The sequence below is a fragment of the Anaerocolumna chitinilytica genome, assembly GCF_014218355.1.
Classification (GTDB): Bacteria; Bacillota; Clostridia; order Lachnospirales; family Lachnospiraceae; genus Anaerocolumna; species Anaerocolumna chitinilytica.
Genome location: NZ_AP023368.1, coordinates 4368872 through 4426542, shown reverse-complemented (window position 1 = coordinate 4426542; position 57671 = coordinate 4368872). Strand labels below are relative to the sequence as shown.

Sequence of the window (57671 nt, the reverse complement as noted above, 5' to 3'; positions counted from 1 at the left end):
CAGTATGAAGCTGCCAGTATCGATGGAGCAAGCAAATGGCAGCAGGTATGGTATGTTACAATTCCACATCTGAAAACAATGATTATTATTTTATTTATTATGAATGTCGGAAAGATATTTAATGCCGATTTTGGACTTTTCTACAGTGTGCCTCAAAATTCAGGCCCGTTGTTTCCTACAACGCAGGTAATTGATACTTATATTTATCGTACATTAATGGCTACCCATAATGAAGGAATGAGTACTGCAGCAAGCTTATTGCAGAACTTTGTTGGATTTGTCTGTATTATGGCGACGAATACCATTGTGCGAAAAGTAGATAAAGAAAGTAGTTTGTTCTAGTCAACTTTTAGTATAAGTATGGTTACTTCTTATTCTATTAATTTAACCAGTAGATTTGCTGTATGGATGATTGACAGGAATAAATTTAGACGAGGAAAGTTAGGGTGAATTATGAGCAAAGAAAATTATGCAGTTGTGTATAAAAAGAAAAAAAGGCAGCTGAACTCAATTAGTGTACCAGCAGAAGTTATTATAAATGTAATATTGGGACTTTTCTGTCTCGCATGCATTATCCCCTTTATATTTGTTGTTATTATCTCCTTTAGTTCCCAGGAAAGCATCAGGCAGATAGGCTTCTCTTTCTGGCCTGTAAAATGGTCATTGCAAGCTTACAAATATGTCATAGATTTAGGTGCCATGCTTTGGCTTTCGTATTTTAACAGTTTTTTTGTAACCATTGTAGGAACAATCTTAAGTGTACTTATATGTGTACTGTATTCATACGCACTATTCCGTAAGGATTTTAAGTTTAGAGGATTCTTTACCTTTTTTAGCTTCTTTACGATGCTTTTTGGCGGCGGACTTGCACCTACCTATATGGTATGCAAGAATTTGCTGGGACTCAGTGATAATTATGCAGCATTAATTGTCCCAATGCTTGTCAATCCTTTTAATATTATTATTATGAGGACATTTTTCCAGTCATCCGTACCGACTGAATTAATTGAGTCGGCAGCAATTGATGGCAGTGGAGAGTATAATACGTTGTTTAAGATTATTGTTCCGATTTCAAAACCTGGTATAGCAACCGTTGCTTTATTAAATGCATTAGCCTATTGGAATGAATGGTTTATTCCCATGCTTTATATTAAGGACCCGAAATACATACCTTTGCAGTATCTCTTGATGAAGATGCAGAATCAAGCTGATTTCTTGGTTAGAAATGCAGGAGTACTAGGAGCAGAAGCGTCCAAGATTATGGCAACAATTCCACAGGATACACTGCGTATGGCTTTAGTTGTTTTAATTGTTATTCCGATTGCCTGTGCATATCCTTTTTTCCAAAGATTTATTATCTCAGGTCTTACAATTGGTTCCGTAAAAGGATAAGTTCGGCAGTTAATGCTGCCGCTTATATAAAAAAAAGGAGGATTTATATTTATGAAGAAGGTAGTATCTATCATCCTTACACTGGTTCTGGTGTTTTCATTAGCTGCCTGTGGTAATAAGGAAAACAAGAATACTTCCAGTAATGCAGGAAGTACTAATCAGAGTACGAACTCAGGTACTAATAACGGAGGCACCGATGCCGCCGCTACCAATGCAGCAACAGATACCGCTGCAACACCTGACATTTCTGAGCCGGTTACTATAAAATGGTATCTTACTGGTAGTGATGTAAAGAATGACAAAGATGTACTTGAGAAAGCAAATGCTTACTTAAAAGAAAAGCTGAATGTAACATTGGAACCTATCTGGGGAACATGGGGTGACTATGATAACAATGCCGTACTTGCTATTAACGGCGGTGACGATGTTGATATTTACTTTACAAGCTCCTGGAGTGCAGATGAGTATAATGCATTCGCTAAAAAAGGCGCATGGGTTCGTCTTGACAATCCGGACAACAATTTGATTGAAAAATATGCTCCCGACCTTTGGAAAGCACTTCCTACTGTATTAACAGATGGTGCTAAGATCAATGGTTCTGACGGTTTAGGTGTATATGCAGTTCCCGGTTACAAAGATATCGCTACACAGAACTGCTGGGATATCAACGTTCCCTTACTTCAGAAATATGGCTATACAGTTGATGATATCAAGAATACGGACTATTATGGATTTGGCGATATCTTAAAGAAAGTAAAAGAAGGCGAAGGCGCTGATTTCTATCCTCTGTTAGTAGAAGGTGCTGTACTTGAAAGAATGGTAGACAATTCTATTATTGTTACTGGTGATGCAGGAACAAATAACCTTCTTTCCTACTACATCAATCCTACAGATCCTTCTCAGCCCGGAAGCTATGGCAACAAGATCTTAAGCAAATTTGAAACACCTGAATATAAGAAATTCGTAGAAAAGACTCGTGAATATTTTAGTGCCGGTTATATTGATCCTGCAATGGGCAATGCAAATCAGGCAAATGATACCCGTACAGCAAAACAGCTTTCCGGTCAGTATTTAATCGGAACACAGAGCTACTCCCTTGGTTATGAAGTACAGGCAAGCAGCGAACGTAAATTTAAAGTAGAAATGGTTCCCTGCACACCTGCATATGTTGATACAACATCTTCACAGGGTGCTATGATGGCTATTTCCACTTCCTCCAAGAATCCTGAACGTGCTATGATGTTCCTTAATCTGTTGAATACAGATCCTACCCTGTTCACCTTATTAGATTATGGTATTGAAGGTACACACTATACCTTAAAAGACGGCAAAGTTGCATTTACAGATACACGTGCAGAATATAAGCCTTGGACAAATGGTATGGGAAATATTACACAGCTTCCTCCTTTAGACGGACAGGATGCTAATTTCTGGGATAACTTTAAATCATATTATGGTTCTGCTAAGAGTATTCCTGCACTAGGCTGGGCATTTGATCCTGCTAATGTTGAGACCGAATTAGGTTCCCTTGCTAACGTTGCTGCAGAATATGCACTTTCCTTAAATACTGGAACAGTTGATCCTGCAACAGAATTACCGAAGTTCATCCAGAAGTTAAAAGACAATGGAATTGACAAGGTAGTAGACGAAGCTAATAAACAGTTAACAGACTATTTAGCAGCAAAAGGTAAATAATTACTCCTATAATATTAAAGCAGTATTACAGCATTCCTGTAATGCTGCTTTTTACTTTATTTAACAAAATATGTATAAATATGTTGATAAATAATGGAAAATATGGTATGATTATGTAAATTTAGTGTGAATATTGGTTGAGAGCGGAGGGGGTAATGAATAAGCAAAATAATATCCTTATAAAAAGAATCCTATTAATGCTGAAACCATATCTAAAAAAAATTATATTATTATTCTTATGCATTACATGTACAGCCGGTATTAATCTTATATTGCCATTATGCATCAAGCAATTAATGGATCAGGGACTTCTTGTTAACAATATGGATATGGTCGTAAAATATGCTCTCATCCTACTAATCTTAGTAATATTAAATCAGGGAATCAAATTAATTGAAACGAAATATTCCTCTTATATTAATACAATGTTTTCATATTCACTATCTGAAAGAGCATTTAATCATATATTGAAATTGAAGCAAAGTTATTTCAAAAATACGAATTTTGCGGAAACAATTAGTAACACAGAGGTAGATATTCAAAATATTTCTTTAATATGTAATAGAGGAGTTCTCCTATTAATCTCGAATTTGTTATGTATGGCAGGCGGAGCTATAGGTCTAGCCTTAATTAGCCCGAAATTAACATTGCTAGTACTATGTATAATTCCGGTCCGCTACTATAGTGTTAAGTATTTTACCAAAAGAAGAGAAACATTATTTGAAGAATACATACGGTATAATAGTGAGTTTCATAAATGGTTTGGAGATACATTAGGTGGAGTAAAAGAAATTAAACTGTGGGGAATTGAGCGGGTAATACTAGGGCGGTATATTAAAAAGCAAAGAAATATAATTCAATCAAATATTCAGCTTTCATTTATTGATAAGTATAACGAGTGTTCTGAAAGTATTTTATTTCAAGTATTATCCAGTGGCTTATATATTCTTGGTGCCTATTTGGTCTTTCATAAAGAATTATCAGTCGGCAGTTTATTTGCGGTTTTATCGTACACCGGTTATATAACAGGACCAATATCATTGATTTTTAATATTCGTTACAGTTTTTCCAGTATATTACCTTCAGCAAAAAGATTCTTTGAATTTATGGATCTGGAGACAGAGCCAAGTGGTAAATTAACCGGGATCAATTTGGATTCTATCAAAGGTAAAATTACTTTTGAAAATGTTTCGTTCTCTTATAGGGAAGAGGAAGAATTGCTAGAAGGAGTTAATTTTGAGATACAGCCAGGGGAGAAAATCGCTCTAATAGGAGAGAATGGAGCAGGTAAAAGCACCTTAATCAATCTGTTACTACGTTTCTGTCAGCCTGTTGGAGGGAGAATTCTACTGGATGGAATAAATATAGAAGGTTTTAAATTACGGGATTATAGAAAGTTATTTTCAGTAGTAAGCCAGGATATCTATCTATTCGACTCTACAATCGAAGAGAATATTGGGCTATTTCCGTTTATTAAAGATAAAAGAGTTAAAGAAGCGGCCATAAAGAGCGGGGCAAAGAACTTTATTGATGAGATGCCAGATAATTATAAAAGCAAGATTGGAAATAACGGGTCTTTGTTATCTGGTGGACAGCGGCAAAAGCTTGCAATGGCAAGAGCATTTGCACGAAGTTCAAAAATATTAATATTGGACGAGGCTACATCGAATTATGATGCTCAATCGGAGATGTATGTAAATGATTTAATAACGAAGATTGGAAACGACATTACAGTTATTATTATTAGTCATAAGGAAAGTATCTTAAAAAAGGTAGACCGTGTATTTAAGTTAGAGGATTGTAAAATTATGCAATATGATTTAAATGTGGAAAATGTATCATCTACATAAAGTGAACTGGTTTTGTAATTTCATTATCTTTGCGCGCGAATAGATAACGAAATTTCAAATAAAGCAAAAACTGTTATTTGATGTGAGTTGGTATTTACACTATAAGAGAGGATGGTGAAATATGAAAAAGTTAGGAAAGAAACTTAATGGTTCACAGGCAACAATCGAAGCGTTTGCTAATTGTAGAGTTTGTCAGTACTGTGGCTGCAGTATTTGCTGGGGTACATCAAATTGGATTCAAGCAGTTAGCGCAGAGAATGGTACTGTAACTGCAAATAACTCTAATCAAAATCCGTAAGTTAATATGATATTAGAGGACTACATTATATAGTAGTCCTCTAATAAAATATTTGCAGTAAAGAAATGAATTATATTGTAAATCTTTAGCCTACGTTGCATTAACAAAGACAAGGGGATATATTGATCACTTTTGGGTTTACATAAGGATAAATCATTTTAATAAGTCCAAGGAATTGCTTTGCTAAAATACCCCATATTAATTTATTAAGGGCTGTATAGAGGAGTTAATAGTATGGATAATAAGCCATTTATTCATTTGTTTAAAACTTATGGAAATTTTTATATTTATGATGTCAATAAAAATTCAATTATTAAAGTAGAAAAGGATACTTGGAAATACTTGAATAATGACACCGACCTTATTTGTAATAATCTAAATGTAATAGAAAAGATTCAGCATTTAAAAGAAAAGGGGTTTCTGTCCTCTAACAGGGTGCAGGAGATATTGCATCCTGCTGATGAAATCTTGGAAGATTATATATCAAATAGAGTACTAATGGTGTGCCTGCAAGTAACACAACAATGTAATTTACGATGTGAGTACTGTTCCTATTCAGGAGGATATGATAACAGACAGCATACAAATAAAAGAATGACTCTGGAGTTAGCTAAGAAGGGTATTGACTTTCTGATTGCCAGGTCGTCAGATCTAAAAAAGGTTGCAGTTGGATTTTATGGTGGTGAGCCGTTACTTGAATTTGAGCTAATTCAAAATATTGTGGAGTATGTTAATAGAAATGCAGTTGGGAAAGAAGTGATATTTACAATCACAACCAATGCAACGTTAATAACGAAAGAAATTATTGAATATTTTAACCGGAATAACATTCATATGGTAATTAGTTTGGATGGACCAAAAGAAATCCACGATAAAAATAGAAAGTTTGTATTTAATAAATGTGGTACATTTGACAAAGTAGTTGAAAATATTCAGTTGATCAAAAAAGAATGCCCTGAATATATGAAAAATGTGACTTTTAATGCCGTATTGGATCCCCAGAATGATTTAAAATGTGTACACGAATTCTTTGATGATTTCGATACAATAAAAGAATCGGCAGTTATGTATTCCCAGATATCAAACTATTACTCTAAAACGCAAATTGGATATGATGAAGCATACTATATTGAAATGAATTATGAGCTGTTTAAATTATTTTTATCGAAATTGGATAAGTTGGATGAAAAATACATATCTAAGCTTGTAAATTCAAGAATCGGACAATTACAAGACATTTATGATCATTTTTGCAAATCGGAGAAGTTACCTGAAAAAATGCATCATGGCGGACCATGTATTCCCGGAACTCAACGGTTGTTCCTTAATGCTTTCGGAGAGTTCTATCCCTGTGAAAAGGTAAGTGAAACATCAAGTGTCACAAGGATAGGAAATATTGAAGACGGGTTAGATCTAAATAGAGTGCGGCAGATATTAAATGTTGGTAAGTTAACGGAAGACAAATGTAAAGACTGTTGGGCGATAAGATTTTGCAATCAGTGTATAGCATCCGCAGATAGTGGAAAAGGGATGGAAAAGGACATAAAAGCTGAAAGATGTTATGGTTCAGTAAAAAGGGCAGAAGATAACCTAAAGGACATATGTACCTTGATAGAATTTGGATATAAATTTACAAGCTAAAATAATTTAATAGATTATTAGATTGTGAGGGAATCTATGTTAAAGAAGAAGGCAATTCTTTATCCGGTGGACATAGAGATATGTCCGGTTATACGACATAAGGCTTTATTGAAGGAATATGAAATTGTTGGACTTGTATCACCAAAGGGATGGGGGTATGGCGATAAAGACCTCTCATATATTGACGGAGGATGCGATACCGGAATGGTATTAGAAGATGATTTTTCTAAAGTATTAGACCAGTGTGATACTGTTATCTTTTGTGATAGTCAATACTATAACGGTATGGAAACAGATATAATTAATAAAATGAAAGAAGCTATTAAAAATAATAAAAATATTGTCAGTCTAATTCAACTTGAGAATAAATACCTTGATGAAATAATTGAATTAAGCAGTCAAAAAAGATGTCAATTTTCATTTATTAATAGTGAAATAAAAGAAATTGATAGGAATAGTAATTATAATTTCAGAAATAAATTAAAAGTTAGTGGTATGGAATATAAAAGTAAATCTAATGCATATGAAAGTATCGGGAAAATAAAGACTCCGGTTATCTTTGTAATGGGTGTAACGGAACGAAGTTCTAAATTTGAGATACAGTTAACAATAAAAGAACAGCTTGAGAAGCTGGGATATAGTATAACTCTTATTGGATCAAGAAATTATTGTGAGATGATAGGAGGACATTCATTTCCGAGCTTTCTGTACGATAACACGATTTCAGAAGTTGATAAGATATTGATGTATCATGATTATGTAAAAGCAATTGAGGAAGCTGAAGCTCCGGATATCATTATTATTGGTATTCCTGGCGGTATCACAAAAGTGAATGATAAATTTACTAATAAATTCGGAATATACGCATATGAAATATCTCAGGCAATAGACCCTGACTATGTAATTATGAGTGTTTTTTATGAAGATTTCAAAGTTGAATATCTGGATAATTTAAGTGTTTTATCAAAGTATAGATTCGGTTTTGAGGTCGATTCTTTTAATCTGGCCAATATCCAAATGGACTGGGAATCTGTATTGAGATTAAGCGGAGATACTTATATTAAGTTAGAGAGTGATTTTATTAATCAAAAAATCAAGAAATATGAAAATGATAATAAAATGATTTTTAATATATTTAATAAAGAGCATGGGATTTCGATGGCGGATGATATTATAAATAGGTTAAGTAATTATTCAGATATAGAAATTTTGTAGATTATAATCCGTTTATCAAGATGGTGATATTAGGTTCCTTCGTTGGGTTTCAAGGATTTCGAACTAGGCATTGCTATGTTACATGTATAGCACTTGAAGTGGGGTATGTAAATATCTGAACTTCGGATTAGGAAGTAAAGAAAGGAAAGGAATGAAAATGGACAGGATATCGTCAAATTATGATAAGGCGTATGAGAAAGTAAATAGAATTTTCCTGAATAGGTTTCATATTAATATTGATCAAAAAGACGCTACATTTTTAGATATACAGTTGTTGGGATACGATTGGGGATTTAATGCAAGAGACTTACTTTATCTCTACTTTGATCTTGAAAAAGAATGTAATATTAAGATTCCACAAGAGTTTATTATACAAGGTAAATTTAAAACCATTAACAACATTATAGAACTTTTATGTGAAGTGTACGAAAGGGAAGCAGTTTAATTCCAATGAGTATACATATAGCGATTATAGATGATGGAATTAACGAAGATTACTATAATATCGGACAATTGGATTATAATATTGAAATAACGCAAGACCTTATAATCCAAACTAGATACGGCTATGATACCTATGAAAATTCACATGGAACAACCTGCGCTGCTATTATCAGAAAATATGCGAAAGAAGTTAGCTTATCAAGTATAAAAATACTAACGAAAGGTACACAAAAAGGCTTGAAAGCTCAATTGATCAGGGCATTAGAATGGTGTGTGGAACAGAAGATTCACCTGGTGAATTTGAGTGCAGGATCGGTGTATTATAAAGACTTTAAAGAGATTGAAGAAACTATACAAAGAGTTACTTCAAAAGGTCTGATTATTGTAGCGGCATGCCATAATCAAAATATTTTTACAGCACCTGCTTCCTTCAAAGAAGTTATCGGAGTTAAATGTGATTTGAGGGATATAGTGAAAGCTGGCGAATATATTTATAATTCCTATATACCAGATGGCATAGATTGTATTACAGGAAGTATGCACCGGATTAAGAACTATAACGGATGTGAGGAAGTAACATCTTTATGTAACAGTTATGCTGCTCCCTATATAACTTTTGCTGTTAGTGAGATTATAAAGAAAAGGCCGGAATTAAGTCTTGCTGAAATAAAGCAGGAACTAAAACATAGTTCTAATAAATTACTGATAGGAACAGATTATTATAAGTATCAACAGATAAAATATGAACAGAAAGTAATTAATTGTCCCACTATAAATATTCTCAATATTTCCGGTAATAACATGAAAGATATTAGCAACAGTCTGCGTGCATTATTTCGTAGAGATGGATATAATGCTATTTCTGTATGCTCTAAAAATACAGAGGAGGATATTTGTAATGGGATAATACCAATTAATAATTTTAATGAAGATAGGGCAGATATTATAACAGACAGACATATTCTAAATCAAGTTTATAGCATATATGAACCTGATGTAATGATTATTAATCTCCAGGAACAATACACTATAGAATACTTATCATCAAGTATGAAAGAATTTATGGAATATGATATAAGGATATTGATGATTGATGAAGTAAACGATACTATTCGGAAATATATTAATCCTTCTGTAAACACGATTAATATTATTCTACAATCATCACCTAGGGAAGAAGATTTCTTAATGAAGGATTACAAAGCTTTCTGCTTCAAGGATAAAAGCGTTGTTAATAAAATATATGATTATATTTTAAGATTGCTTGATGCAAGACAGATCTGAAATAGATAAAAACAGGACATAAGAAATACAATACCATTTAGATAAGAGGCACGTCATTTTGTAACTATATAAGATTCAGCCGATTATAAGTATTTCCTCCCGTTTAGAAGCATATGAACCTTTCGTTGTTTTACTTCTCATTTATCCTCTGGTATTATAATGATAACACTAAATATCAAATAATCCTTAAAGGAACAGTACTTATACGGAGGAAGGAAAGCAATGAATGGTTTTGAAAACAGATTAATACAGGCAAGAAAAGATAATCATTTTACCCAGGAAGAACTTGCCTTAAGGCTTGGTGTTACACCTCAGGCTATATCGAAGTGGGAGAGAGGGATGGGGTATCCGGATATTGAGCTGGCAGTATCTCTTAGCCACCTTCTAAATTGTTCTCTGGACTATATGTTTCAGGGTGAGGAACGTATGGATTTTTCAGAAAAGAGTGAAGGGAAACCTTCTGGGGAAGTATTGGAGAATATCCTGGCTGAACCTTTGCTGCTAGAAATCGGTACCGGACTGGTAGCAGCTGCATATGAGGAAAGTACCGGAAGATTTGCAGCATTATCGGATATCAGAAAAAGGCTGGCAGGTTCTCTGGGCTTACTGCTGCCAAAGATACGAATCAGAGACAGGGAAGAGATGGATAAGTTCTCCTACCGTATTCTAGCCTATGATGAAATACTATATGAGAGTACCTTTACAAGGGAAGAAGAGGTATCCTTTACACAAATCTACACGGATTTGGAGAAGGTTTCCATCAGCCAATATGGAAAGATAATTAATAAACAACTGACGAAGAGTCTTACAGATAATCTGGCAGAGAAGCACCCCGAAATCATAAAGGGAGTCGTACCGGAGAAAATATCCCTGATACAGTTTCAGAAATTATTAATTCAAATCTACGAGAAAAAAGGGAACTTACATAATCTGATTAAGATCGTGGAATTATTGGATGAAAAGATAGATGGCACAAAGGAGATAAACAAACTTGCTGATGATATTATAAGAGAATTACCGGTGTAAGTAAGGGTTTTACAAGCAGTCTTAAGACAAGGAAGGATTATAATAGAAAAAAATAAAGCTGTCAGAATTGTCTGACAGCTTTTTCCTTACCTTTAGGTAAACTACATTATGAATGATACCATAATTGAAAAGAAAAGTCTAGTATTTTTTTAAAATTTCCTTTAATATGATACAGGTAACCTGTTAACCGGACTTAAACCATTAGTTCGCAGTAGACCCGTGCAAACTAGACCTATAGGAGGGTATCATGGAGAATGTAAAAATGGGCGAAAGCCCTTTGGCGGAAAGACATGAAGAGCTAAGAAGTGAGTGGGAAAGGGAAGATGAGCATTTAAAGGAATGTGTACAGATCATACAGTATAATGTGGAAACACAGAGTGCGGAACTTACAAAGGTTCGTGCCGAAACCAAGGAAATGTATGACAATTACCGGTCCAATAACCCGGAGCTTCACAATGATCTTGTTATGGGAATTAGCAGACAGACGGATTTGGAGCGTTCTCTGAGTAAAAATATTGCGGCACTTAAGAAACCTTTCTTTGGGCGAATCGACTACCGAGAGCTGGGGATGGAGGTAAAAGAAGGACTGGAGGAAGAGGAGGAGAAAAAACAATTCTCCTTATACATTGGGAAAAACGGAGTCAGTAAGAGCAGTACGGAAATCATTGTAGTAGACTGGAGGGCTCCTGTTTCCAGTGTTTATTACGACAGTGATGTGGGTGAAAGCTCCTATCTGTCTCCTTATGGTGACAAGATTCACATTGGACTGGACTTAAAGAGAACCTTTGAGATCGCAGAAAGTAAACTGGTAGACTATTATGATACGGATGTTATAGCAAATGATGAATTTCTTACAAAATACCTTGGTAAAAACAAAGAGGTGGTATTAGGTGAAATCATTGCGACTATCCAAAAAGAGCAGAATGATATTATCAGGGATACACCCTGGCACAGCGTAATTGTGCAGGGAGTTGCGGGAAGCGGTAAGACGACAGTTGCGATGCACCGTATATCCTATATCCTTTATAATTATAAGGAGCGGTGCCGTTCGGATGAGTTTTATATTATCGGCAGTAATAAGATGCTCTTAAATTATATTACGGGGGTTCTGCCTAATCTGGATGTTTATAATATCAACCAGATGACCCTGGAGGAATTCTTAATCTCCCTGTTGGATAAGGACTTTGACCTGAAAAAGAAGAAATATAAACTTATCAGTCCATTTGCAAAAAGCTGTTCAAAGATTAAAGAGAAGTCAGATACCAGAACTTTATTAAAGCGCTATAAAGGTTCTTTGGACTTTATCAAAGCCTTGGAATATTACCTGGAATGGTATGAATCAACTATTATTCGGCCGGAAGACATCATTTATCACGATAAAAACATCTATCCGGAAAATGAAATACGTGAGTTTCTGACGATATTTAAAGAAAAACCCTTGTCAGAAAAGCAAGAGCTCTTAAATAAACGCCTTGTTAGTAAGGTTAAGCTGATAAATGAAAGAGAGCAGCAGGAAAAGGAAATAATCAGTATCGAGACGAAGAAGTACAAAGAGTACTTTGGAAAGAAAAATACGAAATACAACCTGGAAGAGATGTATCTGGAATTTTTAAAAAGTCTGTTGGAAGCAGATAAATTTAAAAGTTTTGGATATTCCATACCGGGTAACGATGTGGTGAAGCTGTTAATCAGTGATTTTACTGCAAAGGAAATCGACATTTATGATCTTGCCATGCTGACCTTCCTAAAGAGAAGACTGAAGGAAACCAGAGATTTTGAATTTGTCAGCCATATTATTGTGGATGAAGCACAGGATTTCGGAGTATCCGTCTTCTATTGTATGAAACAATTATTTGCAGAATGTACCTATACCATTATGGGAGACATTACTCAGAATATTCATTATGACACCGGAATGAACGACTGGGAATCCTTAAGACAGAAGGTATTTTCTGAAGAGAAGGATAAATTCTACGTGCTGGCAAAAAGTTATCGAAACACTGTGGAGATATCAAATTACGCAAGCAGGGTATTACGGCATGCTACTTTTAAAACTTATGAAATTGAACCGATTATCAGACATGGCAATGAGGTTTCTATCTACCAGGCATTAGAAGAGACGGAGATGATTCTTAAAACAGCCGAGATCATAAATCATAGTAAGGAAGCTGGCTATACCACCCAGGCGGTTATTTGCAGGACGGAAGAAGAAACTAAGTTTGTACACAGTAAGCTGAAAGAATTTATAACCCTGGAACCTTTAAAAGAAGATATGGAGGAGATGAATTTTACCAATGGAATCATGGTACTGCCCATTCATATGACAAAAGGTCTGGAATTTGACAGCGTACTTTTATGGAACCCGGACATTAACAATTACGAGAAGAATGATGCAGATGCCAAACTTTTATACGTAGCAATTACCAGAGCCCTTCATGAACTTCATATTGTTTATATGGGAGAACTGGCAGAGCTCCTACGCTAAAAGCGGATTTGCTCTGCACAGTACACCTTTTCTATTATTGACAGCGCTGCTCAGCACTCATGAGAGTATTATAAAAGGTGGTGAGAGAATACCAGGTGGCAGAATCTACCACCCCTGTTTCCGGCAAATGGGCTATTCTCTGAAAGTCCGTTACAGCGGCTTCTGTCATAGGACCGTAGATATTGTCTTCCTCTAATAAGGGAATTGCGGGATAAACACGGGCTAAGAGATTGAGCATTTTTTGCAGCCCGCGTATATTTCCATCCTGGCTTCCTTTTTTTAGAGGCTCCCCCTGCCAAGGAAAATCCACACTGTCGATGTCATTGCTGTAACTGATATAAAGAGTATCTCCGTAATAAAAATGGAGGATATACATGGTATCGTAGCCGGTATCAGCCAGTGCTTTGGCACCCCAAAGTGACATCATATTAGGGCAGTCGAGGATATTCCCACGGCAGCTTTGTGTCAGGATTGGCTGCAGGATACCGGGTCTCGCCAAAAATAAATTGAACATGTAGTCTACAGCAATGCTGATATTCTCATAGATGTTCCGGCGAAAGAGCCATAACTGGTCATAAGCGGTAGAGGAAGTTATGTGAAAAGAGTAGCCCTGTCTTTGATACCAGTTAGTAAAATAACGGTTAAGAGAAAATGACAGAACCGAGAGAATTACGGCATAAAGGGATTCCTTTGTCCAATTGGCATAGGCTATACTTGAGACTACATTTTTAATATAGTCCTTGTATTCAACATAATAGTCCGGAGCGGATGCGTCACTTGGTATACCATTATGTACGATTAGATATTCAGGTATCGTGATGGTAGCATCTGTTTCCGGCATTTCTTTTACCTCCGGTTCGAATACCTTTATGGGATAACCACCATAGAGGAAATGCGGGCCGATTACATATACTTTTGAGGTTTCATTTGTACTGTCCAGCACTGGAAGACGGATTAATTGAATGGAAGTTGTTTCCGGTAGTATCTGAACTCCATCGATAATAACTGTCTGAAGACCAGGAGCACTCGCCACCACTAAATATTCAGAGTATGGCATTGGTTCGGAGGGCTCCATACTATATTCCAATAATGGGGCTTTCAGTGCGATTATTTTAGTAATACCGGAGATATCAGTGGTAAGACTTTCTATTAGTTCATCAGGATTTTGTCTGTCATAAATCTTAATGGTAGCAGTATCGATAGGCCTGCGACCGGCTTCACAAACTACCTGTATCTGAAGATTTCCGTAATATTGATCCTTTACGATCGGCCGCAATGTTTTATCGGTATTATCCATAATAGTCCTCCATGTAGCGCTGTTTACAAGCACTAACCCAAAAATCTATTCAAATATTTCCAACTGTTAATGTACAGAATAATGGGAATTACTTTTATATATGCATAATTGGAGGAAAAAATGCTGGTTAAGATTATTTTGTAAGGGCTTCGAGGTTCTTCCAATATAGAAGTGCTTCTTCCTTATCAGTACCGCATATTTCAAAGGAGGGAGTAAGGCTGCCGCAGACTTTAGGGCGCCTGGCATCTTTGAATAGTTTGCATTTATTGTCTTCTGTAAGTTGAATACAGCGTACTCCGGCTGGTTTACCCTGTGGCATTCCAGGAATAGGGGAAGAAATTGAAGGGGCGATGCAGCATGCGCCGCACCCGATTCTACAATCCATATATAGCTCCTTTTTTGAAGGTTATTATTATATATTTGTAACTTATTTAGTATAACATAAGCCAATTCATGAAAAAAGTCTGATATGTATAAAAAGTAAATTAAGAATGATTCAGTTCCATTGACAATGTACGTTTACTGCTGTATCGTGTTTAATGGACTTATAATTATTTAGCTTTAAGTATATATGAAAGCAGATCTTAACCACAGGTCTTTACGTATAACTGGAAGGAAAATAGAAAAGAAAGGATGCCACATTCTCCTTCTAAGAACGAGTGGCGGTAATTGGTAAAATAAGATGAAAGAAAAATTCAGACAGTTTATGATTGGCAGATATGGGATGGACCAGTTAGGACAATTTCTTATTTGGACGGGTATTATTGTTATGCTATTGTCTACCTTTGTAAGAAGCAGTATTCTTTCTTCAATTTCATTCTTAATTTTAATCATTTGTTATGTTAGAATGTTTTCAAGAAATATCAATAAGAGATATAATGAAAACCAGAAATTTATATTTCAAAAAGATAGATTTTTAAGTTTGTTTAAGAATTTAAAGGGACAAGGTGAGCAGCACAAAAAATATCATATATACAGGTGTCCTACCTGTAAGCAGAAGATAAGGATTCCCAAGGGAAAAGGAAAGATCTGTATAACCTGTCCAAAGTGTCACGCGGAATTTATTCGTAAAAGTTAGTGAAAGAGTAAGGTGAGATAGCAGAATGTTTGGTTATGTAACCATTAATAAACCGGAAATGAAAATAAAAGATTATGAGAGATATCATTCTTATTATTGTGGTCTGTGCAATGTATTAAAGCATAAGTACGGAATGCTTGGACAAGCGACTTTAACTTTTGATATGACCTTTCTCATAGTCTTACTCAGCGGTCTCTATGAACCGGAGGAAAAGGGAGAGGCGCACCGCTGCATTGCACATCCGGGGAGAAAACATCCAATGCGGTTGAATGAGATAACAGAATATGCCGCTGACATGAATATAATATTAGCATATCATAACCTGATGGATGACTGGCGGGATGATAAAGATTTTAGTAAACTTTCTCTTGCCAAAATGCTGGAAAGAAATTATCATAAGTTGATAAAGAAATACCCCAGGCAGACCAATGCGGTATCTCACTACATGGAAGTTCTTACGGAATGTGAAAAGAAGAAGGAACCGAATCTTGATACGGCAGCAGGTCTTACCGGGGAGATGTTAGGTGAAATCTTTCAATACAAAAAAGATGAATGGGCGGATACTTTGAAAAAAGTAGGCTTTTATCTTGGAAAGTTCATCTATCTGTGCGATGCCAGTGAGGATACGGAGAAGGATAGTAAGAGCGGTAGTTATAACCCCTTTTTGCTGCAGGAAAAGGAAGTAGACAAGAGGGAAATTCTAAATCTTATGATGTCAGATTGTGCCAGAGAATTTGAGAAGCTTCCCATACTGTTAAATGCAGATATTTTGCGAAATATCCTGTATGCCGGAGTATGGTCTAAGTTTGACAGAATCCAGATGGATAGAAGTACAAAAGAAAAGCTAGAAAATGAAATATTGCCTTAATATATGATTTTAGATTATCAATAATACAAGTTAAACCTTTATACTTAGCTAACAGGTACGAACCGACCACCATTCTCAATTAATATGTATGAACTGAACTATGCTTTCATAATTCTTACAAGTAATCATACCTAACCAATGAGTATGATTTATGTAATTAAAAATGCATACTAGAAACACACTAGCCAATGAGTATGAATTATGCGATTAATATTCATACCAGCACCATACCAGCCCATGTGTATGAATTATGGTTAATAATTCATACTTGTCTGAAGCAGATTGCGAGGAATTATGTTTACGGATCCTTATAAAGTGTTAGGAGTAACCCCTGAGGCTTCCGATGATGATGTTAAAAAAGCATACCGTTCCTTAAGCCGTAGATATCATCCGGATTCTAATATTAATAATCCGAATAAAGCACTGGCAGAAGAGCGCTTTAAGGAGATACAGGCGGCTTATAACAGTATAATAAAGAGCAGGGAGAATGGTAATTATTCAAGTTATTCTCAAAGTGCATACAGACAGGATTATGGACAAAATACATATAATCAGGGAACCTATAACAGCACTCAGGGGACCTATGGGTATGGGCCTTTTGGTTATGGACAATACCAGAGTTATGAGGAGCCGCAGAGTTTAAGAGCTGCCGTTAGCTATCTCAATGCAGGTAACTACAGGGAGGCTGTAACAGTGCTGGAATCTGTCCCTGAGAGGAATGCCCCATGGCATTTCTATAATGCACTTGCCAACCAAGGTCTTGGAAATAATGTTACGGCATTAGAATCAGCCAGAATGGCAGCAGCTTTAGAACCGGATAACCTGCAGTACCAGATTCTACTAAAGAGAATGGAAGGCGGAGGAATCTGGTATGAAAATATGGGTGAAGGCTATGGCAGGACAATGGAGGGATTAGGTAAAGTATGTACCAGTTTGTGCTGGCTGACCCTGTTATGCAACTGTTGTTTTATGTCTGTATAAAAATAATGGCAAAATTATAGTTGACAATGCAACTATTTTTTAATATACTAATTGTTAGACTTCTAACTATAGAAGAATGAAAGTTGTGAAGCGGGTAGGTGGTATGTGAAAGTTTATGTACTGTAACTTTAACAGTAACCAGGGTTTTATCTGTTGGAAAGGCATGGTTTCAAAATGAATAATTCCAGTAAAGAGCATCCGGGGGATTATGGATATTATATTCAAAAGCTTGCGAAGAATATCAAATATTTAGCGGATGAGAATCTGATAGCCCATAAGATAACCTTTGAACAGGTGAAAGTTTTAAAATTCTTAGATGGCTTTACAGAGGAGAATCCTGCAAACCAGAAGGATATTGAGGTTATGTTTGAATTGAAGCGTTCCAGTGTAACAAGCATTCTTCAGAATATGGAGCGCAGCAGCCTGGTGCGAAGGAGCGGAGATGCTCTTGACGGCAGAGTGAAGAGGGTATGGCTGACGGAAAAGGGAAGGGAATTATCTATATTTCTGAAAGATTATATCCTTAAGTTAGAAAACGTCATTGTTTCCGATATGACGGAAGAAGAACAGTCAATTTTTAAGGAACTGTTGAAGAAAAGTATACAAAACATAGAAATGTTTGCAGGAAAGTAGCGGTGTGATTTCTTACACAAATTTGTGCTGATGCCTAAATTTGAGGTGCATTGGCAGCATGGAGGTTTAGATGTATAAAAAGATTCTTGCTTGTGTTGGAGAATACAAGAAATATGCAATACTTACCCCATTAATGATGATTGGGGAAGTAATAATGGAGATTTTAATTCCTTTTGTAATGGCCAGTATGATTGATAAGGGAATACTGGGAGACGGCGGCATTCGTTATGTTGTAAAGATGGGGGCTTTAATGGTTTTCATGGCACTAATATCCTTGAACTTTGGACGGCTGGGTGCGAAGTACGGCGCTAAGGCCGGAATGGGATTTGCCAAAAATTTAAGAAAAACCATGTTTGATAAGGTGCAGGATTTTTCTTTTTCCAATGTAGATAAATTCTCTACCTCTTCCCTGATTACAAGACTTACAACAGATGTTACCAATACCCAGAATGCTTTTATGATGGTAATCAGAATGGCTGCCAGAGCACCGGTAATGTTAGTAGGAGCTACTATCATGGCTATTCTTATTAACAGAAGACTGTCTGGGGTATTCTTTGTAGCAATTCCTGTACTTTCGGTTGCCCTTGGTCTAATTATGAGCAATGCACATCCGAGATTTGTTAAGATGCTTAGTTTATATGACAGGATGAACAATGATGTACAGGAGAACCTAACGGGTATCCGTGTTGTGAAAGCCTTTGTTAGAGAACCCCAGGAGATTAAAAAGTTTGAAGCTTCCGCCGATGCAGTAAGAAGAGCTCAGGTATTTGCAGAAAAGCTGATTATTCTGAATAATCCAATCATGCAGATTAGTATGTATGGCTGTATGATTGCTATTCTTTGGTTTGGCGGAAATATGGTTATCGACGGCAGATTTGAAATCGGACAATTATCCAGCTTTGTTAACTACATTGGTCAGATTTTGATGTCTCTTATGATGATTTCTATGATTTTTATTATGATGATTATATCGAGAGCTTCTATGACAAGAATATATGAAGTGCTGCAAGAAAATATTGATTTAAGTGATGCAGGTGCCGATAGAAAATTGCAATTAGAAGACGGCTCCATTGAATTTAAAAATGTAGCGTTCAGCTATGCGAAAGACAAAGAAAATCTTACACTAAGTAATGTAAATATATCCATAAAACCCGGCGAGACCATTGGAATTATAGGCGGAACCGGTTCCTCCAAGACAACTTTGGTGCAGCTTATACCAAGACTTTATGATGTACTAGAAGGCGAAATTATCGTAGGCGGACATAATGCAAAAGACTATACGCTGGAGCATTTGAGAAGTGAAGTAGCAATGGTGCTTCAAAAGAATGTCCTGTTCTCCGGTTCTATCCTAGATAATTTAAGATGGGGAAATCAGGAGGCTACCAGAGAAGAAATAGAAGAGGCTTGTAAAGCTGCTCAGGCCCATGATTTTATTATGTCTTTTCCGGAAGGATATGAGACCCAGCTTGGACAGGGCGGGGTTAATGTATCAGGAGGCCAGAAACAGAGACTTTGTATTGCCAGAGCTTTGCTAAAAAAACCCAAAATTATAATTCTGGATGATTCTACCAGTGCCGTAGATACAGCCACCGATAAAAAGATAAGAGAAGCCTTAAAGGAAAAACTAAGCGGTACCACCACGATCATCATTGCTCAGAGAATATCCTCCGTCAGCGATGCAGACAGAGTGCTTGTATTAGAAGACGGTGCTGTTGATGCCTTCGATACACCTGCTGAGTTGTTATTAAATAACGAAATTTATAAAGAAGTCTATGAGTCCCAGCAGAAAGGCGCATAGTAAGAAAAATAAAAGGACATTTTTCTTACACAAGTATGTGCCTGCGAAATCCTCGGCACAAACTTGCGGTGTTTTGGAAAATAAAGGACATTTTTCTTACACAAGTATGTGCCTGCGAAATCCTCGGCACAAACTTGCGGTGTTTTGGAAAATAGAGACATTTTTCTTACTTAGTGTTATTGATTGTTAGTAGAATGTTAGCAGATGGAGGTTGAATTTGAAAAAAGGAAAAGCAGTCAGACCCGGCAGCAGGCCAGAGAATGCCGGCAAGACTTTAAAAAGAATCTTTCAATATATGTCAAAGTACCATTTACAGCTTGGGCTTGTACTTGTAGGAATAGCAGTGAGCTCCGTGGCACAGATCATGGGAACCGCTTATCTGAAAAAGATAGTAGATGGTTATCTTACACCAATGTTAAAACAGTATGATGCAGTATTATTTGCGGGATTTATAAAGACACTGCTTATCATGGCTGGAATCTATCTCACGGGAGTTGTCTCAACTTATATATATAGCAGAGTTATGCTTAACATAGCAACCGGAACCCTATACCGCATTCGTACGGACCTGTTCCGGAAGATGGAATCCTTGCCGGTAAAATATTTTGATACCCATGCCCATGGTGATATCATGAGCCGGTATACCAATGATACGGACACCTTAAGAGAGCTGTTCAGTAATACGGTAGCGAACTTTATCGCTTCTGCCATCAGTGTAACCGGTGTCTTTATAATGATGCTGTATCTCAGCTGGCAGCTTGCAATACTTGTGGTTCTTATGGTCATGGTTATGATTGTAATTATTAAGACAATAGGAAAACGAAGCGGAGCGCGTTTTAAAGAACAGCAAAAGTATCTGGGTGAAGTTAACGGATACATTGAAGAAATGTTTGAAGGACAGAGAGTGGTAAAGGTATTCTGTTATGAAAAACAAGCAAAAGAGAATTTTGAAAAGATAAACGGTAAGCTCTGTGAGGCTGCAACGAATGCCAATGCTTCCGCCAGTGTGCTGATGCCGATAATGGGTAACTTATCCCATATTTTATATGCCATAACAGCAATATTTGGAGGAATTCTTTCAATTTCAGGACATCTGACAATTGGTGCGGTGGTTGCCTTTTTACAGTATACAAGAAACTTCTCTATGCCTATTACACAGATGTCACAGCAGTTTAACTCTATTCTGGCAGCTTTAGCCGGAGCAGAGAGAATCTTTAATATGATAGATGAAACACCGGAAATAGATGACGGCTATGTTACTTTAGTAAATGCAAGAGAAGATGAAAGCGGTAATCTTGTGGAAACAAAAGATAAAACCGGTATCTGGGCCTGGAAGCATCCTCATAAAGACAAAACCGTAAGCCTTACAAGAGTAAAAGGTGAAGTAGATTTTGACAATGTAACCTTTGGGTATAATGAAGAAAAAACGGTATTAAACGGTGTATCTCTTTATGCCAAGGTAGGTCAGAAGATTGCCTTTGTAGGTTCCACCGGTGCCGGAAAAACCACGATAACCAATCTGATTAACCGTTTCTATGATGTACCGGACGGCAAAATCCGATACGATGGAATTAACATCAATAAAATTAAAAAAGATGATTTAAGACGTTCTCTTGCTATGGTATTGCAAGATTCTCATCTCTTTACCGGTACGGTAATGGAGAATATCCGGTACGGGAAGCCTGATGCTACGGAGGAAGAGATTATCACCGCAGCAAAACTTGCCAATGCTCATTCTTTCATTAAGCATCTGCCAAAGGGCTATGATACGTTATTAACTGCAGACGGAGCGAACCTTTCCCAGGGGCAGAGACAGCTTCTAACCATAGCAAGAGCTGCCGTAGCAGACCCGCCGGTATTAATTTTGGATGAAGCTACCTCTTCCATTGATACCAGAACGGAAGCTCTTATAGAAAAGGGAATGGACAGATTAATGGAGGGCAGAACAGTATTTGTTATTGCTCACAGATTATCTACCGTACGTAATTCCCATGCCATTATGGTATTGGAAAACGGAGAGATTATCGAAAGAGGCAATCACGACGGTCTGATAGGACAAAAAGGAAAATACTATCAGTTATATACCGGTATGTTTGAACTATCATAATGAGTTTGCTATTCATAACATAATGTTTGGTGATATTCTTACATTCCGGTGGAAAAATATGCCGGAATGTAAGCTATATGTGGATAAATATATGCGGGGGACTGTTACTAAGGGTAAGTTTAGCGGAGTAAGCTCTGATAATCTTAACTTTATAACAGCCCCCATTTTCAATGTCAGCAATTCCAGTCTTTATTAGGACCAAATCCATAAAGAAAAGCATCCACATAACTATCGGAAGTACCATTATTGCTAGCATCTATGATAAGTGCTAATCCTGGCACTTCATAAGTCCTGGTAAATGACTCGCCAGGACTGAGTGTAACAGAATCAAGTCTTCCAATCAGCTCCGGACCTTGAAGCATAATGAGGTTAAAGGTTACCGATGAACCGGAAGATGTTCTATTGCCAAATAGTATGCGTATAATTGGATAATGAAATACAGCTATTCCGTTTGGAAAATCGGAAGTTAAAGTTGTTGTGGTTCCGCCGCTTAAAGCTTGTGAACCTGGGGCTGTTCTAAATAATAATTGAGTTCTCTCCATGAATATCATTCCTCGCAATCAATTTTCTGTCATTAACATGGGATTCTCTATATCTATGGCACACCATAAGGTGGTACTATATTTTATTAATTTTTAGAAGAAAAGTGACATATTATTCTGGATTTACCAGAATACATATAGAAGCAGGGAAATAAGAACCGAAAATATAAGTCACATTACACTTGACAAGTTTAGTGATTTTTATGTAGGATAGAAAAAGAAAATAATAAGTGTCCGGTTGGCAGTTTAATTACTGTTTCAAGATTTGGCTTTAGGGTGGAGAGCTTCCGTAGGGAAGTTCTCCATTTTTTGCTGTAGGAAAGATAATATATACTGTATGCCGGGTTGTGAAAAGAGGTGGAAGGAAGAATGTCTGTAACCGAAGCTGTATTATACGCATTGTTTTGCATGAGTGTTGTCTTTATTGTGCTGATAGCCCTATGGGGAGCGATAAAGCTCTTTTCTCTTGTAATAGCAGCGATTCATATAATTGAGCATAAAAATTGAGAAAGAAGGTAATCAAATGTTTTTAGAAGCGTTAAAGAAATTATGGATGGATTCAGGCTATATGGCTCTTAGTTGGCAATCCTTAACTATGATTCTTATTTCAGGAGTATTAATTTATCTGGCGATTGCCAAGAAATTCGAGCCGCTTTTACTGTTACCCATAGCCTTTGGTATTCTATTAGCCAACCTTCCCTTAACAGGTTTGACGAGTGGGCCAATGGCAGATGGTCAGCCCGGGGGATTACTATATTATCTTTATCAGGGTGTTAAGCTTGGGATATACCCTTCCCTTATCTTTCTTGGAATTGGAGCTATGACAGACTTTGGGCCTTTAATAGCAAGGCCTGGAAATCTTATTATCGGCGCTGGGGCTCAGTTTGGTATAGCAGTTGCATTTGTAATAGCAGTTGCTTTGGGATTCCGCCCTGCAGAAGCAGCATCAATCGGCATTATTGGGGGAGCTGACGGACCTACCGCTATTTATCTTACCACAAGGCTGGCACCGAAGTTGCTTGCGCCAATCTCCATTGCAGCCTATTCCTACATGGCACTTATTCCGATGATACAACCGCCCATTATGAGGCTGCTGACCACAAAAAAGGAAAGAGAAATTGTAATGAAGCAGACCAGGCATGTATCACGATTAGAAAAAATCTGCTTCCCTATTATTGTTACTATTATTTGCGTTCTTTTACTGCCTTCGGTAGCACCGCTTATCGGAATGCTGATGTTAGGCAATTTATTCAGAGAATCAGGTGTAGCAGAGAGATTAACGGATACGGTACAAAATTCTTTAATTAATATCGTTACTGTTTTTCTGGGAGTAACCGTTGGTGCAACGGCGGATGGAACAACATTTTTAAAGTCAGCAACAATTAAGATAATCCTGCTGGGACTAGTAGCTTTTATGTTTAGTACCGTTGGCGGTTTATTAATCGCAAAGCTGATGAGTGTTGTGACAGGCGGGAAAATCAATCCATTAATAGGTTCAGCCGGAGTCTCGGCAGTTCCAATGGCAGCACGTGTAGCGCAGATTGAAGGACAAAGGGCAAAACCGGGTAATTATCTGCTGATGCATGCAATGGGACCTAATGTTGCCGGAGTCATCGGTTCTGCAGTTGCAGCAGGAATTCTCCTTTCTCTATTTGGTCATTAAGCGCGGCACTCGATAGAAGAATAGGATTGTAATTTGTGTCAATTAAGGTATACTTATATGTAAATAAATGCATAATCCGATGATTGGATATGTATTTTACTCAGTACATAAGCAAGATATAGGTGTTGATAACGGCATGGAGGTTCAGTATGAAAATTGAACGGGCGGTAATGGGTGATGTAGATGAGATTGTCAGGATATTAGATGAGGCGACTTTAAAACTATTGGATGAGGGTAATCACCAGTGGGAGTATCCCTGGTATAAGAAAGAGATAGAAAAAGAGTTGGAGTATCAGTATGTATGCAGGCAGCAGAAGCGGATTATCGCTGTGTTTTCCATTAAACCTCTTGGGCTAAATTACTTTGACATAGAGCCTGGGGAGAAGGATTACTATCTGTACCGTGTTATGACAGCTCCCGAATATCAAGGAAAAAATCTTAGGAAAGAAATAATATCTTTTGTCAAAAAAATTTGCAAGAGAGATAAAATTACTATATATCTGGACTGCAATGCCGGCGATGAGAAATTAAAGCGGTTCTATAAAAGAGAAGGCTTCTATGAATTAGGTGAATTTTATGGTAAGGATTATAGAATTTGTGCATATTGCTTTCATTGGAAAGATACTCCTTTTAAGAACCATATTAAGAATGTGACGAAAAAAAGAAAAAGTGAAATAAGAATATTAAGAAGAGTCGCATTCGTTGTTCTTGCAGTTGCGCTTTTATTTAATATCAGATCGGTAATTCATTTGTTTGATCACAGAATCCAATTGACACCGTCTATCATGATTGAGGAAAATACTTACTGGGAAGATAGTGAAAAAGCATTAGTTAGCATTTCCAAGACCTTAAACAGTGTGGGAAAAGTGAAAAAGATAGTAAGTAAAGGGCAGTGGCCATCTCACCCTTTGGAAGCCGGCGGGTTGCCTAAAAGTATGCTTGGAGAGAAAGTGTATCAAAGCACCGACAAAATTACTGTCTATGTTTACGACCGGAAACAGCTGAAATACCGTGCATTTGTAAGGGAATTTAACGTTATTAACAATAACTTCAGTAATGGACTTTATGATAAACTATTAATAAAATGTGCACCTAAAGGCACTGTTCCCCTGGATAAGATTCCGAAAGATTACAGCTTTGAGCAGGCAAAGAAGGATAAACTTGCAATAATGTATTTAACGGACCCTCAAGTGAAGACAGAGAATACTGAATACATGGAGGCATTTATGAATGATGCACAGAAAAAGGGAAAAGCATATGTAAGAGTGACACAAATGTTAGATGCGGTTACAGGGGAAGGGGTTAATGCGGGTCTACAACATAATTACTATTTGGATTTGTTTTACTATGAGAAGAACTATTATATCTTTGTTTCAAGGGAACCTAATACATTGAATTCAAGATTTAATTATCTGGTAAAAACTGAGATACCCTACAACGAAACAAACACTTATAATTCATATATTTTGTGTCAGGATAATAAAGATACGACATATCAAGCACTAATGGGCCGGCAGGATGGAAGTACCTTGGTGGTATTTATTGATATGCAGGAGAAGAAGGCTTCAGATTAGTGTATAAATGAATAAAAATCAGCAACTGACATCAAGAAAAATTCTGATTTATCTGTTATAATACAGGAAAGGAGGGTCGAGAGCATCTACTCGGCAAGAGCATATGTCATCAAAAGTAATAGAAAATATGGTAAACTGGATTGATGAAAATATAGCCAATGAACCAACGCTGGAGAAAATGGCTGACTTTTTCGGCTATTCCCACTATTATTGTTCTGCTCAATTTCATGAAGCAGTTGGAGTGACTTTTAAGCAATATGTGTCGGAAAGAAGACTGAATCATGCCTATAATGAGGTGAAAGGTTCGAGAGAGAAGCTTCTTACGATTGCTCTAAAATATGGTTATTCCTCTCAGGCGGCGTTTACACGGGCTTTTGTAAATAATTTCGGCTGTGCACCAAAACAATGCAGGAAGGGTAGCTTAATAAGTCAGGAATTTTCTAATGTTAATTCGTATTTAAGGAAGGAATAGTTGCTGTTATGGAGAAAAAAATAGGTAAGAATGACCCGTGCTGGTGTGGAAGTGGTAACAAATATAAGTTCTGCCACCTGGGTTTTGATGAGAAAATAGAAGAATTCAGAAGAAATGGACATAAGGTTCCACCCAGAAAAATCATAAAAACACCGGAACAAATAGAACAAATAAAGCTTAGCTGTAAAGTAAATATTGCAGTGTTGGATTATGTGGGAGAGCATATTAAGGCTGGGATGTCCACAGAAGATATTAATCGAATGGTGCATGAAAAAACACTTCAGCTTGGTGGTATCCCTGCACCCTTAAATTATAACGGCTTTCCAAAGAGTGTGTGCACCTCTATCAATAGCCAGGTATGCCATGGAATACCATCAGAGAAAGATATCTTAGCAGACGGTGATATCATAAATGTCGATGTTTCTACGATTTACAACGGTTATTTCTCAGATTCTTCGAGAATGTATTTAATCGGAGAAGTAAGTGAAGAGAAGAAGAAATTAGTTCAAGTTACAAAAGAATGCCTGGAAGTTGGATTGCAGCAGGTTAAACCTTGGGGTTTTCTGGGCGATATGGGCCAAGCGATAAATGACTATGCGAAAAAGAACGGTTACCGGGTAGTCAGAGAAATCGGCGGACATGGCGTAGGATTGGAATTTCATGAGGAACCTTGGGTTAGCTATGTAAGCAGACGAGGCAGAGAGATGGTGATGGCACCGGGTATGATATTTACAATAGAACCTATGGTAAATATGGGAACCGATGAAATATTTATTGACGAGGATGATGACTGGACTGTTTATACAGCAGATGGAGCACCTTCTGCTCAATGGGAGATAATGGTACTGGTTACGGAAGAGGGATATGAAGTACTTTGTTATTAAGTTCCTTTTTTACAAGAGAGGAAAGATATGATGAAACAAAAGCTATTTGATATAATAGAGAGATACACACCTCAATGTGAACAAGAAGAGGCAGATAAAGAGATTATGCTTACCTTTATAAAAGAGCATGAAAACTGTCTGCTTCGAGAAAATAAAATCGGACATTTTAGTGCATCTTCCTGGATAATAAATGAGGATAAGACCAAGGTTCTGATGATATACCATAATATCTACAAGAATTGGGGCTGGACAGGAGGCCATGCAGATGGAGAAGAGGATTTATTTTCCGTGGCTTTACGGGAGGCTAAGGAAGAAACAGGAGTCAGAAACATAATATCTCTTAAGCCGGAACCTTTGTCCCTGGAGAGCCTATGTGTTAACAGCCATTATAAAAAAGGGGTTTTTGTCCCTTCTCACCTGCACTTTAATGTGACCTATCTTTTTCAGGCGGACGAAAAAGAGGAGCTTCGAATTAAGGCAGATGAGAACAGCGGGGTAAAGTGGTTTAACCTTGATCAGGCGCCTCATATTACTTCAGAGGAATGCATGAAAGATGTTTATAACAAACTCAACGACAGAGTGTAAGATATTAGATTTTAAAGAATCAGAATGTAGAGGATTAGATTCTAGAGAATCAGATTGTAAAGAATCTGACTCTCTAGAATACCAGAGATTACTCCTGGGATTCTATATATTCTTCTATAGCCTGGGCTACTACCTTTGATACACGTACCGCTTCCACTACTGTTTTAGCGCCGGTAACCACATCTCCGGAGGCAAAGACACCTTCCTTTGTAGTTCTTCCGTATTCGTCGGTAACAAGAAGCCCCCGGCTGTTGATATCAATGTCTTTAGTATTATTCACTATGTTTCTTCTGGGCTTTTGTCCAATCGCAAGGATTACGGAATCACAGGGGAAGAGTTCCTGCGAATCTTCTATAAATTCTACTATTTCTTTTCCGTCATCATTTAATCCTGTTACACTAGTCTTCTGATAGATTACCCCTTCCTCCCTAATCTCCAAAGGAGAGCAGTAATAGTTAAACTTTACCCCATCCAGCTTGGCATATTCCAGTTCAACAGGTTCTGCATCCACACTGGCGGCACCTTTGCGGTACATAATAGTAACATCTCTGGAACCATTGCGCAGGGCGGTTCTGGCAACATCCATAGCTACATTGCCGGCACCGATAATACATACCCTTTTACCTAAGGTATATACTTCAGGACTTTTTAAATAATCAATGGCATAATGGACATGCCCAAGAGTTTCACCCTTAATCTTAAGGGTATTTGGATTCCATACTCCAGTTCCGATAAACACAGCCTTATAGCCGTCACGGAAAAGGTCATCCACTGTTATTGTGGGACCAATTAAGGTGTTTGGGCGTATCTTAATACCCATCTCAATTAATTTGTCTTTTAATTTATCCAAAATGGTCTTAGGAAGACGAAATTCCGGTATTCCATACCGAAGTACACCTCCTATTTTATCGTGAGCCTCAAAGATAGTAATTCGGTATCCTTTGGCAGCTAACAGGATGGCAATCGTAATACCAGCCGGACCGGAGCCTACAATGGCTACTCTTTTACCATTCTTCTTCTGAGGAGTGGTTTCCACATAATTTAAGTAATAATCGGAGATATAGTTTTCAACCATACCTACTTTGATTGGATCACCTTTCTTTCCCAACACACAATGGCCTTCACATTGTTTTTCATGAGGACATACAAGAGAGCAGATAACAGACAGCGGATTATTGGCAAACAGCATTTCGCCGGCATCAACAATACTGCCTTCCAGAAGAAGAGGAATAACCTCATTAAAAGGGGTATTCACAGGGCAGCCGGATTTACATAAGGGCTTTTTACATTGCAGGCATCGTTTAGCTTCTGAGATTACAATATCGGACATAACAGTTCTCCCTTCTGAATTCGTATAAGGTAAAGCACTCAAATTATATGGGATTGAATAGGGTTAGTCTGTAATCTAATCACATTTGTAATAATGGGATATATATGGTGGCGGTTGTTCCGCTGCCAAGGACGCTTTCAATTAAAAGCCCCTGTCCATATTCAATAATCAGACGTTTATTGATATTTTTTAAACCTATACTGCCAGTAAAATCGTCGGATAATAATTGGCACAGTTCTTCCGAGGGAATACCTACTCCATCATCCTTCACAGATATCAGTATCCTACCGGAATCCTTTCTAATCGCTAAGTCTATGGTTCCGCCCTTCAATCTCTTCATTATGCCGTGACCTATGGAATTTTCGATAAGGGGTTGAATGATAAAGGTAGGGATAGTATAGCTTAATAAGTCCTCTTCAATATCATAATTTACTTGAAGTCTGTCACCGAAACGGACCTGGTTCAGTATAACGTATGATTTTACCATGGCAAGCTCATTTTCTATTGTAACAAAGGAATTCCGTGGGTCAATCATAAAAGCACAACGCAGGTAGTCGCCAAGTTTTCCTAACAGCATAGCGGCACGTTCTCCGTCGCTATAGCATAGGGCAGTTATGCTATTTAGGGTATTGTAAAGAAAATGAGGTTTTATCTGGGACTGTAAAAACACATACTCCATTTGCAGAGCTTCGCTGACAGCTCTTTTTAATTCAAGAAAGGTGCCTGCTTTGGCTTTTAGTTCTGTTGAATGGAAGGGCTGCAGTACAAAATCATTAGCACCTGCTTCCAAGCCTGCTTTTATATCTTCAGGTGTATTTCGGAAGGTCAAGAGAAGTATTGGCAGTTCAAAAGGCTTATAATACCTGCGGATTTCTTTACAAACAGCATAACAGGAAAGGCCGGGAATCATTACATCCAGAATAACTAGGGACAAATCCTTATGGATTTTTATAAGTTCCAGCGCTGACTTGCCATCATAAGCAACCAAAAGCTCATACTCAGGGTCAGAGAAAATTTCCTGGAGTACCTTAATATTAGAAGGAGTATCATTTACCAGAAGGATTTTATTACGGTAACCGAAGTTGTCGTTATTATTTCCGGTGTTTAGATATGGTATATCTAAGGTATTGTTTTCACATGCCTCTGTCGCAGCAGTTTCATCGGTTGGTAGAGGGGAATTTAGGGACTTGTTATTTATCGGTAATTTTAAAGCGAAGATACTCCCTGTACCGGGTTTGGACCATTCCAGATACAAATCACCTCCTAGTCGGACAGCAAGTAATTTCGATATATATAAACCTAGTCCGGCTGAAGGAATACCAAGAAAATAAAAATCCACTGGTGATAAATTTTCCTTAAAAAGCATTTTTTGCGTTGTGTAGTCGATTCCTCTTCCGGTGTCTGTTACATAGAGATAAAGATAAGAATCATCTGTGTGGGCAGAAAGTTCAAGGTAACCGGAATCAGTGTATTTCAAGGAATTATCTATCAGATTATATAGAATCTGCTGAAAACGCTTTTCATCGGTAGTCAGGTATAAAGATTTTTGTGGGATTTTATTAATCATCTTTATCTCTTTATTTTTTCGCAGATACTTCAGTACTTCCATAGAGGTCTGGACTGCAGCGTTTACATCAAAAGTGATAAAATCAATATATAAGGTGTTGTTTTTTAACTTTTGAATATCCATGATATCATTTATAAGGCTTGAGAGCCGGTTCGCCGTAGAATAGATGTAGGACAGGGCCTCTGCATGTTTGGTTGAAAGGCTGTGATGTTCATTTTCCAGGGTGATTTTTGATATATTAATAATCGCATGTAAAGGGGTTTTTAGTTCATGTGAGGTATTTAGAAGAAATTCATCCTTTAATTTATCCATGGCAATAAGATTACGGCTCATTTCTTCTAAGGAGTTATAAGCATATTCATAGTGTTTTATCAGAACATAGTAAAGCCCCCCTAAAAACATAATTAAGGTAACAGGAAACAGGGTGTTAAAGGCAATGAGGGAATTGTAATACAAATCCCAGGCTACCATTAAGAGCAGCAGGGATAATACCATTACAAAAGCCAGAAAGGAAAATAGCCGGTCCTTTTTCTCGGGAGTTCTCTTAGGACTTATGCTTCTCAATATGAAAAAACATAAAACAGTTAATATGATTAAAAAAAACAGATAGGTAATGGCTTCCATAAAAGCTGTAGTGGTGGATGGGAGCAGGACTGTCAGAAAGGTAAAAAAGAGCATCAGTATCAATATGCATTTTTCCAACAAGTGAGGCAATGTTATCTTATATAGTTCCCGTATCAGTTGGGTTATCAGGCAGACAGAAAGGCAGACAGCAGCTATTTTAACCTTAATCAAAGGAAGGTAAGGAGGATTATTAAATAAAATATTAAAAATCTTCTCTCCACTGGAAGCAATCAAAAAAGATAATAGAAAGCAGAGTAAGGCAGAGTATAAAAAGGCCTTATGCTTTTCTTTTTGTACTGCAAAAATACCAATGCTGTATAAGGCAAAAAACAATAAAGCAAAAGTGAATAAGCTATCAAAAAACTGACACTTAAAGTTATATTGTGAAATACTATGAGCGGTACCGAAGTAGATGTTTTGTATGATGCCGCCTTTTGAATATTCGAGATTAGCAACCTGAATAACCAGCTCAAGGGTTTCGGAATCGGCTGAAAAATAAGATACAATCGGAGTATTATTGCTTTTATAACCATCTTTTATATGATAGGCAGGATTTCCGCTGTTACCAATTAATAATCCATTTACATAGATGTTACAGGAAGTTCTTATATTAACGGACTTAATTCCATACAAGGAAGCTGTTTTCTTAATTCGAATCTTTAAACGGTAGGTACCGGTTCCTCTTTCATTAATAAGCTCATGATTCCTTTTTGCAGACCAGGGACTGGGGACTTTTATGTAATGTACTTCAGGAAGGGTGTGACTTGTAAAATCCTGTGGGGTTAATAAAGTATTCGGATAGAATTCCCATGAACCATTGAGTATTACATTACCATCTTTCTCAAAGTTCCAGCGGGACAAGTCAACAAAACCATTCTGACATACAGGCGAAGAATTCTGGTATTGAAAGCTTGAGAGAAAAATGGTTACTATCATAATAATCGTAAGAGCTGATAAGATATATAAATGCTTCCTGTGTAGTTTCATGGCCATAACTCCTGCTATATATTTTGATTTACAAAATATATATATTATACATAATAATACTGTACTTGTCTTTATAATTATTACGGATAAAAGTAAACACTACTTGCACTGAAGGAAAAACTAATATATCATTGAGGTACACTTAGAATGATACAAAGGAGGAGAGGATAGATGAGATCAGTTATTATAGATGATGAAAAGCTATCCATTGATTTACTCTGTTATTTTTTAAACAAATATAAGGTTGATATTACCGCGACCTATACCAATGCGGTAATGGCTTTGAACAATGCCGAAACTGACAGACCGGATGTTTTATTTGTTGATATAGAAATGCCTGAGATTAACGGAATTATGCTTGCTCGTTCTTTGAAAAGCCTGTTTCCGGATATCATAATCATATTTATAACGGCTTACTCTCAGTATGCGGTGGAAAGCTTCGAGGTTCAGCCATTGGATTATCTGCTTAAACCGGTTACAGAGGGAAGAATCGTTAAGATGTTGGAGAATATTAAGAAGCAATATGAGCTCCTTTCCCTAAAAAATAATAAATCAGGCGAGGATCAAAGAGTTCAAATAAAGTGCTTCGGTAAGTTTGAAGTATTAAAAAATGGAAAAGAAGCTATGAAATTTCCGACTACAAAATGCAGGGAATTATTAAGCTATTTGATATGCAAAGCCAATAAGCCGGTATACAAAGATGAATTAATGACTGCTCTTTTTACAGGCAGGGAGAATATGGACCGGAATAATTATTATGTAACGGTATCCAGATTAAAAAGTGCCCTTATCGGCTATGGTGCCGATGAGACGGCAGTCAAGCTCAATAAGAATCTGGAATTATACATAGAAAAAGGAATTTGTGATTTGTATGATTTCTTTCATTTCATTCGTTATAACGATAGAATCGGTGAAAACAATATCCTGGAAGCAGAGAGACTGACAAAAGATTATTATGGGGAATTATTCTCGAATATGGACACGGAATGGACCAATGAAAGCAAAGAATGGCTGGAAATACAGATGGAAGAATTAATGCTTTCCATGGCAGAGTTTTATGAGGAGAGTTCACCGGAAAAACAGGAGAGTATCCTAAAAAAACTTCTTTTCGTTAATCCCATGTCAACCAGAGGGTATGAAGAGTTATTGGCCTTCTATATGGAAATGGATGAAAAGGAAAAGTACAAGCAGTTGTTTAAGAAATACGCCAATATTATGAAGATGGATTTGCAGTTAGATATTGATAAACGCTTTTTGGATTATATGATTTCCCAGGTTCGTGGGATAGAACGGATATAATAAATGAAAGTAGGTATGTAAGATTCTTGTAAGATTAATTTGGTATAATATGCCGAAGCCTGTTGAAGTATGAGGATTTTAGTTGAAATCACAGCTTTAAAGGCGAAAACGAACAAGAAAGGAGCATACATGAAAAAAAGATTTTTTGCAATATGTCTTATTGTAACCATGCTGATAGGATTGATGCCTGGCAACCTGGTTACTGCTAATGCTCAGGCAATAGGGAATCCTGACATTACCGTATCAGTAAACAAAAAAATTGATGTAGCACTGGCGGTTGGAAACACCGGTGTAGATTATTCCAATTTCTCAAAAGATCTGAAAGCAAAGCTTTTAGAATTGGGACAGATTCCGGAAGAGGATATTAATGTATCGGAGCTGGAATCAAAATCAGTAAGTACAAGCAGCAACAGCTTTAACTGGTGGGTTTATGACCATACCATTAATGCTGCCGATATTAGGGACAATGATCATGTCTACATAGAGCAGACAGAAAGTAATAATAGTTCTTCCGGACATCCTTATTATAACAATGTCAGCCATATTCAGCCTACCAATAATGGAGCTGACTTGTTTTTCACCGGTTATGGAGCGTCTGCTTATAAGGACTTTATGTATCTGCAGAACACGGATCCTACCACGAAAACCTTCCAGTTTGATATTATTGAGAATGAGGCTTATGATGCCTTAGATGGTGTTGGTTTTTTATTTAACACTTCCGTAACTGGAAACTATCCTGATACACAGAAGATGTCAGGTTACCTGTTATTCCTCCAGTATAACCCTTCAGGAACAGGGCAGGAGATTGCACTGTATCAATTTAAGGATATTAATACAAAGAATTTTCATCATAGGTCACAGCCATCCTTAATTAACGGTACTGGCTTTACAAAGCTTGCATCCTCTAACGCTTATTCAACGAATGTAAAATACCGTAAAATAAAGATTGAAACACAGCCTGCCAATGTAAAGGTATGGTATACGGGAAGTGCCTCTGCTATTACTAATGATTTGGATGATTCTAATATCATTACATGGACAAAAGCAGGTTCTTCCGAGTCCTTAGGTACAAAGGTAAGCTTTGAAAAGGCAAGTGCCTATGGATTTGGTCCTTTAGCCAGCTATCGTGCTCATGGCTGTAACAGACCCACCAGCATAGCTTTAAAGAATCTTACGATGTCAACGGAAAAGGCAAAAACCTTAAAGGAAGTTGTCAGCGAACCGGAATGGGGAAAAGATACTTCTAAATACATTGTTAATTTAAATGAAGACGTGATTTCAGACCTTAATGATCCCCAGGAAGAAAATGAAATCATTAATCGTTTAAATAATGACGATGTAACTTACATAGGTTGGGGTAGCGATGACAATAAAACACAGACGGAAGAATTTATCGGATTAAATAATTCCAAAGGTGGGTTTGTCAATGTGGACAGCTCAGATACAGACACTTATGATAAGCAGATAACTGCTATTGCACATAAAATTCTGGAGGACAATTACCCCAAAGCTGTCGACTCCAAAGACGGAATAGCTTATGTGCTTACTTCTGAAAGTGTTAACCTTGCTGTTAATGGAGCAGCTTCTTCCGGTACAGCAGATGCAGAGTGGCCAAATGGTAAATGGAAAGTGGTTCATACTACCGATGGCTTCAGTAACACAGAAGGAATATATGCAAAGAGCGGTCAGACGGTGCCGGATTTAGACAACGACTTTAGTCTGCCTGGTAAATATGAGATTTACTATAAGGATACGTTGGTTCAAACAGTAATTGCACACAGACAGCCTGTCGCTTATTTTACAGCAACAGTTGTAAGCGGTTCTGCCATTACAGCTGGATCAGGCGAAGATTCCACTGTAACAGGTCCTGCCATTACGGATATATCAGAAGGTGATTCTGTTGTAACAGGCCCTGCTATAACTGTAACAGGTGCAGCCATTACTTATACTGATTTATCCTATGACCCGGACGGTATTGGAATTGATGCTTCAAAGAATGTCTGGAAATATATCGATTTATCAGCAGATAGCCCTGCCTGGGTAACCTCAGATACCCCTATTACAATTATCATTCCGGACCATCGTTATCTGATTTCCTTAACGGTTACAGATACCTTTGGTGCAGTCAGCAATCCTTATGCACGACAGGTTAGCTATAGCTATACCTATGATACAGGCACCGAAACCGGAGTTAAGCTTAAGCCCCATGCAGATTTTGACTTATCGGAAACAACTCTTATAAAGGGCCAAAATGAACAGCTTGTATTAACGGACAAAAGTTATGATGTATATGGAGCGGAAGTAACAGGTACTTATACGGTTACAAAAGATGGAGCTCCTTATAATAAAGTCATCACAGCTCAGACAGTTTCAGGCAGCGCTATAACAAGCCAGGTAATTGATTTTAGCGAGGATGTTCCTGGAACTTATAAGATAAGCCTGACAGTAACCAGTGAAAACGGTACTTCAGAAGCCTTCTCCAGAACAGTTGACTTTATATCAGATGATAAAGCACCCGTAGCTACCTCCAGTGCAGGAAACAACAGTACTATCGGAGATAATAAAGTTGTCCTGACCTTTAAGGATGCCGGCGGCAGCGGACTAAAAGTTCAAAAAATCTGTGTTGCCACAGGGTCTGCCATCAGTGAAGATTCTGTCTGGTCAGAGCCAAGCAGCAAGGGAACACGTACTGTACTTCTGCCATCAACCGGAAGTTATTATATCCATTATGAAGCAGAGGACAAAGCAGGCAATAAATCCACAGGTTATTTTGGACCAATAACCTATAAGGATATGACACCTCCTGCTGTTACCTGTGATGTGGCAAATAATGCTACGATAGGTAATGGAAAGGCAGTGTTAACCTTTACAGATAACAGCGGTATTAAGAATCAGAAGGTATTTATCAGTTCAAATACTGCAACACCCGGAGCGAATGCAAACGGCTGGTCAGACGTAAGTTCAGCTTCCGAAAGAGTGGTTACTTTCCCGTCAAACGGAATTTTCTATATCCATTATGTTGCTGAAGATAAGGAAGGAAATATAGCAGTTGGATACTTCGGTCCAATAAACTATACGGATAGTACAAAGCCGGAAGCCACAGCCAGCATAAGTAATGGTACGGTTACCGGAGATAAAAATGTAGTGGTAAGCTTTACAGATGCCGGCGGCAGCGGACTGAAAGAATATAAGGTGTTCTTAAGCAAATCCATGGATACACCTTCCGATTCTGATAAGTGGATAGTTGGTGAAACACCGGATGTCAGAGTTACTTTCCCGGAAGATGGAACCTATTACATCCATTATACCGTGAAGGACAATGCCGAAAATGAGGCAGTAGGATACTTAGGACCTTTTACTTTTGTCGGAACAATTCCTTATGTCAGCAGCATTATTACACCTGTAAATGATGCTACTAATGTTTCAGTCAATACTAACATAAGTTTTCAGGTAAGTGAAAATGTAGTGAAGGGCGATGGATATCTTACTGTTTACGATTCTAAGACCGGAAAGAAATTCCTGGATATTCACAGCAGTAACAATAAAGTTAAGATTAATGAAAATGTTGTAACCGTTGAGCTTCCCAAAGTTTTAGGATATGACTCTGCTTATTATGTGAAACTGGATACTAATTTTGTAAAAAGTGAAACTAAAAATGCTATGGCTGAGTTTGGTTCCAAGAGCACCTGGGCATTTACAACAGCTAAGAAGAGTGGCGATGTTACAGCAGATGATGTGAAGATACTTCGATGTGAAACCTATCAAAAGGTTAGTGAAGAAACTACCTACCCCCAGGTAGTACCTGATCCGGATCAAGAAAAGACCTTTGATGTATATGCTGAAGACGGAGAATTATATATTATACCTATTCTTAGCAAAGCTACCGATAAGATTACAGTAACAGGTTCAGGCTGTGAGGCAGAATTGTTGAATCCGCTGAAAATCAAGGTGACCTATGACAGTTCCGTATCTAATCCTACGGTAACAGTAAAATTCAGTGATACAAACAGTTATACCTTCCATATCAAAAAACTGGATAAAGTCTTAAAGGCAGAAGTTAAGATAGATACCACCAGTGTTACAGCTTCTGTTGGAAATAGTAATCTGCTGAACACAGTAGATATATCAGGTGATGTGCTTGATTCAAATATAGTTTCCATTAAGGTAATGCTCTTAATTCGTGAGCCTCAGAAGCAGGATGAAAAAGATAGCCTTAAAGCTTACGTGGATGGTGCGTTTAAGGATAATGTTACAACTTTCTTTGATGCGTCATTGATAAAAGCAGTATCCGATGGAACAATCACCAGTAATTCCTCTATATCCAACACCCAGGAACCTGTGGCTATTATGATTGATATCCCGGCTGCTTTCCAGTCCGGATACAATTATCAGGTTGTCAGATACCATGATGGTGTGTGTGAGAATCTGCCGACCACTGTTATTAGCGGCGGGACAAAGTTACTGTTTGAAACAGACAGATTCTCAACTTATGGTGTAGTATATACAACAGCTCCGGCAAACGGCACTGCAATTACTGATGACACAAAGGATACCGATGAAACAAAAGAAATTAAGGTTCCGGAAGAAATGGCAGTAACAGCAGGAACACTCACAAAGGTTGCCATTGAAAATCTGGCAAAGGATGCCTCCGTAGTTTATCATGTATGTACTCCTACATATATCAGTGCGGACGCAAACGGAAATATATTCGCTAAGAAAGCCGGAAAAGCAGTTCTTATGGCTACGGTAACGAATCAGGGAAAATCTGAAGTATATACCATCAAGGTAACCATTAAACCGGTTGCAAAGCCTACAAAGGTTGGATATATTCAGTATTATGACCAGTTAGTTCAGTACAAGAATATTAATTACAGAATTACAAAGAGTGCAAGTGAAAACGCTAACGGAACAGTAGCAGTAGCCAACAATCAAATTAACGATAAGCTGCCTGCAAAGGTTTCAATTCCTGCTTCCATTACATTGGACGGAAAGAAATATGATGTCGTTTCAATTGATGAAAGTGCATTCTACAGTGTTCAAGGAATTGCCTCTGTTAATATACCTTATTCAGTAACCGATATTTCATCCACAGCATTTACCGGCTGCAGTAATCTGGTATCCTTTACAGTGGATAAGAAGAATCCTAATTATTCTGCGAAAAAAATGATGCTTCTTGATAAGAGCGGAACAACTTTAATATCTTATCCGTCTGCTAAGAGTAAAATCACAGTTGACAGTAAGATAAAAGTAATTGGTGCATATGCCTTTAGTGTATGCCGTGGTTTAAAAGAAGTAATCATTCCAAGCAATGTAAAGGAAATTGACGGTTGTGCTTTTGCACATTCAGGTCTGACAAAAGTTACATTTACCAGCAGTGTAGTACCGGTAATGCCATATCCATGTGTATTTGAAGATATCAGTGCACAGAGTACTATTTATGTACCGAAAAAAGCGGTTACCAGCTATAAAAAGGCATTCAATCATTTTAGGATGCCTGCCGGAGTAACGGTTAAAGCGAAATAAATAATAATAAGCGGCTGTCTTTCTCTTTAGGAGAAGACAGCCGCTTATTTTCTGTCCTTTATTCTTTTATTAATTCTTGCTCCGTTAAGCTTTCGAGGCGGACAATATGCAATCCTTTACCTTATAAGAACTATAAATTTACTATAAATCACCGGCAGTTTCCCATGCCGGCATCTTCTTCAGGGTTCGGATTGCCAGTTCATGAGCAGCAGTTTCATCGATTCCTTGTGTACGAATAAGAAATCTAACCGTACCTTCCAGTTTTTCCTCATAGGATTGCAGTGTTCCGTCTGGCTTAGCACAATGGATGCAAAAATCCTTATTCTCATCCTCCAGGGGGTAATCACTTTTTTTGGTCATTGGCATACCACAGGAAATACAGATTTTCATAAAATACATCCTCTCATTTAAGATAAATTATCAAAACATTCCATAGCAGGTACAAGACAACTGCTCACACCTTGTGTTCCGGAAATCGCCAGTGTCATAATAATGGTATCACGGATTTCTTCTCTGGTTGCACCAGCCTGCTTTGCCATAGGAACATGCCCTATAACAGCAGGAATGTCGCCTTGAGATGATTTAATCCCAATAAATATGAGCTGCCTTGTCTTATCATCCAGAGTTCCTTTTGTTCCAATAGCAGACAATAAATTGTTAAAAGCATCGGATACTTCCGGCGCCTCTTGCTTTAAAAACATAAATGGATTTATTTTATTCATTATTTACTCCTCTCAAATGGATCTACTCCTAGTTTAATCAATTCTTCCATTCCAAGTTGTGTGATCAGATATTCCCTTGGATGTTCCTTATTCTGTTCAAACCAGCCTAATTCGGCCAGACGATTAAATAAACGGCCCCCAAGTGTACCACCTAGGTGTTCGTAACAGCATTTTGCTTTTAATAACGTGTCTTTGGATGCCATAATCTTTTACCTCCTTATCTTATTCAATGTAGCTAATTTGTAATTCTTGGATGGCTTTCCTTTTCCAGGAGAGATAGAAATGTATCTGTCAGTATCGTTTTATATCGCGCTATAACTTGTCCCTGGGGTGCGAATAAATCGTCGTTCATCAAATAATAATGCACCAGCCCCATCCACATATTAAATAAAATACTTGCCGGAAGAGAAGGTACATCTTCCTTTTCCAGAACCAGACTAAAATGAAAAGATAAGGCTGATTGAATGGCTATAAAGGCGTCTCTTGCTTCTATCGGAAGCATTCGGCTTTCAATTACGAGCCTTTTATAAAACAACTCATATTTCGAAATCGCCTCCAAATGGGCTGACAGCAGTTCCCTTAAGGTATGGCAACCCTCTGAAAGTTCATGGGTACAGGCAGCAATCTGGCGGCAATAGTATTGAACGACCTCAGCAATCAATGCTTCCTGGGTGTTAAAGTGCAGGAAGACTGTCCCGTGGGAGACATTGGCCGCTGATGCAATATCGGACATTCTGACAGCTTGAATTCCTCTCTCAGAGAAGATTTCGTAAGCGGTACTTATAAGTAAAGCTTTTGTTTGCTCTTTTTTTTGGCTTCTGGATGTCTTTGTATTCATTAATGACTCCTTAGTCAGTGACTTTAAAATCATTATATTGCACCCTTAAATATTTGTCAATACAAAAGTAGATACCATTCCGAAAGTATTTGTGTTAAAATATCCTAAATAGTCGAATAAATACAGTAACAGGAGGTGGATTAAGTATGGAATACCTTACCGGATTCCATCTGCCCAGCCAGTATGAAATGGATGTTTATCGTTATACCTCTGCTTACCCTTTTGGTGTATTTTATTTTAAAGAATTAAATCATATATCTTTTGATAGGATTACCATATTTTATGGCGGGAATGGATGCGGAAAATCAAGTCTGCTGAACCTGATTTCCGAAAAACTGGAATTACCAAGGAGAACCACAGTAGACCGTACCGGTGAATTCCTGGACTTTGTTAAGATGTGCGATTACAGTCTGAATAGGGAAGAGGGAATCAAGCGAATTCCGGAGGGCAGTAAGATTATAACCAGTGAAGATATTATTGAGGGGATTCTAAATCAAAGGAGAGAGAATAAGGAGACCGGAAGAAAGAGAGAAGAAACCTATGAAGAATATAGAAGCTTAAAGTTTGGAGATTTTCAATTTACTTCTATGAAGGATTATGACACCTTGAGGAAGGTTAATCAGGCCAGGTCAAAAACTGCAACAAAGTATATTAAAAATACTGCGGGTGAAAAGACCAGGGAGTATTCCAATGGTGAAAATGCTCTGCGATTTTTTGATAAGGAGCTTGTTCCCGGCAAGTTATATCTCTTAGATGAACCGGAAAATAGCTTATCACCTAAATATCAATATGAGCTTACGAAGCTGCTTTTTGATCTGGGAAGATTCTTTGATGTACAATTTATTATAGCTACTCATTCACCATTTCTTCTGTCTATAGAAGGAGCAAGAATTTATAATCTGGATGAAGAGCCTGTTGAAATCAGAAGGTGGGAAGAGTTAGAAAGTATCCGGTTTTACCATGATTTTTTTAAGAAGCGAGAACATTTATTTTAGTTTTTTTATTAGTTTACTGTAATTGCAGTAATCTGTTGCCTTATCTGTAATAGATAAGAATTAAGAATAATATATTGTTAAAGAAAGCTAAAAACTGCTTTCATACCCTAAAATATAAAGTATTCTTCAGTTATTGGCAGGTTTGAGGAGTGTTGGAAAGGGCATGGTGGAGTCCGTTTTATTCCTAAGATAATTACAGCTGATAAAGGATATGAAGAAAATTCTTCTGTGTACTGTGCTGACCAAAGTTTTGATGATCTATCTATAAAGTTAAGATAACCTTTTGTAGTAATAAGATACATAGTATTAAAATAAGCAGAAGTTTAAACAATAACTTTCAATTGGAAGAGGGAATCTGCTTCTTACAGGGCTTTAGTAAGTAGAAAGAATAATCTACTGACTAAAGCCCTTTATTTATTATATAGAAATCGATTTATGGGATAAAAGAAGAAAAATAATCAAAATATGGTATTTTTAAGAAAATTTAGTTGTGCTTACGGTATTAGTTTAGATATAATAAAATAAGCAGTAAAAATCGTTGGTAAAGAAGTTTCTGGCAGTGTAATTTAGGAGGATGCATCATGAAAAACAAAAGGTTTTTTCCGTTTAAGTATAAGCTTTTCATATTGCTTTTTTTTAGTGTGTTTTTAGTTTCAAGCATTTTGGCTTCTTTTCAATTTTATATCATGCACAACAATATGGAAGATGATTTTAGTCAGAAACAAAAATTGGTCCACGACAGAGCCTTGAACATGATTAAGAATGCTGATTATGTAAATTTACTGAATGAAAAGCCTATTGAAGAGGAAGCTGAAATTATACTGAGGAAGGTCTGGAACGAATACAAAGAGGATAAAAATATCGATTTTAATCTTTCCTCTTTTATAAATGGCAAGGACGATTATCAACTATATATTATAGATAGCAGCAATACTGTAATTCGTGCAACGGACCCAGAAGATCTGGGATTGAATTTTACCGGATATACGGATTTCTTGAACTATTTGGATGTAATTCGTGCTTCTGGTATATTCTCAACTTCTCGCGTTAGTCTCTCCATAAATTCGGGAGATTTGATGAAATATTGCTATATCAGTTCTTATGATGGTAAGTACATCTTTGAAACCGGAACGAAAATGGAAACAGATAAAACCTCTAATGTTGCTTTTGAAGATTTTGAACATCAGCTCCTGGATGAAAATAGCTTTATAAGCAGTATATTATTATATGATTATCAGGGGGTTTCCTATAAAAAAGATGCTGCCGGAAAGAATATTAAAATATCTTCAAACCATGAAGACTATTTTAAACAAGCCCTTGATACCATGAAGACAGTTGAAGTTACAGGAACTTACCTAAATGCCCCGGCACATTATGAGTATATTCCCTATGAGATCGTAGGAGCCAGAGGAGCGAATGAGAGAAATGTTATTGAAATTATTTACAACAACCGTGAAGCAAGGAATAAGCTGCGCTATATGGAAGGGGTAGTCGCACTGGTAGTAATCCTTAGTTCAGCAGTTGTGGCATCTATTGGGTATTATATCGCAAGCAGACTTGTAAAGCCCATTGAAGAATTAACAATAGGCGCCAAGGAGGTTGCGGAAGGTAATCTTTCTTATCGTTTTAAAATGAAAATCAATGATGAGACTGCAATTCTTGGGAAGCAGTTTAACCATATGACAGAAGAGCTAAGCAGATTATTGGATGAGCGGTATAAATATGAAAAAAATCTTCAGACTAAAAATCAAGAAATATTTAATCAAAAAGAGGAAATATCGGCTCTTTATGAAGAAACCTCTGCGCTAAATGAGGAGTTGGAAGACATGCTACGGCAGAATTCGGAGAGCTATTTTGAAACAGTGAGAGCATTGGCTAATGCCATCGATGAAAAGGACGCATATACAGGCGGCCATTGTGAAAGAGTAATGGAATACTCGATGGTGATTGCAGCTGAGATGGGACTGAATGAAAGTGAAATGAATGACTTGAAGTTTGGCAGTATCCTTCATGATATTGGGAAAATAGGAATAGCGGAGAATATTCTTAACAAGGAAGGCAAGCTAAGTCAGGAAGAGTATGGTGAGATCAAGAAGCATCCTATTAAAGGTGATAATATACTAAAGAATCTGAACTTTTTAACGAATTGCCGCAGAATTATCCATGAACACCATGAAAGAATAGATGGGAAGGGATATCCCGGTGGTCTGGATGGAGACCATATTTATTTTCTGGCTAAAATAGTATGTGTGGCAGATGCTTATGATGCAATGACAAGCTGCAGGCCTTACCGAAACGGCGAGCTTTCGAAAGAACAGGCGATAGAAGAGATGTTAAGGAATAAAGGAACGCAGTTTGATCCTGAAATTGTAGATGCCTTTATCAGTTACCTTAAAAGAGAAGAATAACATGAGTAACTTCAACATTGCTTAAACCTGGGATGGTAATTAAAAAAGAAGCTTGTTATAATAGGAATGAAAGTCTGAAATCGGTAATTTTCACAAGTTGAGGAATTGAGGAAGGTATGAATTGGTATGAAAGAGTATAAATTGGATGAAATAAAATACCTAAAAATACATGGAAGGACTGCAGGGAGTCTGTCACCTTTGCCTTTGTTTTGGACTGGCAGCGGGATAGAGTTAAATACAAAAGGCGCTGAACTTTGGATAGAAGTAGAAGTTGATTATGAGTTATATGAACCATGGCTTGGCGTATTTATTAATTCAGCTCAGGTCAGCAGACAAATGCTTCTAAAGGGAAGATACTGGCTCTGCCTCTACCGTGGAATGAATGAAAGCACAGTAAAGAATGTTCGTATTATACGAGAAGTTCAGGCTATGAACGGAGACCCTGCCTGCTCTCTTGTAGTTCATGCTGTAAGGCTTGAGGGTGAATTCCTGCCCATAGAAGAGAAAAAGTTAAAAATAGAATTTATCGGGGATAGTATCACCTCCGGTGAAGGGGTAGTAGGAGCAAAAGAGGAAGAAGATTGGATATCCATGTGGTTTAGTGCATCGGAGAATTATACCCTGCTAACGGCCAATGCCTTGAAAGCAGATTACCGGGTAATATCAGAGAGCGGCTGGGGAGTTCTTACTAGCTGGGATAATAATCCGGATTACAGTATCCCACAATATTATGAAAAGGTCTGCGGTGTGCTTACAGGCGAGAAGAATGAAGGGTTAGGAGCACAAAAGGAGAATGATTTTGATGCCTGGCAGCCGGATATTGTCGTTGTAAACCTTGGAACCAATGACAATTCGGCATTTAATTCACCTGAGTGGAGGGATGAAGCCGGGAGAAGCCATAAGCAGAGACTGAACGAGGATGGCAGTTTTAATGAGGAGGATTTAGACGCTTTTGAAGCTGCGGTAGAAAACTTTCTAATTAAGCTAAGAAAATATAATAAAACTGCTCATATTGTATGGGCTTATGGAATGCTTGGTAATGCTCTTATGCCAGCCATTTATCGTGCAGTTGATAAGTACCGGAAGCTTAGCAGTGACAAAAAGGTATCGGTATTACAATTACCGGATACAACGGAAAAGACTGTTGGCGCCAGAAGCCATCCAGGAATATTGTCCCATAAAAAGGCGGCAGAGGAATTAAGCGTCTATCTGAATAAGCTGATTAATACTATGAATTAAAGCAGTTTAATAATAAGCTGCATTTCATTTATAGAGCCAGGAGGAAGAGTATGAGTGTTTTAAGAGAAATCTTTGGACCAAGTAAAAGAGAGGTATGGAGCCAACTAAGCGAATTCATTGGAGCTGATTACGTTGATGGAGGTTTTTTTGGTAAAAATAAAGTAGTGGTTCATGTAAAAGAATGGACGATTACCCTTGATACATATACTGTCTCTACAGGGAAATCCTCTATAACCTATACCCGTATGAGAGCTCCTTATATTAATAAAGACGGGCTGTATTTTAGGATATACAAAGCAGGTATCTTTAGTGACCTTGGAAGGCTTCTAGGAATGCAGGATATCCAAATTGGTTTTGAAGAATTTGATTCCGATTATGTAATAAAGGGAAATAATACTGATAAAATCCGGGAATTATTTTCTAAAACAAGTATCAGAAGCCTGATTGAGCTGCAGCCGAGATTTTCTCTTCAGATTAAGGATGATGAAGGCTGGTTTGGTGAGAGCTTTCCTGAGGGAGTAGATGAACTGTATTTCAGTGTTGCCGGTGTTATCAGGGATATTGATTTGCTGAAAGCATTATTTGATCTGTTTGCTGATGTTCTGGACTACATGTGCGAAATTGGTTCCGCCTACGAAAGTAATCCTAATGTTGAGCTCCGTTAGAAGTTTTTTTGAGAATGCATAAACTTTGCATATTTATGGAAAACTGAATCGTGTTTAGAATGAAATCTAGGAGGTTAAGGCTGAAATATGCCTTAGCCTTTATTTTATGGTCTGAGTGTTAAAAGGCCAGTCTTATTCATCTAGCTTATGATAGAAAAATAAAAGTTTACGATTGGAAAGGGTAGAATTATGCTGTTAATCAAGAATGGTAAGATACTTACGATGGCAGGAAAGACCTATGAACCAGGAGAGGTTTTAATAAAGGATGGAAAGATAGTTTATGTTGGAGAGCAGGCAGATGTATCTCTAGGAGAAGAAGATACAGTTATTGATGCAAATGGGTTATGGGTAATGCCAGGTATTATTGAAGCCCATTGCCATATCGGTATTTCAGAGGAAAAGGAAGGGCAGGAGCAGGATGACTGCAATGAAACAACACTTCCGATCACTCCTTATATCCGTGCACTGGACGCCGTAAATCCAATGGATGCTGCTTTTCACAATGCGATTCAGGCAGGAATTACTTCCGTTATGGTAGGGCCGGGGAGCAGCAATGTCGTCGGAGGACAGTTTTTATTTATGAAGACCCATGGAAGAGTCATTGATGATATGGTAATAAAAGAACCGGCAGCCATGAAAGTAGCTTTTGGTGAGAATCCAAAGAAAGCTTATAAAGATTTGAATACGCCGCCAGCCTCCAGAATGACCATTGCGGCTATGCTTCGGGAGGAATTATTTCTCGCAAAGCAGTATCAGCAGAAGAAAGAGAAGAGCAAAGACGTTGAAGGCTTTGAGGAAGATTTTCGCCTAGAAGCTTGGCTTCCCGTATTAAAGGGAGAGATTCCTCTAAAGGCCCATGTTCACAGAGCCGATGATATTCTCACCGCCATCCGTATTGCAAAAGAATATCATCTTAAGCTGACTCTGGATCACTGCTCAGAAGGGCATATTATAGCAGATGAGATTAAAAATAGCGGTTATCCCGCCATTATAGGACCCGGGATGTCCTGCAGAAATAAGCTTGAGATCAAGAATGTGGACTTTAAGACACCGGGAGTCCTGGCCCAAAAAGGGGTAAAGGTAGCCATAACAACGGATCATCCGGTTACACTGATTCAATATCTGCCTATTTGCGCCGGCCTTGCAGCTAAAAAAGGACTTGGTGTAGAAGAGGGCCTGAAAGCAATCACAATAAATGCTGCCGAGATCTGTCAGGTCGATAGCCGGGTCGGAAGTCTGGAAGCCGGAAAAGATGCGGATATCGCAATCTTTACAGGGAATCCCATGGAAGTCTTTACGCATACGGTTTATACCATTATAGATGGAGCGGTGGTCTATCAATGGAGCGATGAAGATAATAACAACGATTGAAAGGTTAATTTATTCCGGATATTTGGCTCTGTATTGTTTCAGAAGCTTTGTAAATTCCTCGTTTGTACGTAAAAAATCATATCTGGGATTGGTTTCAAGCTCTGAAAGCAGTGGAGACAGCATTAATCTTCCGGTATTTTCTTGGGGATAGGAAATACCGATATGACTATATAATGGTGAACTTTTCATATCCCAGGGCTGAAAGATAGCATCAAGCATAGCTTTCAGATTGGACACCGAATCCGGAATATTCTTTAGATTCAAGGCTAATTCCAAAGGAGCAATATAGGAATTGTAATCCCATAAATCAAAAATCTTTGCACTCTGCCGATATACCTCAACCTGATAAGCAGCATTTTGAATATTATTCTCTTTTATAGAGATATCCATAAGACTCACGAGTGTCATATGCAAGTCGTTGACCTCCATGATTAACTTTCTTTCCAACAGTATGGCAGCTTCTGTAAGCTTATTCTGGTTTATCAGAATCTGAGCCTGGAAGTTTCTTTTATCCAATGCCGATTTATCCGGCAGAAGATCAAGCATCTCCTGGGCTTTGTCGTACTCAGAGTGTTTTATATAATTTGAAACCAGCATAAAGCAAGCTTTCTCTCGAATCTGTTCATCATCACCTTTTGCAGCACGTTCATAAAGGGTTGTAATCTGGTTTTCATAATATTCTCTGTCGGAAATCCCGGCGCCATAATACAGGAGAGAACCGTCTAAGAGCATTGCAGCAGTATGAATTAATTCATAGCAATTAGGGTATTCTTGTATCTTTTCCATTAGCATTTTAAAACCAGCACTATAGCCGTTTGCCTTTATCTCATCCACCACGTTTTTGCTGATAGAGGAAATTTCTTGTTTGGTAAGCCCTTCGTGAAAACCCATTAAGGTATTCATGTCCACCTTTAAAAGTCTTGCAAGAGCGGGCAACAGCGAAATATCGGGATAGGTACCGCCCTTTTCCCATTTGTTTACGGCAGGAGCAGACACGCCAAGATAATCGGCTAGCTGTTCCTGTGTTAATCCAAGTTCTTTTCTTTTTTCACGAATTACGTTATTAATCGGCATTGCTTTCATCTCCCTGTTAATTTTATATACATTGTATCAGACGTTCATGGCTTTCACAATTGACCTCTTTTTAATTTAAATGAAAAAAAATTAACCTGTAGTTAATTTAATCATTTGTAAAACAGAATGATTTTTCGTAAAGATTGCTCTTGATTTTAATCTGATTTAGCAATACTATAATATCAAGGTACCTAGATATTATAAAAGTACATGACTTAACGGATGAAGTGAAAGCAATTATACGACATATGAGTAAGAGGGCATTATCCTGAATACATATCATAAATCCAATATAGGAGATGAATAATGGACAATAAGAAAGAATGCAGCCTCAGTAAAGTCTGTGGTGATACGGAGCAAGAGGGCAGGGAAGAATTACTGGCAGAACTGCGCAAATGCGGACGTTTTCTTTATCATAAGTTCGGAGGGCGGCACGGACAGGGAAAGATTCTTAGAATATTAGCGGAAAAAGAAGAACTAAGCCAGAAGGAGCTGCAAGATATGTTAGGAATCCAATCCGGTTCCATCAGTGAGATTATTAATAAACTGGAACGAAGAGGTCTTTTATACCGGGTAAAGGACGAAGCTGATAAGCGGATGACAAAGCTCCATATTACAGAAGAGGGCTTTGAAGAGCTTAAGGAAATCGAACAGAGAGTAGTACCTGGCACCGAAGAACTCTTTGAAGTGTTAAAGAAAGAGGAACAGGAAACTCTGGCAGAACTGGTAAAGAAACTGAACGTTAGCTGGGAATTAAAATATAGTATGCAAGGAGAACGGATAAAAGATGAAACTATACAGTAGATACTTTAACCGATATAAAATTCCTTTTCTGATTGCAATTTGCTGTGTTACCTTAGAAGCTGTCTGTGATTTGCTGGGACCAACCCTGATGTCTCATATTATTAATAACGGCATTGAAAGCGGTTCCCTTGATAAGGTCTACTACTGGGGATTTCGAATGCTACTTGTAACACTCATAGGAGCTGTTTTTGCCGTCACCAGAAATAATCTTGCAAGCTTTGTTTCCCAAAGAATGGGTGCTGACCTGCGGACGGATCTGTTTACGAAGATTATGTCCTTCTCAGAGGAGAGTGTGGATAAGATTGAGAGCGGATCTTTGATAACCCGAATGACTAATGATACCTCCCAGATTGTACAATTTGTAAACGGAATTATGCGTATATTCCTAAAAGCCCCCATTACCTGTATTGGAAGTATTATACTTGCCAGTATGCTGAACCTTCGGTTAAGTATTATTATTTATAGTGTAGTAGCAGTGGTGGCTATCTTAATTACGATCAGTATGAAGTTAAGTTATCAGAGATTTTACCAATTACAAAAGGCTATGGACCGGATTAATACCAGGGTACAGGAATATTTGCTGGGAATACGTTTGGTAAAAGCCTTTGGTACATATGACAAAGAAACCAGAGAGTTTGAGGAAGCCAATCAAAACTTAATGCAGAAGGGAGTGTCCTCACTGCTTGTAATCACAGTGATTTCTCCGCTTCTATCACTTTTTGTAGGTTTTGGAACGGTAGCGGTGATATACATCGGCAGCAGACTTTTTACATTGAATATGGCCAATGCCGGAGACATTACAGCTTTTACGATCTATATGGCGCAGATTCTTTCTTCTCTTCTGATGATTACCAATGTGTTTAATATGTTTGTGCGAACCAAAGCTTCCACTATTAGAATCCGGGAAATATTTGAGTGTGATGAAGACTTTAAAAAGAGCGGTATGAAAGAGGAGTTGTCCGGAGATATTGTCTTTCATAATGTGACCTTTGCCTATCCGGGAGGCAGCGGGGTACCGGCAGTGAAGAACTTATCCTTTACGGTTAAGAAAGGTGAAAGTCTTGCTATTATAGGACCTACCGGCAGCGGAAAGTCTACTATTGCTTGGCTTTTGCTTCGATTTTATGACACTGGAGAGGGAAATATCTTAATTAATGGTATTAATCTAAAAAATCTAGGAGTAGATGAAATTCGCAACGAAATAGCAATCGTTCCCCAAAAACCCACCCTGTTCTCCGGAACGGTAAAGGAAAATATCATCTGGGGGAATAAGAATGCCACAGCAGAGGAGATATCACTTGCGGCAGAACAAGCGGAGGCTGAGTTTATCACCCAGATGCCGGAAGGATTCGAGAGCAGTTTAGGAAGCGGCGGAGTAAACTTTTCCGGGGGACAGAAGCAGAGAATTTCAATTGCCAGAGGACTTTTAAAGAAATCCTCCGTTCTGCTATTAGATGATGCCACCAGTGCGCTGGATGCTATAACAGAGGCCAGAGTACTGCGTAACTTAAAAGAACGCAAAGAGGATCAAACAGTAATCATTATTACCCAGCGCTGTGGTACGGCAATGACAGCTGATAAGGTACTGGTTATGGAAAATGGCATAGGTGTTGGCTTTGGAACCCATGCAGAACTTATAAAGTCCTGCCAGGTATACCGTGACATCTACGAAACTCAGATTGAAAGCAGCAAGGAGGCTTAAGAATGGCAGAACAATATCAAACGCAGCAATCGAAAGTGCCGTCTATGGGGCATAGACCCGGCGGCGGTGGCGGGAACCGTTTCGCACCGGGAGCTAAGCCCAAGAATGCGAAAGGAACACTGCTTCGCATTGTAAAGATTTACATACGCTGGGCCAAGACTATCTTTGTTGCCATGGCACTTACGGTAGTTACTTCAGTTGTATCCATTCTCACTCCTTATTATGTGGGTAAAACCTTTAATACCTTTTCGATTACGAATAGATCTGTTGATAAGGATAGATTATTAACATTGCTGGCGATTATACTGGCTCTATATCTGATAGGCTGGTTAGCAAACCTAATAAATGGCTTGCTTATTCTAAAAGTATCCCAAAAGCTTGTGTATACCTTGCGGAGTGAATTCTTTTCCAAAATGCAGCGGCTTCCTCTGTCTTTTTATGATACCCGCTCCCATGGTGATACCATGAGCCGAATCACAAACGATGTGGACAATATCAGCTCAACCATAGCACAGACGACAACACAGCTCCTTGCCAGTATTATCACTCTTACGGGAACACTGGCAGTAATGATATGGATGAATATACCCTTAACCCTGGTAGTTCTTTTATGTATTCCGCTTGTAGCATTACTGACAAGAACCATAGCCAGGAAAAGCCGTGCTTTCTTTAAAGCCCAGCAGGTCAGCCTGGGTGCGCTGAATGGAATTATTGAAGAAAATATCCTGGGTATGAAAATGGTAAAGGCCTTTCATAAGCAGGAGGATATAATCGGGCATTTTAAGGAAGTCAACGGAAAGCTTTATAACAGCAGCTATAAGGCACAGGTATGGTCCGGCTACATGATGCCCCTGATGAATGTTATCAATAATTTGATATTTGCTGTGGTTGCTATCGTAGGAGGTATTTTATCTGTAGGCTATGGACTTGCCATCGGAACAGTTGTAAGTTTTTTAAGCTACTCCAAGCAATTTGCCCAACCGCTTAACTCCATAGCAGGCATGTTTAATACCATACAATCTGCCCTAGCAGGAGCTGAGCGCGTATTCGAAATTCTGGATTATGAAGAGGAAAAGCCGGATAAGGAAAATGCAGCCGAGATGGAAGTGCCAAAAGGTGAGGTGGCTTTTAAGGAAGTGAGTTTCTCTTATGATAAGAAGACGCCTATTCTAAAGGGGGTAAGCTTTCAGGTAAAAGCCGGTGAGACCATTGCCTTGGTAGGTGAAACCGGCGCCGGAAAGACAACGATAGTCAATCTGCTTACAAGATTTTATGATGCGGATACGGGAGAAGTCACCATAGATAATGTACCGGTAACAGATATGAAACGGGAGGCTTTAAGAAGATGCTTTTCTGTCGTTTTACAGGATACCTGTCTCTTTAGCGGTACGATCTATGATAATATCCGGTATGCAAGAACCGATGCAAGCAAAGAGGAAGTTATAAGTGCTGCAAAGATGGCACACGCTCATGATTTTATTTATAAATTGCCGGAAGGCTATGATACTGAAGTCAGCTCCTCCGCAGATAATTTAAGTCAGGGCCAGAGGCAGCTGATAGCTATCGCCAGAGCAGTTCTTTGTGATAGTCCTATTCTGATTCTGGATGAAGCAACCAGCAGCGTAGATACAAAGACCGAAAAGGAAATCCAAAGGGCATTAACCGGTCTGATGGTTAACCGGACCAGCTTTCTTGTTGCACATCGTCTCTCAACCATCCGTGACGCAGACCGTATTATGGTTATCGGAGAAGGCAGGATATTAGAAGCCGGAAGTCATGAGAGACTGATGGAGCAAAAGGGAAGATATTATGAGATGGTGATGAGCCAGATGGGCAAGGTGATGAACTCAGCAAAGTGAGATTTAATTGAGTTTAAGGCTTTTTATAAACGTATTATTATTTGGATAAACATGATTTCTCTAATATAGTATATTATTACTAAATTTTACAATTGTATTGACAGAAAGTGACTATTGCTATAGTATTAATATAAACTATAGAAAGAGAGGGAAATATATGTTTAAAAAAATTAGTTTATTAAAAAATGTAGTAGCAGTTATTTTAATTCTATTTATGTTTGGAAATGTAGTAGTGTTTGCAAATTCACCAGATGAATCAAACAGTTTACGAAGTTATTCTGATTCTGAAAATGTTATTAAGGAAATGGTAAATGCTGTTAGCACACAAAATTGGGGTATGTTTACCAATTTAATGTCTTTAGAAGAACAAAGCTATTATATACAATATTTTGCTGATGATTCATATACAAATGGTATTAAGCAAGTTAAAACAGCAAACTTAGATAGTATTATAAGGCTGTCTGGAGATTTGTCAAAGTCAGATTTATTAACGAGAGAATATCCTATATTATTAAGTAATAATAATATTCAATCTTTTATTGTTGGAATTGATTGTAAAGTGAGTAAAGAAAATAAATATTTTTATAATGGATTAAACTATTTTATTATAGCGCTAGCACAAGAAAATGGTGAGATGAAAATAGTCCAATTTAATAGACCATCATATGATCTTGCTACCAAATCCATATTACCTGTAATAAAAAAGGATGATATTAATTATAATAAAAAAATAGCAGCATTAAACGTAATAGAAAATGCAAGCCATGGCTATTTGACAAATGCTCAAAATGAAGCAATTTCTCAAGGATTTAATATAATCAATACAGATAATGTTAGACAGAACGAAGAATCATTGGTACAGCCAAATTCTTATTCAGATACACCTAATTTAGGAACATATACTAATTACTCAGTTCCTTGGAGTATAACATGCTTAATGAATAGAACAGGGACAGGAGCAGCTGTAGAAATAGGCTTCGATTATTATGTTAAAAATACTATAAATAATGAATGGTATAATTCGTGGAGTAATGAATCTTTGAGAACTGGGATATATTGTATAAAGGGTGTAGGTTGGTATAGAACAATTTCACCCGTATCATCAAGTGGTGGATACGATGTTACTCAATATACACAGTTCTATGTCCCTGAGACAGAAGCAACAAATACGAACAATATGATAGATAGTATGGCAAAATATTATTTGGTTAATAAAGATAATAAATTGTTCTTTCCTGAATATGGGGCAGGAACATCTGGAACTGCCGGAAGTCAAGGAACAGGGAGATTGTTACAATGGGGTTCACAATATCTAGCACAACAAGGATATACATACTACTACATTTTAAATTATTATTATAAAGAATCTAGTTATTCACCTAATGGTGAGGTAAAGACAGTTTATATACCATAGTTTATTAGATAATGTAATATAATTAATTTAAGTAGGCTCAAAATTATTGTTAATTATTTTGAGCCTCTTTTCTCTAAGGGGGCATTGGTTTTAGCATAAACTTTTATTAATTCATCTTTATTTCAAGTTGATTAGCTGTAATAATAAAACTAAGTGTTTAAAGGAGAAATATGAAAAGAAAATATTTATTTATTATGACAATTCTTATTATTGTTTTTTTTAGTCTATTATTTATTATAAATAATTCAAAGGATAAAAATCTAAATAAAATTACAACAAAATATTATTCAATTACAATTCCTAAAAATTGGGTAGTGAAAAAAATAATGAATATGAAACATGGTATTTTATAAATGGTATAAAAGTCGCATCTATAACAGTTAATATTGATTGCACTTATTGTTCGTCTACTTCTTCAATAATTAAAAACTGGCTAGGGCTACATGCATATAGTGTAGAACCAATAAATGAGGTAGAGATGAAAGATTATAAATTGGCTAGAGTAAATATTGCTTATGAACAATCAGCAGCAGGACAGATAAAAAATGAAAATAGTATACCAAATGAATTGCATTATTTTTTCACAAATGATAATAAAACATTTATAGATTTTGCAATTTATAAAAATGAATTAATAAATGAAAATTCAGATAAGATAGCCAAATCTCTTGTTATTAGATAAAACTTTAAGGATTAATTTAATAATCTTAAAATTATTTTAATATATATTGATACAATAAAAAAGAGGGTTGCCGTTAAGGGACCCTCTTTTAGTGTGATGGCGTAATTCTATGTTTTTGTTCCTGTAATCGAAGATTAGTTGACTCTCATGGAGTTACTTTTTTTATGAAATAATCTGTGCTTGTTCTGCTTAACCACCAGATGCTGATAAAAGTTTTCACAATTATCATACTTCTCGGAGGTAATCCAGCTGGCGGGAGCTTTGGTGTCATATTCTGATAAATTTAAATATAAATTTGTGCTGCCGATATACATATTCGAATCCTCCTTTTTCTTTCTTACGTTCGTTGTTTCATTCCTTACTATGTTTATATTATATAGTTTAATTGACTTTTTGTATATAATCTGCTAGTCTGAATCTAGAGACAATATTTAGTACTGAAAGAACAAAACATATGTTCTTATTAATTTGCTGAGTCAACGTAAAAAAGTAATAAATATCAAAACATCATGGTAAAGGGGAGGAATTCGTATGGCGGTACGTTTTTGGGAAATGTATGAAGAAACGAAAGTTCAGTTTAAATTGAAAATTGCAGCAGGCAAGGCAGGAATGGATACCGTTGTCAGCTGGGTTCATATGTTAGAAGACGAAACCATTGTATCCAGGTTCCACGGAGAAGAGCTTGGGATTACAACCGGTATGAAAGCAGCCAGCCCCGGCTGGTTATTGAAAGTGGTTCAGGGGATGGCAAAGGATGATTGCGCAGGTATTATTATCAATACCGGAATGTACTTAAAGGAAATACCGGAAGAGGTCATACTTTGGTGTGAAGAGCATAACTTTCCTTTACTGGAGATGCCCTGGGAGATATCTATTACAGAGCTTATTCAGGATTACTGCATGAGAATAATTGACCAGAAACAATTTGAAAAGAAAATCAGCAATGCCTTTCGTGAAGCAATACAGGGACGTTGGAAGGAAGCAGATGTCAGGCAGGTATTAGGTGAGCGTTACGATATGGAAGGAACCTATCAAGCCTTTTGCGTCTATGTGAAGAAGACGATGGAGGATGAATTTAATTATAACCAGTCGGTTATTAAACTGGAGAATCTCTTCGGGCTCTGGAAAGGAAATGACAAAATTAATACTTCTTATGGTCTTATCCGTATGGAGGATTATATCGTGCTGATATTAAATAACAGCAGGGAAAAAGTCTTTGCAGAGCTGCCGGGGCTAATACTGCAAAGCTTTTCCTACTTTGCCAAAGAACATCGTTTCTATCTTGGTATCGGACCAAGAGTATCCCATATAGAGAATTTATCCGCAAGCTACAAGAAAGCCAGAACAGCCATGAAGATGTCTATGGGAACCGGCAGGCAGATTATTCAATTTGAAGAAATGGGATTTTTTAAGCTTCTCTTTTCCGTAGAAGATACCGATATCCTTAACAGCTATGCAGGGGAGATACTAGGCACCCTGGAGGAATACGATAAAGTCCACAATTCGGTATATGTAGAAACTCTTAGGAGTTATATCAAGAATGATCGCAGTCTTATAGGAGTGGCAGAAGATACCTTCACCCATAGAAATACCGTTAATTATCGTATTCAGAATATAAAGAAGATATTAGGCTGTGAGCTGAAAAATGCAGAGGAATTATTTCCATATCAAGTAGCTTTTTATATTAGGGATATGACGAAGAAAGAGGAGTAGTACTGGAGTGTAGATGTGTTTTCTCATGGAAAATGCATGGTACCGGTAATGAAAAGAGGTAGCCGCATCTATGGCTTTAGCAGTGAAAGAGTTTCAATTATTAAAAGAGTTTCAAATATGATGGACGAATATATATAAAGGAGTTAGAATAATAAAAAGTTGTTTTACTAGATTCTGTATTTCTAAGTATTTAAATGGGATTAACATTGAAAGGAGTGATTAATATGTTTCGAACAAGTAAAGAAAATTTTATCAGCGAGAGCAGTAAGACCTTAGAAGAGATTTATGAGATGCTTCATTCTCTAAAAAGCATTTCCCTACAAAAATTGCAGAAAGACAAGACAGTATTAATTATGGTAGATCTTATTAACGGATTTATCAGGGAAGGCGCCTTAAAGAGCTCCAGAGTGGAAGAGATACTTCCGGCTGTGCTGAAGCTTCAAAAGGCATGCATTCAAGCCGGTATCCCTATTCTGGCATTTGCTGACAGCCATACGATGGCCTCACCGGAGTTTGAATCCTACCCTCCCCACTGCCTCGCTGGAACCAGTGAAGAAGAAATAGCGGAGGAACTAAAGCAGGCAGGCGGATACCAGTTAATACGCAAGAATTCTACGAATGGATTTTTGGAGGAAGAATTTCAGAAATGGCTGTTAAGTCATGATAAAATCAATAACTTTATTATAGTGGGAGATTGCACCGACATCTGTATACAGCAGTTTGCAGTAAGTCTTAAGACCTGGTTCAACAAAGAAAACCGAAAGACAAGGATTATAGTCCCCATGGATTTAGTGGAAACCTATGATTTAGGTGTTCATAACGGTAATCTTGTTCATGTAATGTCGCTTTATAATATGATAATCAACGGTGTGGAGGTTGTACAGGCTGTTGAAGTGGGCTAAGTATTATATATCTTTTAGTAAGTTAGGGTTTGAATGTAATCTTTTATTATAATTAAAGTTTCCTTTTATGCAGGAAAGAAGTTGTGTTAAGCTTTTTATAAACCTCCGTGACGGAATATTGTTACGAAAGACAAACTATAA

The 57671-nt window shown here is 37.5% G+C and carries 47 protein-coding genes and 1 other annotated feature (1 of these 48 cut by a window edge); of the genes, 36 read left to right on the top strand and 11 right to left on the bottom strand.

The features are described 5' to 3' along the window. The 11 genes from bsdcttw_RS19290 to bsdcttw_RS19240 form a co-directional block, all read left to right on the top strand. A protein-coding gene (locus bsdcttw_RS19290) for an ABC transporter permease (RefSeq protein WP_185256444.1) crosses the window boundary here: on the top strand, positions 1–342 show its 3' end. 636 nt of this gene lie to the left of the window's left edge; only the last 342 of its 978 coding nucleotides appear in the window; its start codon lies off the left edge, out of view; its stop codon occupies positions 340–342. A 111-nt stretch (positions 343–453) separates the two neighbouring features. Then, positions 454–1392, top strand: coding sequence for a carbohydrate ABC transporter permease (locus tag bsdcttw_RS19285; RefSeq protein WP_185256443.1), 939 nt, complete (start codon positions 454–456; stop codon positions 1390–1392). A gap of 51 nt (positions 1393–1443) precedes the next feature. Beyond that, positions 1444–3087 (top strand): ABC transporter substrate-binding protein, encoded by a 1644-nt coding sequence (locus tag bsdcttw_RS19280; protein ID WP_185256442.1) that lies wholly within the window; start codon positions 1444–1446, stop codon positions 3085–3087. Positions 3088–3242: 155 nt separating this feature from the next. Then, positions 3243–4937, top strand: coding sequence for an ABC transporter ATP-binding protein (locus tag bsdcttw_RS19275; protein ID WP_185256441.1), 1695 nt, complete (start codon positions 3243–3245; stop codon positions 4935–4937). Between the two features lie 121 nt (positions 4938–5058). Next, a complete protein-coding gene (locus bsdcttw_RS19270) occupies positions 5059–5235 on the top strand; it encodes a CLI_3235 family bacteriocin precursor (RefSeq protein WP_185256440.1) in 177 nt (58 codons plus the stop codon). Positions 5236–5469: 234 nt separating this feature from the next. Beyond that, positions 5470–6876, top strand: a complete 1407-nt coding sequence (ccpM, locus tag bsdcttw_RS19265) for a Cys-rich peptide radical SAM maturase CcpM (RefSeq protein WP_185256439.1) — start codon at positions 5470–5472, stop codon at positions 6874–6876. Between the two features lie 36 nt (positions 6877–6912). Then, a complete protein-coding gene (locus tag bsdcttw_RS19260) occupies positions 6913–8091 on the top strand; it encodes a TIGR04066 family peptide maturation system protein (protein ID WP_185256438.1) in 1179 nt (392 codons plus the stop codon). 151 nt (positions 8092–8242) lie between these two features. Further along, a complete protein-coding gene (locus bsdcttw_RS19255) occupies positions 8243–8536 on the top strand; it encodes a peptide maturation system acyl carrier-related protein (protein WP_185256437.1) in 294 nt (97 codons plus the stop codon). A 5-nt stretch (positions 8537–8541) separates the two neighbouring features. After that, on the top strand, positions 8542–9819 hold the full coding sequence (locus bsdcttw_RS19250) for a S8 family serine peptidase (RefSeq protein WP_185256436.1): 1278 nt from the start codon (positions 8542–8544) through the stop codon (positions 9817–9819). Between the two features lie 222 nt (positions 9820–10041). Next, the gene (locus bsdcttw_RS19245) at positions 10042–10845 is read left to right on the top strand and encodes a helix-turn-helix domain-containing protein (protein WP_185256435.1); all 804 of its coding nucleotides are present in this window, start codon (positions 10042–10044) and stop codon (positions 10843–10845) included. Between the two features lie 247 nt (positions 10846–11092). Further along, positions 11093–13330 (top strand): HelD family protein, encoded by a 2238-nt coding sequence (locus bsdcttw_RS19240; RefSeq protein WP_185256434.1) that lies wholly within the window; start codon positions 11093–11095, stop codon positions 13328–13330. A gap of 34 nt (positions 13331–13364) precedes the next feature. On the opposite strand, the gene bsdcttw_RS19235 is transcribed toward bsdcttw_RS19240, so the two are convergent. Both bsdcttw_RS19235 and bsdcttw_RS19230 read right to left on the bottom strand, forming a co-directional pair. Continuing rightward, the gene (locus bsdcttw_RS19235) at positions 13365–14627 is read right to left on the bottom strand and encodes a peptidoglycan-binding domain-containing protein (protein ID WP_185256433.1); all 1263 of its coding nucleotides are present in this window, start codon (positions 14625–14627) and stop codon (positions 13365–13367) included. Between the two features lie 133 nt (positions 14628–14760). Further along, complete coding sequence (locus bsdcttw_RS19230; RefSeq protein ID WP_185256432.1) at positions 14761–15012, bottom strand: YkgJ family cysteine cluster protein; 252 nt, start codon at positions 15010–15012, stop codon at positions 14761–14763. Between the two features lie 718 nt (positions 15013–15730). Here bsdcttw_RS19230 and bsdcttw_RS19225 point away from each other — a divergent pair. The 5 genes from bsdcttw_RS19225 (at position 15731) to bsdcttw_RS19205 (ending at position 22092) form a co-directional block, all read left to right on the top strand. Further along, complete coding sequence (locus tag bsdcttw_RS19225; protein WP_185256431.1) at positions 15731–16573, top strand: DUF5685 family protein; 843 nt, start codon at positions 15731–15733, stop codon at positions 16571–16573. 294 nt (positions 16574–16867) lie between these two features. Continuing rightward, a complete protein-coding gene (locus tag bsdcttw_RS19220; RefSeq protein WP_185256430.1) occupies positions 16868–17554 on the top strand; it encodes a DnaJ domain-containing protein in 687 nt (228 codons plus the stop codon). Between the two features lie 174 nt (positions 17555–17728). Next, entirely contained in the window at positions 17729–18187 is a 459-nt protein-coding gene (locus tag bsdcttw_RS19215) for a MarR family winged helix-turn-helix transcriptional regulator (RefSeq protein ID WP_185256429.1), read from the top strand. Positions 18188–18257: 70 nt separating this feature from the next. Further along, positions 18258–19985 (top strand): ABC transporter ATP-binding protein, encoded by a 1728-nt coding sequence (locus bsdcttw_RS19210; protein WP_185256428.1) that lies wholly within the window; start codon positions 18258–18260, stop codon positions 19983–19985. A 295-nt stretch (positions 19986–20280) separates the two neighbouring features. Continuing rightward, positions 20281–22092, top strand: coding sequence for an ABC transporter ATP-binding protein (locus bsdcttw_RS19205; protein ID WP_185259878.1), 1812 nt, complete (start codon positions 20281–20283; stop codon positions 22090–22092). A gap of 173 nt (positions 22093–22265) precedes the next feature. Here the strand turns inward: bsdcttw_RS19205 and bsdcttw_RS19200 are convergent, their stop codons facing one another. Then, positions 22266–22634 (bottom strand): hypothetical protein, encoded by a 369-nt coding sequence (locus bsdcttw_RS19200; protein ID WP_185256427.1) that lies wholly within the window; start codon positions 22632–22634, stop codon positions 22266–22268. Positions 22635–22870: 236 nt separating this feature from the next. Next, positions 22871–22920, top strand: a sequence feature (sodium ion sensor (DUF1646 type); this cis-regulatory element may regulate processes involved in with the transportation of sodium ions). A gap of 83 nt (positions 22921–23003) precedes the next feature. Here bsdcttw_RS19200 and bsdcttw_RS19195 point away from each other — a divergent pair. The 6 genes from bsdcttw_RS19195 (at position 23004) to bsdcttw_RS19170 (ending at position 27812) form a co-directional block, all read left to right on the top strand. Next, entirely contained in the window at positions 23004–23141 is a 138-nt protein-coding gene (locus tag bsdcttw_RS19195; protein ID WP_185256426.1) for an OadG family protein, read from the top strand. 16 nt (positions 23142–23157) lie between these two features. Further along, complete coding sequence (locus tag bsdcttw_RS19190) at positions 23158–24297, top strand: sodium ion-translocating decarboxylase subunit beta (RefSeq protein WP_185256425.1); 1140 nt, start codon at positions 23158–23160, stop codon at positions 24295–24297. A 149-nt stretch (positions 24298–24446) separates the two neighbouring features. Beyond that, positions 24447–25871, top strand: a complete 1425-nt coding sequence (locus bsdcttw_RS19185) for a GNAT family N-acetyltransferase (protein ID WP_185256424.1) — start codon at positions 24447–24449, stop codon at positions 25869–25871. Between the two features lie 103 nt (positions 25872–25974). Beyond that, on the top strand, positions 25975–26343 hold the full coding sequence (locus tag bsdcttw_RS19180; RefSeq protein WP_185256423.1) for a helix-turn-helix domain-containing protein: 369 nt from the start codon (positions 25975–25977) through the stop codon (positions 26341–26343). A gap of 8 nt (positions 26344–26351) precedes the next feature. Next, on the top strand, positions 26352–27227 hold the full coding sequence (locus bsdcttw_RS19175; RefSeq protein ID WP_185256422.1) for a methionyl aminopeptidase: 876 nt from the start codon (positions 26352–26354) through the stop codon (positions 27225–27227). Between the two features lie 27 nt (positions 27228–27254). Beyond that, complete coding sequence (locus bsdcttw_RS19170; protein WP_185256421.1) at positions 27255–27812, top strand: NUDIX hydrolase; 558 nt, start codon at positions 27255–27257, stop codon at positions 27810–27812. Between the two features lie 88 nt (positions 27813–27900). On the opposite strand, the gene bsdcttw_RS19165 is transcribed toward bsdcttw_RS19170, so the two are convergent. Beyond that, positions 27901–29142: an NAD(P)-dependent oxidoreductase gene (locus tag bsdcttw_RS19165; RefSeq protein WP_185256420.1), complete on the bottom strand. Its 1242-nt coding sequence runs from the start codon at positions 29140–29142 to the stop codon at positions 27901–27903. A 79-nt stretch (positions 29143–29221) separates the two neighbouring features. Next, positions 29222–32320, bottom strand: coding sequence for an ATP-binding protein (locus tag bsdcttw_RS19160; protein ID WP_185256419.1), 3099 nt, complete (start codon positions 32318–32320; stop codon positions 29222–29224). A 171-nt stretch (positions 32321–32491) separates the two neighbouring features. On the opposite strand from bsdcttw_RS19160, the gene bsdcttw_RS19155 reads away from it, so the two are divergent. Continuing rightward, positions 32492–33619, top strand: a complete 1128-nt coding sequence (locus tag bsdcttw_RS19155) for a response regulator (RefSeq protein ID WP_185256418.1) — start codon at positions 32492–32494, stop codon at positions 33617–33619. Positions 33620–33748: 129 nt separating this feature from the next. After that, positions 33749–39142, top strand: a complete 5394-nt coding sequence (locus bsdcttw_RS19150) for a leucine-rich repeat protein (protein WP_185256417.1) — start codon at positions 33749–33751, stop codon at positions 39140–39142. Between the two features lie 141 nt (positions 39143–39283). Here the strand turns inward: bsdcttw_RS19150 and bsdcttw_RS19145 are convergent, their stop codons facing one another. From bsdcttw_RS19145 to bsdcttw_RS19130, 4 genes are read right to left on the bottom strand one after another with little or no spacing between them, the layout of a single operon-like run. Further along, positions 39284–39532: a zinc ribbon domain-containing protein gene (locus bsdcttw_RS19145; protein WP_185256416.1), complete on the bottom strand. Its 249-nt coding sequence runs from the start codon at positions 39530–39532 to the stop codon at positions 39284–39286. Positions 39533–39549: 17 nt separating this feature from the next. Further along, a complete protein-coding gene (locus bsdcttw_RS19140) occupies positions 39550–39864 on the bottom strand; it encodes a carboxymuconolactone decarboxylase family protein (protein ID WP_185256415.1) in 315 nt (104 codons plus the stop codon). Next, positions 39864–40067 (bottom strand): hypothetical protein, encoded by a 204-nt coding sequence (locus bsdcttw_RS19135; RefSeq protein WP_185256414.1) that lies wholly within the window; start codon positions 40065–40067, stop codon positions 39864–39866. Before bsdcttw_RS19135 ends, bsdcttw_RS19140 begins: the two co-directional genes overlap by 1 nt. A gap of 32 nt (positions 40068–40099) precedes the next feature. Then, complete coding sequence (locus bsdcttw_RS19130; RefSeq protein ID WP_185256413.1) at positions 40100–40702, bottom strand: TetR/AcrR family transcriptional regulator; 603 nt, start codon at positions 40700–40702, stop codon at positions 40100–40102. Positions 40703–40848: 146 nt separating this feature from the next. Between bsdcttw_RS19130 and bsdcttw_RS19125 the strand changes: the two genes are divergently transcribed. The 5 genes from bsdcttw_RS19125 to bsdcttw_RS19105 all read left to right on the top strand — a co-directional run bounded on the left by bsdcttw_RS19125 (position 40849) and on the right by bsdcttw_RS19105 (position 47380). Next, entirely contained in the window at positions 40849–41697 is an 849-nt protein-coding gene (locus bsdcttw_RS19125) for an AAA family ATPase (RefSeq protein ID WP_185256412.1), read from the top strand. 581 nt (positions 41698–42278) lie between these two features. Next, positions 42279–44105 (top strand): HD-GYP domain-containing protein, encoded by a 1827-nt coding sequence (locus bsdcttw_RS19120; protein WP_185256411.1) that lies wholly within the window; start codon positions 42279–42281, stop codon positions 44103–44105. A 126-nt stretch (positions 44106–44231) separates the two neighbouring features. Then, complete coding sequence (locus bsdcttw_RS19115) at positions 44232–45344, top strand: SGNH/GDSL hydrolase family protein (RefSeq protein WP_185256410.1); 1113 nt, start codon at positions 44232–44234, stop codon at positions 45342–45344. Positions 45345–45394: 50 nt separating this feature from the next. Further along, the gene (locus tag bsdcttw_RS19110) at positions 45395–46009 is read left to right on the top strand and encodes a DUF3137 domain-containing protein (protein ID WP_185256409.1); all 615 of its coding nucleotides are present in this window, start codon (positions 45395–45397) and stop codon (positions 46007–46009) included. A gap of 189 nt (positions 46010–46198) precedes the next feature. Then, positions 46199–47380, top strand: a complete 1182-nt coding sequence (locus bsdcttw_RS19105; protein ID WP_185256408.1) for an amidohydrolase — start codon at positions 46199–46201, stop codon at positions 47378–47380. Positions 47381–47389: 9 nt separating this feature from the next. Here bsdcttw_RS19105 and bsdcttw_RS19100 read toward each other — a convergent pair whose 3' ends face one another. After that, positions 47390–48454 (bottom strand): helix-turn-helix domain-containing protein, encoded by a 1065-nt coding sequence (locus bsdcttw_RS19100; protein WP_185256407.1) that lies wholly within the window; start codon positions 48452–48454, stop codon positions 47390–47392. Positions 48455–48760: 306 nt separating this feature from the next. Between bsdcttw_RS19100 and bsdcttw_RS19095 the strand changes: the two genes are divergently transcribed. From bsdcttw_RS19095 to bsdcttw_RS24930, 5 genes are all read left to right on the top strand, one after another. Further along, the gene (locus tag bsdcttw_RS19095) at positions 48761–49258 is read left to right on the top strand and encodes a MarR family winged helix-turn-helix transcriptional regulator (protein WP_185256406.1); all 498 of its coding nucleotides are present in this window, start codon (positions 48761–48763) and stop codon (positions 49256–49258) included. Then, on the top strand, positions 49242–50960 hold the full coding sequence (locus bsdcttw_RS19090) for an ABC transporter ATP-binding protein (protein ID WP_185256405.1): 1719 nt from the start codon (positions 49242–49244) through the stop codon (positions 50958–50960). The genes bsdcttw_RS19095 and bsdcttw_RS19090 overlap by 17 nt, the downstream gene beginning before the upstream one ends. Before the next feature lie 2 nt (positions 50961–50962). Beyond that, entirely contained in the window at positions 50963–52819 is a 1857-nt protein-coding gene (locus bsdcttw_RS19085) for an ABC transporter ATP-binding protein (protein ID WP_185256404.1), read from the top strand. A gap of 157 nt (positions 52820–52976) precedes the next feature. Next, positions 52977–54233, top strand: a complete 1257-nt coding sequence (locus bsdcttw_RS19080) for a hypothetical protein (RefSeq protein ID WP_185256403.1) — start codon at positions 52977–52979, stop codon at positions 54231–54233. A gap of 478 nt (positions 54234–54711) precedes the next feature. Continuing rightward, complete coding sequence (locus tag bsdcttw_RS24930; RefSeq protein ID WP_207726434.1) at positions 54712–54915, top strand: hypothetical protein; 204 nt, start codon at positions 54712–54714, stop codon at positions 54913–54915. 134 nt (positions 54916–55049) lie between these two features. Here the strand turns inward: bsdcttw_RS24930 and bsdcttw_RS19070 are convergent, their stop codons facing one another. Beyond that, positions 55050–55229 carry a hypothetical protein gene (locus bsdcttw_RS19070; protein ID WP_185256401.1) on the bottom strand — a complete coding sequence of 60 codons (180 nt, stop codon included), beginning with the start codon at positions 55227–55229 and terminating at the stop codon, positions 55050–55052. A 217-nt stretch (positions 55230–55446) separates the two neighbouring features. Here bsdcttw_RS19070 and bsdcttw_RS19065 point away from each other — a divergent pair, with 217 nt between their 5' ends. Continuing rightward, positions 55447–56628, top strand: a complete 1182-nt coding sequence (locus bsdcttw_RS19065) for a PucR family transcriptional regulator (protein ID WP_185256400.1) — start codon at positions 55447–55449, stop codon at positions 56626–56628. Positions 56629–56852: 224 nt separating this feature from the next. Next, positions 56853–57530 (top strand): cysteine hydrolase family protein, encoded by a 678-nt coding sequence (locus bsdcttw_RS19060; protein ID WP_185256399.1) that lies wholly within the window; start codon positions 56853–56855, stop codon positions 57528–57530. Positions 57531–57671 lie beyond the last annotated feature (141 nt).

Excerpts from the sequence above, each read along its gene's own strand:
- bsdcttw_RS19095 (WP_185256406.1), top strand. The coding sequence starts at position 48,761 with ATGGACAATAAGAAAGAATGCAGCCTCAGTAAAGTCTGTGGTGATACG.
- bsdcttw_RS19245 (WP_185256435.1), top strand. The coding sequence starts at position 10,042 with ATGAATGGTTTTGAAAACAGATTAATACAGGCAAGAAAAGATAATCAT.
- bsdcttw_RS19100 (WP_185256407.1), bottom strand. The coding sequence starts at position 48,454 with ATGCCGATTAATAACGTAATTCGTGAAAAAAGAAAAGAACTTGGATTA.
- bsdcttw_RS19185 (WP_185256424.1), top strand. The coding sequence starts at position 24,447 with ATGAAAATTGAACGGGCGGTAATGGGTGATGTAGATGAGATTGTCAGG.
- bsdcttw_RS19230 (WP_185256432.1), bottom strand. The coding sequence starts at position 15,012 with ATGGATTGTAGAATCGGGTGCGGCGCATGCTGCATCGCCCCTTCAATT.
- bsdcttw_RS19105 (WP_185256408.1), top strand. The coding sequence starts at position 46,199 with ATGCTGTTAATCAAGAATGGTAAGATACTTACGATGGCAGGAAAGACC.
- bsdcttw_RS19085 (WP_185256404.1), top strand. The coding sequence starts at position 50,963 with ATGGCAGAACAATATCAAACGCAGCAATCGAAAGTGCCGTCTATGGGG.
- bsdcttw_RS19150 (WP_185256417.1), top strand. The coding sequence starts at position 33,749 with ATGAAAAAAAGATTTTTTGCAATATGTCTTATTGTAACCATGCTGATA.
- bsdcttw_RS19280 (WP_185256442.1), top strand. The coding sequence starts at position 1,444 with ATGAAGAAGGTAGTATCTATCATCCTTACACTGGTTCTGGTGTTTTCA.
- bsdcttw_RS19125 (WP_185256412.1), top strand. The coding sequence starts at position 40,849 with ATGGAATACCTTACCGGATTCCATCTGCCCAGCCAGTATGAAATGGAT.
- bsdcttw_RS19275 (WP_185256441.1), top strand. The coding sequence starts at position 3,243 with ATGAATAAGCAAAATAATATCCTTATAAAAAGAATCCTATTAATGCTG.
- ccpM (WP_185256439.1), top strand. The coding sequence starts at position 5,470 with ATGGATAATAAGCCATTTATTCATTTGTTTAAAACTTATGGAAATTTT.
- bsdcttw_RS19205 (WP_185259878.1), top strand. The coding sequence starts at position 20,281 with ATGTCAAAGTACCATTTACAGCTTGGGCTTGTACTTGTAGGAATAGCA.
- bsdcttw_RS19250 (WP_185256436.1), top strand. The coding sequence starts at position 8,542 with ATGAGTATACATATAGCGATTATAGATGATGGAATTAACGAAGATTAC.
- bsdcttw_RS19195 (WP_185256426.1), top strand. The coding sequence starts at position 23,004 with ATGTCTGTAACCGAAGCTGTATTATACGCATTGTTTTGCATGAGTGTT.
- bsdcttw_RS19200 (WP_185256427.1), bottom strand. The coding sequence starts at position 22,634 with ATGGAGAGAACTCAATTATTATTTAGAACAGCCCCAGGTTCACAAGCT.
- bsdcttw_RS24930 (WP_207726434.1), top strand. The coding sequence starts at position 54,712 with ATGAAAGATTATAAATTGGCTAGAGTAAATATTGCTTATGAACAATCA.
- bsdcttw_RS19170 (WP_185256421.1), top strand. The coding sequence starts at position 27,255 with ATGATGAAACAAAAGCTATTTGATATAATAGAGAGATACACACCTCAA.
- bsdcttw_RS19255 (WP_185256437.1), top strand. The coding sequence starts at position 8,243 with ATGAAAATGGACAGGATATCGTCAAATTATGATAAGGCGTATGAGAAA.
- bsdcttw_RS19155 (WP_185256418.1), top strand. The coding sequence starts at position 32,492 with ATGAGATCAGTTATTATAGATGATGAAAAGCTATCCATTGATTTACTC.
- bsdcttw_RS19145 (WP_185256416.1), bottom strand. The coding sequence starts at position 39,532 with ATGAAAATCTGTATTTCCTGTGGTATGCCAATGACCAAAAAAAGTGAT.
- bsdcttw_RS19130 (WP_185256413.1), bottom strand. The coding sequence starts at position 40,702 with ATGAATACAAAGACATCCAGAAGCCAAAAAAAAGAGCAAACAAAAGCT.
- bsdcttw_RS19285 (WP_185256443.1), top strand. The coding sequence starts at position 454 with ATGAGCAAAGAAAATTATGCAGTTGTGTATAAAAAGAAAAAAAGGCAG.
- bsdcttw_RS19070 (WP_185256401.1), bottom strand. The coding sequence starts at position 55,229 with ATGTATATCGGCAGCACAAATTTATATTTAAATTTATCAGAATATGAC.
- bsdcttw_RS19115 (WP_185256410.1), top strand. The coding sequence starts at position 44,232 with ATGAAAGAGTATAAATTGGATGAAATAAAATACCTAAAAATACATGGA.
- bsdcttw_RS19240 (WP_185256434.1), top strand. The coding sequence starts at position 11,093 with ATGGAGAATGTAAAAATGGGCGAAAGCCCTTTGGCGGAAAGACATGAA.
- bsdcttw_RS19140 (WP_185256415.1), bottom strand. The coding sequence starts at position 39,864 with ATGAATAAAATAAATCCATTTATGTTTTTAAAGCAAGAGGCGCCGGAA.
- bsdcttw_RS19080 (WP_185256403.1), top strand. The coding sequence starts at position 52,977 with ATGTTTAAAAAAATTAGTTTATTAAAAAATGTAGTAGCAGTTATTTTA.
- bsdcttw_RS19235 (WP_185256433.1), bottom strand. The coding sequence starts at position 14,627 with ATGGATAATACCGATAAAACATTGCGGCCGATCGTAAAGGATCAATAT.
- bsdcttw_RS19270 (WP_185256440.1), top strand. The coding sequence starts at position 5,059 with ATGAAAAAGTTAGGAAAGAAACTTAATGGTTCACAGGCAACAATCGAA.
- bsdcttw_RS19225 (WP_185256431.1), top strand. The coding sequence starts at position 15,731 with ATGTTTGGTTATGTAACCATTAATAAACCGGAAATGAAAATAAAAGAT.
- bsdcttw_RS19060 (WP_185256399.1), top strand. The coding sequence starts at position 56,853 with ATGTTTCGAACAAGTAAAGAAAATTTTATCAGCGAGAGCAGTAAGACC.
- bsdcttw_RS19090 (WP_185256405.1), top strand. The coding sequence starts at position 49,242 with ATGAAACTATACAGTAGATACTTTAACCGATATAAAATTCCTTTTCTG.
- bsdcttw_RS19120 (WP_185256411.1), top strand. The coding sequence starts at position 42,279 with ATGAAAAACAAAAGGTTTTTTCCGTTTAAGTATAAGCTTTTCATATTG.
- bsdcttw_RS19110 (WP_185256409.1), top strand. The coding sequence starts at position 45,395 with ATGAGTGTTTTAAGAGAAATCTTTGGACCAAGTAAAAGAGAGGTATGG.
- bsdcttw_RS19180 (WP_185256423.1), top strand. The coding sequence starts at position 25,975 with ATGTCATCAAAAGTAATAGAAAATATGGTAAACTGGATTGATGAAAAT.
- bsdcttw_RS19220 (WP_185256430.1), top strand. The coding sequence starts at position 16,868 with ATGTTTACGGATCCTTATAAAGTGTTAGGAGTAACCCCTGAGGCTTCC.
- bsdcttw_RS19135 (WP_185256414.1), bottom strand. The coding sequence starts at position 40,067 with ATGGCATCCAAAGACACGTTATTAAAAGCAAAATGCTGTTACGAACAC.
- bsdcttw_RS19160 (WP_185256419.1), bottom strand. The coding sequence starts at position 32,320 with ATGAAACTACACAGGAAGCATTTATATATCTTATCAGCTCTTACGATT.
- bsdcttw_RS19210 (WP_185256428.1), top strand. The coding sequence starts at position 18,258 with ATGTATAAAAAGATTCTTGCTTGTGTTGGAGAATACAAGAAATATGCA.
- bsdcttw_RS19215 (WP_185256429.1), top strand. The coding sequence starts at position 17,729 with ATGAATAATTCCAGTAAAGAGCATCCGGGGGATTATGGATATTATATT.
- bsdcttw_RS19065 (WP_185256400.1), top strand. The coding sequence starts at position 55,447 with ATGGCGGTACGTTTTTGGGAAATGTATGAAGAAACGAAAGTTCAGTTT.
- bsdcttw_RS19190 (WP_185256425.1), top strand. The coding sequence starts at position 23,158 with ATGTTTTTAGAAGCGTTAAAGAAATTATGGATGGATTCAGGCTATATG.
- bsdcttw_RS19165 (WP_185256420.1), bottom strand. The coding sequence starts at position 29,142 with ATGTCCGATATTGTAATCTCAGAAGCTAAACGATGCCTGCAATGTAAA.
- bsdcttw_RS19175 (WP_185256422.1), top strand. The coding sequence starts at position 26,352 with ATGGAGAAAAAAATAGGTAAGAATGACCCGTGCTGGTGTGGAAGTGGT.
- bsdcttw_RS19260 (WP_185256438.1), top strand. The coding sequence starts at position 6,913 with ATGTTAAAGAAGAAGGCAATTCTTTATCCGGTGGACATAGAGATATGT.